We start from the raw sequence: 56,594 nt of genomic DNA, 5'->3' as shown, positions 1-56,594 counted from the left end.
GCACTCGGACCTTTCCTATAAAGAACTGCCGAGCCTTGGCTCGATGCTCCACGCCCAGGAGCTGCCGTCCGAAGGTGGCGACACGCTGTTCGCCGCCATGCACAAAGCCTGGGACAACCTGCCCGACGCACTGCGCAAAGCTGTCGAAGGCCGCTCGGCCGCGCACTCCTACACGGCGCGTTATAGCGAGACCAAATTCGAAGGCAACTGGCGCCCGACGCTGACGCCCGAACAGCTCGCCCAGGTCGCCGAAGTGGTTCATCCGATCGTGCGCACCCACCCGGAGAACGGTCGCAAGGCGTTGTTCGTCAGTGAGGGTTTCACCACCCGCATCGTTGGCTTGCCGGAAGACGAGAGCAAGCAACTGCTCGACGAGCTCTACGCCCACAGCGTGCTGCCGCACAACATCTACCGCCATCAATGGCAGCCCCACGACCTGGTGTTCTGGGACAACCGTTCGCTGATCCACCTCGCCGCCGGATGCCCGAGCTACCTGCGCCGCAAGTTGTATCGCACCACCATCCAGGGCGACGCGCCTTTCTGATTTGTCGGAGAACCACCATGCTCAAACGTCTTTCATTGGCACCGCTGGCCGCCGCCATCGGCCTGGGTTTCAGCCTGCTCGCCAGCAGCCTGGTGGCGCCGCCCGTGGCCCATGCCGAAGGTGAAATTCGCATCGCCGAGCAGTTCGGCATCGTTTACCTGTTGCTCAATGTGGTGCGCGATCAGAACCTGATCGAGAAGTACGGCAAGCAGGAAGGCATCGACATCAAGGTCGACTGGACGCAGCTCTCCGGCGGTGCGGCGGTCAACGACGCGTTGCTCTCCGGTTCCATCGACATTGCCGGCGCTGGTGTCGGTCCACTGCTGACCATCTGGGACCGCACCCACGGCAAGCAGAACGTCAAAGCCGTGGCTTCCCTCGGCAACTTCCCGTACTACCTGGTGAGCAACAATCCCAAGGTCAAAACCATTGCCGACTTCACCGAGAAGGACCGCATCGCGGTGCCGGCGGTAGGCGTGTCGGTGCAGTCGCGCTTCCTGCAGTACGCGGCCGCCAAGCAGTGGGGCGACAAGGAATTCAATCGCCTCGACAAGTACACCATCGCCCTGCCGCACCCGGACGCGACCGCTGCGCTGATCGCTGGCGGCACTGAGCTGACTGGTCATTTCTCCAACCCGCCGTTCCAGGATCAGGCACTGGAAAACCCTAACGTGCATGTGGTGCTGAACACCTATGACCTGCTCGGCCCGAACTCGCCGACCGTGCTGTTCGCCACCGAGAAATTCCGCGACGAAAACCCGAAAACCTATAAGGCGTTCGTCGAAGCACTGGCCGAGGCGGCGCAGTTTGCCCAGAACGACAAAGGCGCTGCGGCCGACACGTACATACGCGTGACCAAGGCCAAAATCGATCGCGCAGCGCTGCTGAAAATCATCGACAACCCGCAGTTCGAATTCAGCGTTACGCCGAAAAATACTTACCCGTTGGCCGAGTTTCTCTACCGCGTCGGCGCGATCAAAAACAAACCGGATTCGTGGAAGGACTACTTCTTCCAGGACACCAAGCCGCTGCAAGGGAGCTGATCGAGATGAACGCCCCTTTGCAAGGCCACACGGCCAGCAAACCGATCGCGGCAGCCCAAGCGCTGCTGTCGGTCGACAATGTCAGCCTGGAATACCGCACGCCACAGCGAGTCGTTCGTGCGACCCATCAAGTCAGTTTCGAGATCGATCCGGCGGACCGCTTTGTGCTGCTCGGTCCGTCCGGGTGCGGCAAGTCGACGTTGCTCAAGGCGGTTGCCGGGTTCATCCAGCCTTGTGAAGGCGAGATTCGTCTTCAGGGCCAAACCGTCAACGCGCCGGGGCCGGACCGGATTGTGGTGTTCCAGGAATTCGATCAACTGCCGCCGTGGAAAACCGTCAAACAGAACGTGATGTTTCCGTTGCTGGCGTCGAAAACCCTCAAGCGCAAAGAAGCTGAAGAGCGGGCGCTGCACTACCTGGAAAAAGTCGGTCTGGCGGCGTTTGCCGATGCCTATCCGCACACCCTTTCCGGCGGCATGAAAGCGCGTGTGGCGATTGCCCGGGCGTTGGCGATGCAGCCGAAAATCCTCCTGATGGACGAACCCTTCGCCGCCCTCGACGCGCTGACCCGACGCAAGATGCAGGAAGAATTGCTGCTGCTCTGGGAAGAGGTGCGCTTCACCCTGCTGTTCGTGACGCACTCCATCGAAGAGGCGCTGGTGGTGGGTAATCGCATCCTGCTGTTGTCGCCGCATCCGGGCCGGGTGCGCGCGGAAGTCCACAGCCATCAATACGATTTGCACAGCCTCGGTGGCGTGGCGTTCCAGGCATCGGCGCGGCGGATTCATCGGTTGTTGTTCGATGAAGGCCAGTCAGCGGAAACCGAACGTGAACTGGATTTCGCCGACATCCGCATCGCTTATTGACCCCGTTGAGAGGAGGGCCCGATGAGCCATTTATCATCCCCGCGTGAAGAATTCGAAACCGTATTACAGCCGCTCACCAGCGTGCCGCTGGAGCGTGAACTGCCCCTCGGCCAACGGTTGTGGCAACAGGGCTGGCTGCGCAAAAGCCTGATCCTGATTCTGCTCGCCGTACTATGGGAAGTGGTCGCCCGCATTCAGAACAACGACCTGCTGCTGCCGAGTTTTCTGCAAACCGCCAGCGCGCTGTATGACGGCCTGCTCAGTGGCGAATTGCTGGGCAAGGTGTGGATTTCGCTGGTTGTACTGCTCAAGGGTTACCTGATCGGCATCGTCCTGGCGTTTGCCCTGACCACGTTGGCGGTGTCGACGCAATTCGGTCGCGACCTGCTGAGTACCTTGACCTCGATGTTCAACCCGCTGCCGGCGATTGCGCTCTTACCGCTGGCGCTGCTGTGGTTTGGATTGGGGCAGAACAGCCTGATTTTCGTGCTGGTGCATTCGGTGCTCTGGGCCTTGGCGTTGAACACCTATGCCGGGTTTCTCGGCGTCTCGGAAACCCTGCGCATGGCCGGGCGCAATTACGGGCTTAAGGGCATGCGCTTTGTGCTGTTCATCCTGATCCCGGCGGCGCTGCCGTCGATCCTCGCCGGGCTGAAAATTGGCTGGGCGTTCGCCTGGCGCACGTTGATCGCGGCGGAGTTGGTGTTTGGCGCTACCAGCGGCAAGGGTGGGTTGGGGTGGTACATCTTTCAGAATCGCAATGAGCTGTATACGGATAAGGTGTTTGCCGGGTTGGCGGTGGTAATTTTGATTGGGTTGCTGGTGGAGAATCTGGTGTTTGATACGTTGGAGCGGGTGACGGTGAAGCGGTGGGGGATGCAGCAGTAGGAAGCGATGAGTTCGCCGGAAAGACTCTATTCCAGAAATCGAGTGCAGCTATCGGCTTCAGCCTTGACGTATAGAAGAATTGCGGCCGCCGGCACCGCCGTCTGGCGGTCGCCTGTACTGATTTCCCCCATTCACACCACGATAGTCATAACCTTCCACGCTATTAGGACCATTATCATGGGGCATCCATCCATCACTTTTAGGGGCGGTACTTTCGGGGCGGTATTGAATTCCATAAGGTTTGGATTCTGTACCTCTCGACGCGAGATCCTTGGGATGCTTGCCCGAACTGCTAGGGCCACCACCACCTCGTAAATTTCCCCAGCGTTGTGCAGGAGAGGGTGATATTGGTGGTCCTGACTTAGTCCGTGTTCCAGCAAAACCACTCGCCGGAAGATCCCTTACAGAGGAATTACTTCGCCGTGCAGTATCGGCGATAGCCAATGGAATCGAGACATTTCTCTTGAAAATCGATCCCGAATTATTATTGTTTCCTTCACCCTGTGATGGATATTCACCTATAAATTTGTTTTTGGGTTTTGGCCCGGCAATGTACGAAAAAGCACGGGAAATACCTGAACTATCATGTGTTTTCTCAAAGGTCAGGCTTTGTTGAAGAGCGCGTGCACCAGCGGCAGCGTTTTGCGTATTAATTGGGGGGGGTGGGCTGGATCGATAATTTGGAGACTTGAATTGTCCGCCGAGGTCACGTGCAGCGAGAAATAGCGCGACCAGAACGGTATGCCCCGTCGGGTCCGACCGATTCACCGGATCCCCCACACAATACATATACGCATTCAACCCACCCCTACCAAACGGACTCCAACTGTCCGGGCTATGAAACCGCATCAATCGCGGGTTGTAGGCGCGGTAACCGTTGCCCAGTAAATACCAGCCGATACTCCCTTCGCGCAATTGACCGTTGAAGCCCAGCTGTGTCTCGATGCCCTGCTGCGCGGATTGCTCGCCGTAGGTGGAGTAAGCGATGGCGTTAGTCTTGCCATCAACGATTTCGCCAATGATCGAATGGCTGCTATTGGTCGCGAGCAGCACCACGCGCTGCCGGTTCGGATTCTCTTGAGCAACAAGCTTGGCTTGAGTCATACCGCGAGCTCCGTGGAAGGGCCGAGGAGAATATTGGCCTTTAGTTCTACACGCTTGATTCAAGCTTGAGAACTATCAGAACTAATAGGTTCTTTGATCTACAGGCATTACAAGGGTGGGTTAAGGTGGTACATCTTTCAGAATCGTAATGAGCTGTATAAGGATAAGGTGTTTGCCGGGTTGGCGGTGGTGATCCTCATTGGGTTGCTGGTGGAGAATCTGGTGTTTGATACGTTGGAGCGGGTGACGGTGAAGCGGTGGGGGATGTCGCGGTGAGGGAGGTGAAAGTACTGGCGAGAAAGGGCATTAACACGTCTGCCAATGCCGACAAGCGAAGCTCGACATCGTGTTGCTTGCAGTGCCCCAGCAGTTTTAAACATTTAGTTCAGTTGCCTCGCCGAATTTCATTCACCTCCTGTTGTATGGCGTCTAATTGTGCAAGAAGTTGGCCTAGTTCATCACCCATAGGCCCTGGCGGTGGCACCGCCCTCGGCGGTGTCGGTGGCGGTGTCGGTGGCAGTGCTGCTGGTGCCTGGTAGGGTGCAGCAGCTCCCAAATTGTCCATGCGATCTACGGCCATTCTGTTAACCCCAGGAGTTTTAGGCTGAATTGCTGCTGCAAGAGTGTCATAAGTCCAGTATTTCTTCCCAGACGTAGCCTGCTCATACGTCGGTGGTAAATCTGATGTCGTCGGGCTTGCTGCAACCTTACCCCCCGGGGGCGGTGGCGGCGGCCTTCTTCCAGGTGCATGACTTCGCCGGGCAGTAGCGGCGATTGCCTTTGTAATCGGGATATTTCTGTTGAAAACCGAACCTGGTTTATTATTGTTGCCCTCACCTTGCGACGGATACTTGCCTATGAGTTTGTTTTGAGGTTTTGGCCCGGCAACGTACGAAAAAGCACCGGAAAAACCTGACATATCATGTGTTTTCTCAAAGGTCAGGCTTTGTTGGAGAGTGCGTGCACCAGCGGCAGCGTTTTGCGTATTAATTGGGGGGGGTGGGCTGGATCGATAATTTGGAGACTTGAATTGTCCGCCGAGGTCACGTGCAGCGAGAAATAGCGCGACCAGAACGGTATGCCCCGTCGGATCCGACCGATTCACCGGATCCCCCACGCAATACATATACGCATTCAATCCCCCCCTACCAAACGGACTCCAACTGTCCGGGCTATGAAACCGCATCAATCGCGGGTTGTAGGCGCGGTAGCCGTTGCCCAGTAAATACCAGCCGATATTCGCTTCGCGCAATTGACCGTTGAAGCCCAGCCGTGTCGCGACGTCCTGCTGCGCGGATTGCTCGCCGTAGGTGGAGTAAGCGATGGTGTTGGTCTTGCCATCGACTATTTCACCTATGATCGAGCGGCTGCTGTTGGTGCGCCAGCAGCACTACGCGCTTGCGGGTTAGTTTCTCTGGAGTATCAGGCCTGGTTTGAGTCATTACCGTGAGTTCCGAGGAAGTGAGGCCGAAGAGAAACAGTGGCGTACGGCCACCGCGGTGATGTTTGAAGGCGTCTAACGTCCCGTGCGAATTGTTGCGATGGGATTTCCATTCATGTTTAGTAACTCCGAGTGAGTTTCATACAGCGGCTGCCGAAAGGCCCCGGGCTGATTGCCGCTCGTGGTTCTGGAAGAACTGAGGCCTTGAGCAGACGAAGTCGGTCGAACTGTTCCTTGTCCGGTTGGTTGTCTAGAAATATGTTTACTGTTGTATGCGTTGGAGTATCGATTGTCACGGAAGACGAGATCAGTTCGTGGTTTTGGTGTCACTTTGGGTGGTGGAGGACCGAGTTTTTTTAAAACGTCTGGATCAAATAAAAAATTGTCGGCAAAAGCCTGTTTAGCCCTCTGTGCAGCCCCCACAACCTGTGAGACTCCGCGATTGACGGCGTTTATGGTCTTGCTAACTACTTGAGTAGCGACCGCTCCCATTTTGTTGGTCAGTGAAATGACGGCGCGCGAGAGCGCCCATATCGATTGCCCCGTCGGATCCGAATTCATCACCGGTTCCCCTTCGCAATACCCATACGCATTCAACCCGCCTTCCCCAAACGGACTCAATCTGTCCGGACTATGAAAACGCTTCAACCGCGGGTTGTAAGCCCGGTAACCGTTGCCCAACAAATACCATTCCGGTTTCACCTCAAGCAGTTCACCGTTAAACCCCAGCCGCGTCATGACCCCCCGCTGTGCCGATTGATGACCATAAGGCGAGTACGCCATGCGATTAGGGTTGCTGGCGTCGAGCTCGGTGAGTACCGAGTTTTTCAAATCCACCGCCAGCAGCACCGTGCGTTGCCGACGCATATTCTCTTGATCAACCGTTTTGGCTTGCGTCATACGAGGAGCTCCGCGGAGTGGTCGCACGAGAGTGTTGGTTCTTAGTTTTACTCGCCTGACTCACGCTTGAGAACTATCAGATCTGATAGGTTCACCGCATTCGGCTGTTGCGACTGAAAGCTCTCAGCGCGGAGCTCTGCTGCGGTATGCAGTGCTGATCTGTTGGATTTTTGTGTGCTTGAGAAAAAGATCGCAGCCTTCGGCAGCTCCTACAGGAGAGGCGCATTTCAATGTAGGAGCTGCCGAAGGCTGCGATCTTTTGATCTGCTAGCATTGCGTCTGAATCAGCCCCGATCCGACAAGAGTGCTCGCTATGCAACTCCCCGACATGAACCTGTTGGTCGCCCTCGACGCCTTGCTCGACGAGGGCAGTGTGGTGGGCGCGGCGCGGCGGATGAACCTCAGCCCGGCCGCCATGAGCCGCACGCTGACGCGGATCCGCGAGGCCATCGGCGATCCGATCCTGGTGCGCGCCGGTCGTGGTCTGGTGCCGACGCCCAAGGCGCAGGCGCTGCGCGAGCAAGTGCGGGAGGTGGTGGAGCAGGCCGCGCTGCTGTTCCGTTCGGCGGATGAGGTGGAGTTGGGCAGTTTGCGCCGGCGCTTCAGTATTCGCGCCAACGATTTCTTTGTCGGTGTTTACGGCGGCAAGCTGTTTGACACGATGGAGCGCCAGGCCCCGCATTGTGAGCTGCGTTTTGTCCCGGAGGGCGATGGGGATGACGAAGCCTTGCGCGAAGGACGGATCGATTTGAGCGTCAGCAACAATCGGCCGGTGATGCCGGAAGTGAAGGTGCAGAACCTGTTTTCCACGCACTTTGTCGGGCTGGTGCGCGAGGATCATCCACTGTTCGATGCAGAGATCACCGCTGAGCGCTACGCCGGGTTTTCTCATATCAGCATGTCGCGCCGGGGTATCGCCCGTGGCCCGATCGACACGGCGCTTAATGCGTTGGGGCTGGAGCGGCGGGTGGCGGTGATTGCGCCGAGTTTCCACGCAGCGATGTTTGCCTTGCCTGATTCCGATCTGATTTTACCGGTGCCCAAGGAAGCGCTGTTGAGTGTCCGGCGGCTGGGGTTGAAGCTGCGTTCGTTCACCCTGCCGATTCCATTGCCGACCATCATGCTGACCCAGTCCTGGCATCCGCGATTCGACAAAGACCCGGCCCATCGCTGGATGCGCGAGACGCTCAAAAGTTGTTGCGATGAGACGTGGCTGGCGACCCAGCCCACTCAGTCTGATCACTGACCCCTGTAGGAGCTGGCTTGCCAGCGAATGCGGTGTGTCAGGCGACGAAGAGGCTGAATGAAAAATAGCCTTCGCTGGCAAGCCAGCTCCTACAGAGGTCAGTGCAGTTTTGGATTGCTGCATCGGGCGCACTTATAAGCTGCCGATAAGTCAATTTTCGTCAGCCCCCGCACTTCTTAAACTGCTTCGGTATTCAAACCCCGGAGCTTGCAGTCAATGACTTCCCTCACGGCCACGGCACCTTTCGCCGCGGCCAGCCCAGCAGCTGTTACACCACCGGTGTTCGGTCTGCGGATCATCATCGGCCTGGTGGGCGTTTTGCTCGCCGTGCTGGTGTCGGGCCTGAACGAGATGGTGACCAAGGTGGCTCTCGCCGACATTCGCGGCGCGTTGGCCATCGGCTACGACGAAGGCACCTGGCTGGTCGCCAGCTACACCGCGACCTCGGTAGCGGCCATGGCCTTCGCGCCGTGGTGTGCGGTGACGTTTTCGTTGCGGCGTTTCACCCTGTACGCCATCGGCGCGTTCACCTTGCTCGGCGTGTTGTGCCCACTCGCGCCGAACTACGAAAGCCTGTTGCTCCTGCGCACCTTGCAGGGGCTGGCGGGCGGCGCGTTGCCGCCGATGCTGATGACCGTCGCGCTACGCTTTCTGCCAGCCAACGTGAAGCTGTACGGCCTGGCCGGGTATGCCCTGACGGCGACGTTTGGTCCCGGCCTCGGCACGCCGCTCGCCGGTTTGTGGACCGAGCATGTCGGCTGGCAATGGACCTTCTGGCAAATCATCGCGCCGTGCCTGATCGCCATGCTCGCAGTGGCCTACGGTCTGCCTCAGGATCCGCTGCGGCTGGAGCGCTTCAAGCAGTTCAACTGGCTCGGTTTGCTGTTGGGGTTTCCAGCGATTTGCATGTTGGTGATCGGCATCCTGCAGGGCAATCGGCTGGACTGGTTCGAGTCCAACCTGATCTGCGGATTGCTCGGCGGCGGGCTGCTGTTGCTGGTGCTGTTTCTGCTCAACGAGTGGTCGCAGCCGATCCCGTTTTTCAAGATGCAGATGCTCGGCATCCGCAATCTGGCGTTCGCCTTGCTGACCCTGGCCGGCGTGCTGGTGGTGTTGCTGGCAGTGATCATCATCCCATCGAGTTACCTGGCGCAGGTCCAGGGTTATCGCCCGATCCAGACCGCGCCGATCATGCTGTTGGCAGCGCTTCCGCAACTGATCGCGCTGCCCTTGGTGGCCGCGTTGTGCAACCTGCGTTGGGTCGATTGCCGCTGGGTGCTGGGGATCGGCCTGAGCATGCTGGCGTTGTCATGCATCGGCGGTTCGCAGCTGACATCGATGTGGATTCGCGATGATTTCTACGGGCTGCAACTGCTGCAAATCTTCGGTCAGCCCATGGCCGTGTTGCCGCTGTTGATGCTCGCGACCGGCAGCATCAGCCCGATGGAAGGGCCGTTCGCGTCGGCGTGGTTCAACACCGTAAAAGGTCTGTCGGCGGTGATTGCCACCGGTGTGATCGAAGCGTTGACCACTTCAAGGTTGCACTTTCATTCGACCATGTTGGTGGACAGCCTCGGCAACTCACCGCTGGCCGACAGCGAGAGTGCAGGCCTCGCTCATCGGTTGCATGAGCAGGCCGTGGTGCTGACGGCCTCGGATCTTTATCTGTGCATGGCGGGCGTCGCCCTGACGCTGATCCTGCTGATTTTCTGGCTGCCGACGCGAATGTATCCACCGCGTGCGCCGACTTGATTGCTCCACTGAAACTGAAGGTTTTTATGACGACTCATGCAAAGCAAAAAGTGGCTGTCGGCGTTGCCGCAGCGTTAGCCATCGGCGTACTGGTTTACCTGCTGGCGCCCGGTATTTTCGGCAAGCGCACACAACAGAACACCAACGACGCTTTTGTCTCGGCGGACTTCACGCTGGTGGTGCCGCGCGTCGCCGGGTTCATCAAGGAAGTGCTGGTGGAAGACAACCAGCAGGTCAAGGCCGGGCAGTTGCTGGCGTTGATCGATGACCGGGATTTGCGCGCCGCTGCGCAAGCCGCAGACGCGCAAACGCTGGTGGCCAGGGCGCACCTGCAAAATGCTCGCGCGACGCTTGAGCGCCAGAGCTCGGTGATCGCCCAGGCGCAAGCCACCGTCGTCTCGGCCAAGGCTGAAATGGACTTTGCCGCACATGAATTGAGCCGCTACAACCACCTGGCCGGTGTTGGTGCCGGCACGGTGCAAAACGCTCAGCAAGCACGGACTCGCATTGATCAAGCCAGCGCTCGGCTGGCCAACGTGACGGCCGTATTGGCGGCGGAACGCAAGCAGGTGGAGATTCTTACCGCCCAGCGTGACGCCGCTGAAGGTGAGCTGAAACGAGCGCAAGCGGCGCTGGAAATCGCCAGTTTCGAGCTGTCCTATACGCGAATCGTCGCGCCTCAAGACGGCATGGTCGGCGAACGCGCGGTGCGTGTCGGCGCGTATGTCACGCCGGGCAGCAAGATTCTGGCGGTGGTGCCGCTGGCGCAGGCCTATGTGGTCGCCAATTTTCAGGAAACCCAGCTGACCGATGTGCAGCCGGGGCAGGACGTGCAGGTGCGCGTCGACAGCCTCGGCGGCGAAGCCTTGCGGGGGCGCGTCGAGAGTATCGCACCGGCTACCGGCGTGACCTTCGCTTCGGTGAAACCGGACAATGCGACTGGCAACTTCACCAAGGTGGTGCAGCGGATTCCGGTGAAGATCGTGCTGGAGCCGGGGCAGCGGTTGGCTGAGCGGTTGAGGGTGGGGATGTCGGTGGAGGCGAGTATTGATACTGGCAGTACCGGTGAGCATGAGGTTGCGCAACGATGAAGACTTTCGTTGACTGGGCTGACGCCTTCGCGAGCAAGCCCGCTCCCACATTTGATCTGCTGGGTGCCAACACTTTATGTACAAAAGAAGATCAAGTGTGGGAGCGGGCTTGCTCGCGAAGAGGCCGGCTGCCTCCACTAACCTTCTGTGCCGTGCTCGTCATGAGCCTTTCAGCCTGCACCGTCGGTCCGGACTTCCACAAACCTCAGGCCCATCAAGTCGCCGAGTGGTCGAAGCCGTCAAAAGCCGCCGCCAGCCAAGCCGTCGCCGAAACCATGGACGAACGCTGGTGGGAAGTGTTCCACGACCCGAAACTCTCGGCCCTGACCCAACGCGCACTGACCGACAACCTCGACCTGCAACTCGCCAGCAGCCGTTTGCAGCAAAGCCGCGCCGTGCGTCAGGTTGTCACCGCCGACCGCTATCCCAACACCGCAGCCACAGGCAGCTACGGGCGTAAGCGCAACAGCGGCGAAGGCCTGAATGATCCGTCTGGGAACAATGGCAACTCGGCGTTCAACCTGTGGGACGCAGGCTTCTCCGCGTCCTGGGAACTGGATTTCTGGGGCCGCGTGCGCCGGGAAACCGAAGCCGCCGACGCGACCCTGGAAGTGGCGGAAAACGACCGACGCAGCGTGCTGCTATCAGTGCTCGCCGAAACCGCTCAGGACTACATCCAGCTGCGCGGCGTGCAAAGTACACGAGCGGTCACCGAGCAGAATCTCGAGGTCGCCCGCCATAGCCTGAAACTCTCGCAGTTGCGTCTGGCCGACGGTGTCGCTACCGATCTGGACGTTGCAGAAGCTGCCGCGCAAGTCGCCGCCATCGAGTCACGCCTGCCAGCCCTGGAGCAGCGCCAATCGCAACTGATCAACGCGCTGAGCCTGCTGATGGGCGAGCCACCCCAGGCATTGTCTGCCGAGTTATCCACAGACGCCCCCGTGCCGCAAACTCCGCGTCAGGTCGCCATCGGCTTGCCGTCGCAACTGGCCGAACGCCGTCCGGACATCCGCCAGGCCGAAGCGCGCCTGCACGCCGCCACCGCGAGCATCGGCGTGGCCAAGGGCGATTTTTATCCGCGGATCACCCTCTCGGGCAATGTCGGTTCACAAGCCATGCAGCTGAGTGATTTTGGCTCCTGGGGCTCGCGCTCGTTCGGCATCGGCCCGCAATTGAGCCTGCCGCTGTTCGACGGTGGACGCTTGCGCGGCGTCCTGAACTTGCGCGAAGCCCAACAACAGGAAGCCGCCATCGCCTACCAGCAAACCGTACTGCGCGCCTGGCATGAAATCGACGATCAACTAACGACCTACAACGCCAGCCAACTGCGCCGCGACAGCCTCGCCGAAGCCGTGCGCCAAAACCAGATAGCCCTGCGTACCGCGCAACAGCAGTACGTGGAAGGGGTGGTGGATTTCGTCAACGTGCTGACGGTGCAGGGCGCGTTGCTGGCAACACAGGAGCAACTTGTGGAGAGTTCGACCGCGGTTTCGCTGGCGATGGTCGGGTTGTACAAGGCGTTGGGTGGGGGATGGGAATCGGTGTATCCGGTGGCGGATATCGTCACCAGTAACCCGGCTTGATAGCGGGCGCTTTGCGAGTGGGTACTCGATCTGGAAATTGGTGCAATTGCAACTCTTCTGAGGAGACGACTCGGCGCATCCAGTGGGAATGCTCTATTAGCGAGCCGGGTGGCGAGCGTTTTAACCCAGTCCAGCATGGAAGAACGATACCCACTGTCATCTGAGGGAAATCCTCTCGGATTGCCTTTAGCGCGGGAAGGTGTGCCTGCCAGCAACCCATAAAACACGTTGTAGCCGTCAACAAAGAACGCAGTGCGCACAAATCCAATCCTCAGAAACGAAAAAACCGGCCGAAGCCGGTTTTCTCACCCCAACTGCCAGAGAACCAAATCTCTGCGTACGGGGTTGAGTAGTGAGCTGATCCTAAATTGGGTGCGTCATGCACGTCAATACTCAACTGATCAAGGCCTACTCGACTGGACAATTTCCAGTGCCGGCAGGCTAGTTTTGTGCATTTTCATGTTCGATGGTCAAGGTGATCCTGGCCTCAGTTATTAGTGAATATTGCTGAGGTGAGGTGGACGTGTTGGCGTGCTGCCAGGCCGCTAATGTGTCTATCGCCGATTTCGGTTCAGCTTGAACGGAGCCTCCCAAATTCGTGTGGGATTAAGTACCGATCGACTCAATGGGAGCGAGTGAATCAACTGCCCTGAAAAACTTGGCTTTTTGAAACAACACATTTCTATCCGCACGACGCCAGACTGATGATCATCATGCTTGCCAAATGTCATCGATCGCAAAGCCAGCATCGACGACGAACTTGCGTCGCCCTAAAGTGATCAACAGGCTTTGTGGTTCGGGCCGTTTTGGGGAGAGGCAATGGAGGCGCGCAGAGAAACGCCGCTTGACGGTACTGAGGGTCCGCACGCGGCGCCCGGCGTCTGGGCGATTGTTCAGCGCTGGTTGCGATGGGCGCAGCAGCACTGGCTGTTGCCAATTCTGGCGTTGGCTGCGCTGGTGCGTTTCTACGACCTGACGGCGGCGGCCATCTGGGGCGACGAAGGGTCGAGTCTGCTGTTGAGCCAATATTCATTGGCCGACATCTGGGTGCACGCCGCGCATGACGTGCACCCACCGCTGTATTTCATGTTGCTGCATGGCTGGGTCGAGCTGTTCGGCGACGGCATTTTTTCGATCCGCTGCCTCAGCGCACTGCCCGGGATTGTCACGGTGTGGCTCGGCGTCTGGCTGATGGACTTACTCGCCCCGCGCCGTGCTGCGCTGCTGACCGGTTTCCTGCTGGCGCTGCTGCCCACGGCGGTGCGTTACAGCCAGGAAGTGCGGATGTATTCGCTGCTGGGCCTGTGGTTGATCGGCGCGACGATTGCCCTGGCCTACTGGATCAGACACCCCCAGCGCAGGCGATATCTGGTGGCGTATGTGCTGCTCATGAGTGCCGCGTTCTACACCCATTACTTCACCGCCCTGTGTGTACTCTGTCACTGGCTATATCTGGGGCTGATCCGCGTACAGCCAGGTTATCGCTTGCGGCATATCCAACGTTCCGACTGGTGGCTGGCGAACGTGGCGATTGTGTTGTTGTACCTGCCGTGGGTGCCGAGCCTGATCGATCTGATTCAACACATGGATCAGCTCAAAGCCAATGGCGACGTCGGGTGGGAGATGCCTGTCACGTTCGGCTCATTGCCCTCGATGATCTGGTCGTTCCTGATCCAGGACGACGGCGAGAACCTGCCGACGCCGATCTTTATCGCGCTGCCGCTGGCGTTACTGGCCATTGCGGGCGTGGCGCTGGCGCGGGATCGCAGCGTCTTTCGTGGCAGTGTTCTGCTGGTGATCTACACGGCGTTGCCGTTGCTGCTGGTATTTGGGGTTTCGTTTGTCACGCCGGTGTTCATTGAGCGCTACCTGACGGCCTATGCCCTGGGGTTGCCGATGATTGCCGCGCTGGCGATTGATCGCCTGTACTCAGGTTTTCGGGTGCTGGCATTGACGGTGCTGGTGCTGTTTGTCGGCGTTGAGCTGGTGGGCCTGAAGAACAACGCCACGGTGGATACCAATGATCAGATCAGCGTCATGGTCGACTACGTGAACCAGCATTTTGTGACCGGCGACCGGATCGTCACCAGCGACATGCTCTGGTATCTCAGCTACGTCTATTACAACCGCACCGACGCCAAACCGATGCTGTACACCCCGCCATTAGCCAATGGCGCTTCCAGCCGGCCGAATGCCTATGGGTTTGGCACGCTGGTGACCCAGGACATTTACCTGGATCACCTCGACGGCTTGCCCAAAGGCACGGGTCGAGTGTGGTTGATCGGCACGGTGGATGTGCCGGACGAGTTCGCGCCGTGGCCCGCAGGCTGGCAGAGCGTTGGCGAAACCCGGGCCGGTGGCGCCAACGCACGATTGTTCATCCTGCATTGAGCCGGTGACCGAGGGTTCAAACGGTTTCCGCGAAACGCTGATTGCTCAAGGTTTCGACGACAAATCTGCCATGCCCTTGAGCAACTCGATCGGCAGCGGAAACACGATGGTCGAACTCTTGTCCCCGGCAATCGAACTCAGCGTCTGCATGTAGCGCAGTTGCATGGCACCCGGCTGGCGGCCGAGCATTTCGGCGGCCTGCATGAGTTTTTCCGAGGCCTGCAATTCACCTGCGGCGTGGCTCCCCTTGGCCCGCCGTTCCCGCTCGGCTTCGGCCTGTTTGGCGATGGCGCGGATCATCGATTCGTTGAGATCCACGTGCTTGATCTCGACGTTGGCGACCTTGATGCCCCAGGCATCGGTCTGGGCGTCGAGCACTTGCTGGATGTCGATGTTCAGGCGTTCGCGCTCGGCCAGCAGTTCATCGAGTTCATGTTTGCCGAGCACCGCGCGCAAGGTGGTTTGCGCCAGTTGGCTGGTGGCCATGAGAAAGTCTTCGACCTGAATGATTGCCTTCTGCGGATCCAGGACTCGGAAATACAGCACGGCGTTGACCTTGACCGAGACGTTGTCGCGGGTGATCACGTCTTGCGGCGGTACATCGAGGACGACGGTGCGCAAGTCGACACGAACCATTTGCTGGACCACCGGAATCAGCAGGATCAGGCCGGGGCCCTTGACCTGCCAGAAGCGCCCGAGCTGGAACACCACCCCGCGCTCGTATTCGCGCAGGATGCGAAAGGTCGACCCCGCCAGTGCAATCACCAGTAACAGCAGCGCGGCAAAACCCAGTTGCAGGCCCATGGTTATTCTCCACCCGGCGCCGCGTCAGCCGCGGCCACTTCCAGCAATAATCCCTTGCGTGCCACCACCCGGACCCGTTGCCCGGGTTGCAGCGGCGTGGCGCTGAGTATTTGCCACTTTTCACCTTGCAGATGTACCCAGCCGTTGTAGGCATTGCCTGCCAGCGACATCACCGGGGTCACGCTGCCCACCAGTCCTGCATCGCCACTGACGTTTGCGCGTGGTCGGGTTTTCAGGGCGTGGATGAGCAGGAAAATCAGCAGCAGGGCACTCACCAGTCCCAGGCCGATCATCAACGGCACGGGCACTTCGGTGTTGGTCAGAATCACCGCACCGATCACGAACATCACAATGCCGCCCAACCCGATCACGCCGTAGTTGGGCAACGCCGCCTCGGCGATCAGAAACGCGATGCCAAAGGTGATCAGCCAGATACCGATAGGGTTGGGAACCAGCAGCACAACCGTGTCCGCCGCGAAAACCGATCCGCTCAAGGCCAACAGCAGCGCAACTGCACAGCAACGAATGTTCACGTGACCCTCCTGTAGGAGCGAGCTCGCTCGCGATAAACCTGAGAGCACCGTGCCAATTCAGGCAATCCACGTTACATACAGTTTAGTCGAGCTGTGGGTTGTATGAATTTTGCTCAATTGTCGACCTCGGCCGACGGGCAGATTTCCCGCGCAATTGCGCCAGCGGGCCTAGACTTTCAATGGAGTAAAAAGGTTTAACCATCGTCCGCCCCAAGCTGTTTGCGGACACCGAGGTGCATCATGCGTATGGCAAGAACCGTGCAGAGAAGCCTGGAAAAGGCTCAATGCGAATATGACATCGTCACCCACCCACACTCGGCCAGCAGCCTTGAAACGGCTCGGGTTTCGGGCATTCCTGCCGAACGGGTGGCCAAATCGGTGATCCTCGATGACCACCATGGTCATTACCTGATGGCCGTGTTGCCAGCGAGCCGTCACCTGGACCTGAGTAAAGTACGCAGCAGCGGTGAATGGCAGGTGACCCGGGAAAGCAATTTGCCGCACCTGTTCGACGACTGTGAACGCGGTGCCGTGCCTGCATTGGGCGAATCCTATGGCCTGAACATGGTCATCGACCCACTGCTGACCCGGCAGAAAGACATCTATCTGGAGGCGGGTAACCACAACAATCTGCTGCACATGAGCATGCCGGAATTCCTGAAAATGGTGCCGCATGCCGAGGTGTGCGAGTTGAGTCAGTAAGTTTTGCGGCAGCCGTTACAACGCCTTCGCGGGCAAGCCTCGCTCCTACAGGATCACGCGATTACCTGTAGGAGCGAGGCTTGCCCGCGAATGACTGCGCAGCAGTCACCCAATCATCAAGTCACTACCAAGGAGCCCGACATGGAATCCCCAACCCACAGCCTCCCATCGCTGTTCAAACAACTCGGCCTGGACAACGATCCGGTCAGCATCGACCAATTCATCGCCACGCATTCACCGCTCAAGCCTGAATTGCACCTGGCGGATGCGTTTTTCTGGACCGAGAGCCAGGCGGAATTTTTGCGCGATGAGATTCTGGATGACGCGGATTGGGCTGAGGTAGTGGATCAGTTGGATGTGTTGTTGCGGAAGGGGCGGGGGGTGTAAAAACTGCGCGAAAAATCTCGTCACAGGTTTTCCAAGAGCGATGAACGCGACTGAAGTAGCTTCCATAGGGAATAAACCCAACGACGAGACATGAGTCATGCAGCGCGTTTTAGCAGAAAGGATCATCAGCGCCTCTGAGTTCGCCAGGAACATCAGAGCGACCATGCGAGAAGCTCAAACTGGGCCAATCGCACTGCTGGATGACAATCAGATCAAGGCCTATCTGGTTTCAAAGGATAACTATGAAGCGATGCTGGTGCGCCTGGATGATTCCAACCTTGCGGCGTTGATACCTACACGCAGACAAGAAATTACCGAAGCGACCAGCTTTGATGATCTGTAGAAACGCGCACCACCACATTTGAATTGTTTCAAAACTTGACCAACTTTCCCCCCAAATGTCATATTGATAGTTAGCAAACTAACAGTGTGTGCATTCCCCCCGTGCCGAAGAACCTCGACGCTCTCCAGATGAACATCAGCAGCTCCATGGTGGTGGCCGCCAGGCATTGGCGGAAGATCTGCCAGACCACGCTGGTCAACTATGGAATTTCCGAAGCCTGTGCCGTTCCGTTGTTGATGATCGGGCGCTTGGGCGAGGGTGTGCGGCAGGTGACGGTGGCGCAGGCGGCGGGGATGGAGAGTCCGTCGCTGGTGCGTCTGCTGGATCAGCTGTGTCATGCCGGCTACGTGCGTCGCACCGAAGACGCCCATGACCGACGCGCCAAATGCCTGAGCCTGACCGAGACCGGTCGTGAACTGGTGCAGGCCGTTGAGGTCGAGCTGGTGCGCTTGCGTCATGAGGTGCTTGAAGGCATCGATCAGGGTGATCTGGAAGCGGCGCTGCGGGTACTGAGAGCCTTTGAGGCGGCCAATCATCTGCCGGTGGCCAACCCTTGAACGGATTTTTTACCGGCATGCCCCCGGCGCGGGACTGGTTCTACGGTGTACGCACGTTCGCGGCATCGATGATCGCGCTGTACATCGCCATGCTCATGCAAATGCCCCGGCCCTATTGGGCGATGGCCACGGTCTACATCGTTTCCAGCCCGTTTGTCGGCCCGACCAGTTCCAAGGCGTTGTACCGCGCTGTCGGCACCTTGCTCGGTGCGGCGGCAGCGGTTTTTTTCGTGCCGATGTTTGTCCAGAGTCCTTATGTGCTGGTGGTGGTGATTGCGCTGTGGACCGGGACGTTGCTGTTCCTTTCAATGCACCTGCGCACCGCCAACAATTACGCGCTGATGCTCGCCGGCTACACCTTGCCGCTGATTGCCTTGCCAGTCGTGGATAACCCGTTGGCGGTGTGGGACATCGCCGAAGCGCGGACTGAAGAAATCTTCCTCGGCATCGCCGTGGCGGCGGTGGTCGGCGCGATGTTCTGGCCGCGACGGCTGGCGCCAGTGTTCAATGATTCGGTAAGCAAATGGTTTGCCGATGCTTCGACCTACAGCCTGCGGTTTCTCAGTCGCAACGTGCAGCCGGACGAAGTCAGTGCGCTGCGTTCGTCGATGGTCGCCACGTTCAACACCCTGGAATTGATGATCGGCCAGTTGCCTCACGAGGGCGCACGGCCACAAACCGTGCGCAACACCAAGGAATTGCGCGGGCGAATGATTCACCTGTTGCCGGTGATCGACGCCCTCGACGATGCGCTCTACGCCCTTGAGCGGCGCACGCCGGAGCTGGTGGCCAGGTTCGCGCCGCTGCTGACCGCAACCTGCGAATGGCTCCAACACAACGACGCCGACATCGAACGCTGGCAGGCGCTGAAAAATCAGCTCGAAGCCCTGCAACCGAGTGCCGAGGCGCTGGACGATCGCAAGCAGCTGCTGTTCTCCAACGCGCTGTATCGCCTCGGCGAGTGGATCGATGTGTGGCAAGACTGCCGCAGCCTGCAATACGCTATCCAGTGCGAAAGCCAGGACAGTTGGCGTGCGGTGTATCGGCACTGGCGCCTCGGTCGGCTATCGCCGTTTCTCGATCATGGGCTGATGCTTTATTCCGCCGCGTCCACGGTCACTGCAATCATCGTCGCCTCGGTGCTGTGGATTTTGCTCGGCTGGACCGACGGTGGCGCCGCAGTGATTTTGGCGGCGGTGGCGTGCAGTTTTTTCGCCTCGATGGACGACCCGGCGCCGCAGATTTACCGGTTCTTTTTCTGGACGGCGATGTCGGTGTTGTTCGCCAGTCTTTATCTGTTTCTGATCCTGCCCAACCTGCATGATTTCCCTATGCTGGTGCTGGCGTTCGCGGTGCCGTTCATCTGCGTCGGCACCCTGACGGTAAAGCCGCAGTTTTACCTTGGCATGCTGCTGACCCTGGTCAACACCTCGTCCTTCATCAGCATTCAGGGCGCCTACGACGCGGATTTCCTCAGTTTCGTGAACTCCAACCTGGCCGGTCCCGTCGGATTGCTGTTCGCGTTTGTCTGGACCCTGATCGCCCGGCCGTTCGGTGCGGAACTGGCGGCCAAGCGCCTGACCCGGTTTAGCTGGCGCGACATTGTCAGCCTCACCGAACCGGCCACGCTGTCCGAACACCGGCACCTGGGCGTGCAGATGCTCGATCGCCTGATGCAGCACTTGCCGCGTTTGGCCATCACCGGCCAGGACACCGGCATTGCGCTGCGCGAAGTCCGCACGGCGCTGAACCTGCTGGATTTGCTCGCTTATACGCCGCGTGTGTTTGGCGTTCCGCAAGCCTTGTTGCATCAAGTGGTGGCCGAAGTCGGCGACTATTTCAAAGCCTGCCTCAAGGCTGGCGAGCGTCTGCCGGCACCGAGCGCGTTGCTGATGACCATGGACCGAGCGCGTCGCGCGCTGAACCGCGAGTGCGATGACGGTGCGCGCCTGCATTTGTTGCACGCCTTGAGTGGCCTGCGTCTGTCGCTGTTGCCGGGGGTGGAATTTGTCGGCACGGGTGACCTCGAAGAACCGCTGCCCCATGGCATCGATGGAGCGCCTTTATGATCGGTGATCTGGATATCAGCGGGGTGTTCCTGCCCACGCTGCTGGTGCTGATGGGCATCACGTATGTGTTTTACCTGCTGGTGCACGGGTTGCTCACGCGCCTGCACTTTTACCGTCTGGTCTGGCACCGGGCATTGTTCAACGTGGCTCTCTACGCCTTGCTCCTTGGCGCCGTGGACTCACTCAGTCGATACCTGATGACATGAAAAAACCTTTTTTGACCATCGGCCGCGTGGTCCTGACCCTGCTGATCGTGACCTTCGCCGTTGTCGTGGTCTGGCGCATGGTGATGTATTACATGTTCGCGCCCTGGACGCGTGACGGGCACATCCGTGCCGACATCGTGCAGATCGCCCCGGACGTGTCCGGGCTGATCCAGCACGTGGAGGTGCGCGATAACCAGTTGGTCAAGCGCGGGCAGGTGCTGTTCAGCATCGACCAGGACCGTTTCAAACTGGCCCTGCGCCAAGCGAAAGCGGCCGTCGCCGACCGGCAGGAAACCCTGGCTCAGGCGCAGCGCGAAGCCAAGCGTAACCGTGGCCTGGGCAATCTGGTGCCCGGCGAGCAACTGGAAGAAAGCCAGTCGCGGGTTGCCCGCGCCGAGGTGGCGCTGATGGAGGCCCAGGTGGCAGTGGACAGCGCTCAGCTCAACCTCGACCGCTCGACCATCCGCAGCCCGGTGGACGGCTACGTCAACGACCGTGCGCCGCGCAACCAGGAATTCGTCTCGGCCGGGCGGCCGGTGTTGTCGGTGGTGGACAGCAATTCGTTCCACATCGACGGCTATTTCGAAGAAACCAAACTGGACGGTATTCACATCGGCCAGAGCGTCGACATTCGGGTGATCGGCGACCGTGCGCGACTGCGCGGCCACGTGGAAAGCATCGTCGCCGGCATCGAAGACCGCGACCGCAGCAGCGGTAGCAACCTGCTGCCCAACGTCAACCCGGCGTTCAGTTGGGTGCGACTGGCCCAGCGGATTCCGGTGCGGATCGCCTTCGACGACGTGCCGGCGGATTTCCGCATGATTGCCGGGCGCACGGCCACGGTTTCTATTATTGACGACCACCAGCAGGAGCCGGCGAAATGAGCAGGGCCTCGGGTTTGGCGGTCGCCGGATTAGGCTTGCTGCTGTCGGCCTGCCAGGTGGTCGGGCCGGATTATCATTTGCCGGACGAAGCCGCCGTGCACCGCGAAGACTTGCAGGGCGACTTGGCGGTGAACGGCAAAAATGTCGTCTCCGCGCCTGTGCCGAGTGATTGGTGGCGCTTGTACCAGGACCCGCGCCTCGACCAATTGGTCCAGCAGGCGATGGCCTCCAACACCGATTTGCGCGTGGCCGCGGCGAGCCTGTCCCGGGCTCGTGCCCAAGTCGACGAAGCTCAAGCAGCGGGCGGTTGGAGCGGCGGCGTGAAGATCGGCGCGCAGCGTTTGCAGGAGTCCGGCGAAGCGTTTCTGATCCCGGAAAAAGTGCCGGTGGCCAACGTTGGCGACATCGGCATCGCCACCTCGTATCAGTTCGACCTGTTCGGCACGTTGCAGCGTGGCATCGAGGCGGCCAAGGCCAATGCCGATGCAACGCAAGCGGCGGCGGATACCGCACGCATCACCTTGGTGGCGGACGTGGTACGGGCTTACACCCAGGTCTGCGCGGCCAACGAAGAACGGGAAATCGCCGAGCATTCCCTCGACTTGCAAGCCCAGAGCACGACGCTGATCCAGCGTTTGCGCGACGCCGGGCGTGGCGATGAAACCCAGGTCACCCGCTCGCAGACCCAATTCAAATCCTTGCGTGCCGACCTGCCGCGTTATGAAGCGGCGCGTCAGGCCGGAGTGTTCCGTTTGTCGATGCTGTTGGCCAAACCGGTCGACCAATTGCCGGCCGGCACCAGCGACTGCGCGGAGCTGCCGAAAATTGCCCAATTGTTGCCGGTGGGTGACGGCGCCACGTTGCTCAAGCGTCGCCCCGACATCCGTCAGGCCGAGCGTCGACTGGCCGCCGCGACCGCCGGCATCGGCATCGCCACCGGCGAGTTGTACCCGGACATCAGCATCGGCGCGACCGTTGGCACCGTCGGCATTCTGGAAAACCTCGGCAAGCCGTCGACCAACCGTTGGGGCTTCGGCCCGTTGCTGACCTGGACCGTGCCGTCCAACGGCTCCCGCGCACGCATCCGTGAGGCCGAAGCGACGACTCAGGGCGCACTGGCGCATTTCGACGGCGTGGTGCTCAACGCCATCCGCGAAACCCAGACCGGCCTGGCCCAATACTCGGCGTTGCTGCAACGCCGCGATGCGCTAGCGGACGCCGAGCAATCGGCGCAACTGGCGGCAGACCAGACCCACCGCTTCTTCCAGGCTGGCCGCGCGTCGTTCCTTGCAGACCTGCAAGCCACCCGCACCTACACCGACGTCACGGCGCAACTGGCCTCGGCCAACACGCAAGTTGCCATGAGCCAGATCGATTTGTTCCTGGCACTGGGCGGTGGCTGGGAAAGCGGACGAACGCAAGCCACGAACTCCGGCAAACCCTGAGGCCGTTGCTATGCTTTGACTTGATGAGATCGCGCGGCGAACTCATCAATCAAGGCTCGCGTTGGTCATGGGGACTCTAATAATGAAAAACCCTTATGCTCCCGGCTTCTGGTGCGCAATTACGGCATTGGTCCTGCTGTCGGCCACCTATTTCTACGGCATCATGCTGGCCCACCAGATCGACAAGGCTCTGGTGTTTCTCGACAGCGCTTCAGCCCTGATTGCCGTGATGGCGATCGTCGTGGTGGCGGTGGCGACGGTGCAGGGTCAACGCGTCAAAAAAAGACAGTGCGAACGCGGCAAGACCCTGGTGCTGATCTGGGACACCAAAGTGGCTTTGCGCCGCGTCGAAACGGTGTTCGACCGGTATTTCTGGGGCAGCTACTGGCAACCGGGGCGCACGTTCCAGGAAGTCATGGGCGAACTGACCGGCACGCCACTGGAAAAAAGCCTCGAATCGCTCAAGAAGCAATGCCTGGAGTTGGACAGGCAAATCGCCGACGACGGCCGGCACTGGCTCAACAACGCCCGCGAACTCTCCGATGTCGCCACGGCCATGGCCCGCGAACGCTATCAACTGGACTTCTGCGACCCGCGCGCGGAAGTAACGGGCGGGGCGGTGATCAACCGGGATTTCGAAGTGCTGGTGTATACCTGGACCGCGCGGCTGAAAAGCTTTGATCATCAGCTTGATGAGATTGAAGTGCAGTATTCCTGATTCTGTGTTGGTTGGACGGACGCCTTCGCGGGCAAGCCTCGCTCCTACAGGTTTATTGTCGTGCGCGATATTTGTGAACGACACAAATCCTGTAGGAGCGAGGCTTGCCCGCGAAGGCGATTTCATGACCGCCGAACTCTCGCCCTCCCTGCGCGGTCCATAGACACTCTTTAACCTTTAATCATTGGGTCGCCCAGTGCGCCTGATGCTAATCTCCACCGCACTTTCAGCGCAGTCGCGACCGCAACCCGTCAAGGGTTCAGGGAAGACGACCACACTTTCAACAACGGACATCGATCGGGTCATTCATGAATAAATCAGCAGGCGTGCTTCTTGGAATCGTCGTTGCCATCGGTGCAATCAGCGCCGGCGGTGCCTGGTACACCGGCACCAAACTCGAAGGTGTGCTGAATACCTCGATCGCCGACGCCAATAAAGAGCTGCAAGCCGCGCTGGTCGGTTCCAACGGCACGGCGTCGCTGGAACTGGTGTCGCTGGAGCGCAATGTATTCAGCAGCACCGCGCATTACCGCCTCAAGGGCGAAGGCGAAATGTTCGGTGAGGCCCCTGTCGAATTGCTGTTCGTCGATCACATCGAGCACGGCCCGCTGCCGTTCTCGCGGTTGACGTCGTTGAAATTGCTGCCGGTCCTGGCCACCAGTCACTACGAGCTGGAAAAGACGCCGATCACCGAGAAGTGGTTCGCTGCCGCCAAGGACAAATCGCCGCTCACCGGCGTGGTCAACATCGGTTACGACAATTCCACCAACGGCACCCTGCAACTGCTGCCGCTGGACTTGGCGCTGGACGCCAAGTCGAACCTGCAATTTTCCGGGCTGAACCTTGATGTCGCCGCCAACGCTCAAGCGCAGAAGGTCAAGGCCAACGGTTACATGGACAGCCTGACCCTGAGCACGGTCGCCGAAGATCAGACGCCAGTGAAGATCGAACTGACCGGCCTGACAGTGGCCAGCAACCTCACCAAAAGCACCTACGGTTACTACACCGGCGAGAACACCCTGGAGCTGACCGACAGCAAGACCACCTTCGGTGCCAAGCAGTCGGTACTGGGCGTGAAGAAGTTTGAAATGAAGAACCAGACCGAAGAGTCGGGCACCAGCGCTTCGGGGCGCGCCGATTACAAGATCGGCGAAGTGTCCTTGAACGGCAAGACCGTCGGTTCTGCGCAGATGGCCATGAGCCTGAAGAACCTCGATATCCCGGCGACCATGTCGCTGATGCAGGTTTACCAGACCAAACTGCAGCCCTACGAGCGGGCGGCCGCCGAGGCTGCTGCCGCGGGTCAACCGGCACCCGAGCTGGTCTTGACCCCAGAGGAAGAGGCGCAGGTGAAAACCGGTCTGGAGAAACTGCTGGCCGCCGGCCCGCAGGTTGCGCTGGAGAACCTGTCGTTCAACACCGCCAACGGTGAAAGCCGCGCCAATCTGGTGCTCGACCTGACCAAACCGCAATCCATGGACCTGCCGCCAGACCAGTTGACCCAACAGCTGATCGCGCTGCTGGACATCAATGTGCAAGTGTCCAAGCCAATGCTCGTCGACCTGTTCACCGTGCAGAGTGAAATCGACGGTCAGACCGACGCCAAGCTCATCGCCGAACAAGCCACGGCCACCGCCGATATGTTTGGCGGCATGGCGGTCGGTACACAGTTCGCAAAACTGGACGGCAACAACATCGTCACCAAACTGCATTACGCCAACAATCAGGTGGAATTCAATGGCCAGAAAATGACCGTTGAACAATTTGTCGGCTTCGTGATGAGTAAACTCAGCGGCCCTGAACAGGTCCAGTAAAACCAAGGCTTACAACGCAACGCCCGGCCTCTGTGCAATGCAGGCGCCGGGCGTTTTGCTGTCCGGGGTTTGCAATTGAACTTGGACATGACCCCTGTAGGAGCTGCCGAAGGCTGCGATCTTTTGACGTTCAAAGATCAAAAGATCGCAGCATTCGGCAGCTCCTACAGAGGATGTGTAGCGCTGGAGATTGCGTTTCACTCCCGAACCAGGCGCCAGGCCTCGTCCACCGACAGCGGCTGTTTCATCCGTTCCGCGAGCATCGCCATCGCCCGTTCTTCGTCGCAGGCCACCGCCGCCACCACCACACCGTTCCTGCCAAACAGGCCGATGAAGGGTGGATGCTCAGGATCGCCCTTGAACTCGACCTCATCCCAGGCCTCGGCGTGGCCGCGGCAGTCGCAGTTTTTGCCGAAGTGCCAGGTCCAGAAATACGGCACGTCGAGGTAATGCTCGTCGCCGCCGAGCATGTTCGCCGCCGCGATCCGCGCCTGTTGCTGAGCCAGGCGCCAATGCTCGATGCGTTGCGGCTGGCCGTTAAGCGGGAAGGTCGCGATATCGCCGGCGGCCCAGAGGCCATCGGTCACGCGCATCCCGCCGTCGACCTCAAGCGACTGGTCCTTTGCCATGGCCAGGTCGGTAAACGCGCCGGTGGCCGGGCTGACGCCAATGCCGACCAACACCAGGTCCGCCGGTAACCGTTGACCGTTGTCCAGGCGCACGGCTTCGACCTGGGTTGTGCCTTCGATGTGCGCGGCTTCGCCCTCCGTATGAAACACCACGCCGTTGGCCTCGTGCAGCGCGCGAATGGCCTTGCCGACGGCTTCGCCGAACTGCTTGGCGAAAGGCACCGCGTGGCGAGCCAGGACGGTGACCTCCAGACCGTATTGACGCAGGGACGAAGCGCTCTCCAGGGCAATAAAACTGTCGCCGATGATCACTGCCCGTTGCCCGGGTTTTGCCGTGTTCAGAATCTGCTGCGCCTGATCCTTCGAGCGCAGGACGAACACCTGCGGCAGGTCGGCGCCGGGCAGCGTCAAAGGGTTTGGTATGCCACCCGTGGCGAGCAATGCGGCGTCGTAGCCCAATGATTGACCGTCGGCCAACTGCAACGTCTGGTTCGCGGCATCCAGGCTCGTCACTTCACCAATCACTCGCTCGCTCCGCTGCTCGCGGTACAAGCTTTCATCCCGCAATGGCGGGATTTCCTCCGGTGGCATCTCCCCGGCAATCCCGAATTTGCTCAAGACCGTGCGGTCGTAACCGGTGTCGGCTTCACGGTCGATCAGCAACACGCGGCCACCGAAGCCTTTCTCGCGCAACGCCGCCGCAGCCGCCGTGCCTGCGGCGCCAGCGCCGATGATCACAAACGTTCGTTCATCGTCGGCTGGCGGAGTGTGGGGGTCCGAGAGTGGTTGATCGTCGACCCAGACCTCGTCATCACGCACTTCCAGGGGATAGCGCCTGAGGCTGTCCAGGGACGGCGGCTCACACAACCCGCCGTCCTCGATCCGATACGCAGCCTTGTGCCACGGGCAGATCAGCCGTCCGTGGCACAGCGCACCTTCGGCCAATGGTGCCCCGGCGTGGGGGCATTCACCCTGATAGGCGCGCAACTGATCGCCAACCCGCAGCAAGACGATTTTGGTGTCCGCGATCTGAACTTCCAGGCCTCGGTTCTCGGGCACATCGGCAAAACGGGCGACGCGGTGCAGTGCCATGATCGCTCTCCAGGCAGGCGTTTCAGTTAAGAGTTTGGCGCTTATCTCGAGGTTCAGCCAATTCCCACTGCCACCGCACGAACGGTCCAGCTATAGTTTGCTCGCCGACGACGGCCCCACCCGCAAAAGGTGTTCCGGTATGACCCGATTGACCTCTCTGAACCCTTGGCTGGCGGCCATTGCAGTCGCCCTTTGCGTGCAATTTCCGGCGCAGGCCCAGGAACGTTTCACCCTGAACATCCCAGGTGTTACCGATGATCGACTGTTCACCTCGGCCGCTGCCAGCGATGCCCCGGGCTGCGGCGGGCATAATGTTTCGCCGGCGCTCAATTGGAACACCGGCCCCGCAGGCACGCTCAGCTACGCCATTGTCATGCACGACCCCGATGGCCAGAAAGGACAAGGGGTCGATCACTGGGTGCATTACGGAATCAAGGCCACTACGCACCAGATCCCGGCCGGCGTCGGCGCCAAACCGGGCCTCGAAGGCGTGGGCGGCACCAACAGCAAAGGCACCACGACGTATGTCGGCCCTTGCCCTCCGGTTGGCGACAGTGCGCACCACTACATTATTCAGCTGTATGCCCTGGACCTGGCGCCAGAGGCGTTGCCCGCCGGGCTGACGCGCGCGCAACTGCTGGAAAAAATCAAAGGCCATGTGCTGAAAAACAGCAGCGTGGTGCGGCGTTATCACCGCTGAAGATTTTTTTCAGGTGAGTTAACCCGAACCCGGGGGGCTGTCCGTCTCAGAGGATGAATGGATCAATTTCCTCCTGAGGTCAGCCCCCATGTCCCTCCCTCTGCATTTCCTCCGCCCGGCCGCCCAGGGTTTCGCCGCCGGGTTGCTGCTGGCCGTTGCCGGTTGCGGCGTTTCATCCAAGCCCGATTCCGCCTCGGTTTCACCTCCGGCTCAGGGCGAGCTGAAGACCGAGGCGCTGGTGCGTACCGAGGCGGTCATGGCGGACGCCTCGATGGCCAAACGCAGTGTGCGTCCGGCACCGATGGCGGGCTATGCCCCGATGTCTGAAGCCCCTGCGCCCGGTTATCAGGACGAGCAGCGCGAGCAGTATCAAGCGCTGGCGGATAACCCGATCCACAGCGTGGCCGAAGCACCGGTCTCGACCTTCAGCGCCGACGTCGACACCGGCGCCTATGCCAACGTCCGCCGCTTGCTCAATCAGGGCCGCCTGCCACCCGAAGGCGCGGTGCGGCTGGAAGAAATGGTCAATTACTTTCCCTACGATTACGCCTTGCCCACCGATGGCTCGCCGTTTGGCGTGACTACAGAACTGGCGCCGTCGCCGTGGAACCCGCACACCCGATTGTTGCGCATCGGCATCAAGGCTTCGGACCGTGCAGTCGCGGAGCTGGCCCCGGCGAACCTGGTGTTTCTGGTAGACGTGTCCGGTTCGATGGATCGTCGGGAAGGTTTGCCACTGGTCAAAAGCACCCTGAAATTGCTGGTCGACCAATTGCGCGAGCAGGACCGGGTTTCGTTGGTGGTCTACGCCGGCGATTCGCGTGTAGTGCTGGAACCGACTTCCGGACGGGAAAAAGCGAAAATTCGTACCGCCATCGATCACCTGACCGCAGGCGGCTCGACGGCCGGAGCGTCGGGGATTGAACTGGCTTATCAAATGGCGCAGCAGGCGTTCATCGCCAAAGGCATCAACCGTATCCTGCTAGCCACTGACGGTGACTTCAATGTCGGCATCAGCGACTTCGACAGCCTCAAGCAAATGGCTGTGGATAAACGCAAGACCGGCGTTTCGCTGACCACCCTTGGTTTTGGTGTGGATAACTACAATGAACACCTGATGGAACAACTCGCTGACGCTGGCGACGGCAACTATGCCTACATCGACAACCTGCGCGAGGCACGCAAGGTGCTGGTGGACCAGCTCGGATCGACCCTCGCGGTGGTGGCCAAAAACGTGAAGCTGCAAGTGGAGTTCAACCCGGCGCAGGTCAGCGAATATCGACTGTTGGGGTATGAGAATCGGGCGTTGAAGCGTGAGGATTTCAGCAACGACAAAGTCGATGCCGGCGAAATCGGTGCAGGGCATACGGTGACAGCGCTGTACGAAATTGTGCCCAAGGGCGAGAAGGGCTGGCTGGAGCCGCTGCGTTATGGCAATTCCGGGGCGGTTGTTTCCGGGAGTACGGGTGAATTGGCCATGCTGCGCGTGCGATATCAGTTGCCGGAAGGTGGGAACAGTCGCTTGATCGAACGGCCTATCGTCAGCAGTGATGTCGGAAAAGCCAGCGATGACCTGCGATTTGCGGCTGCCGTGGCAGCGTTTTCCCAGCAGCTCAAGGACGGGCGTTATACCGGTGATTTCAGCCTCAAGGACACCGAAGCCCTGGCTCGCGGCGCACGGGGTGACGATCGATTCGGTCTGCGGGCCGAGTTCGTGCAATTGGTGGAGTTGGCGCAGAGCCTGCGAATGTCGACGGCCTCGAATCAGATGCCCAGTGCCCGACACGTTGAGTAATGGAGGTCATCACGGACATGACGGCTCCTGAATTGAGCACTGATGCCAGCAGCGACGCATCGCTGCTGGCGCGCTATCGCTCGGGCGACGGACCGGCGTTCGAGATCTTGTACGCCCGCCATCGCCAGGGACTTTATCGATTCCTGCTGGGCCTCAGCGGCAAATCCGAACTGGCCGAAGAGGTTTACCAAGAGACCTGGCTGAGCCTGATCCGCAGCACCAGCCAGCCACAAGGTCGGGCGAATTTTCGTACCTGGCTTTACCAGATTGCCCGCAACCGCCTGATCGATCACTGGCGCAAACACGGAATTCATAATCCCTTGCACGACAGCTATGACGAACAGATTCACGCCCTGAGCGATGACGCGGCAGATCCGGCGCAACTGCTAAGCCTGAGCCGCGACACCCAACGCCTCGAAACTGCCCTGCAAACCTTGCCCGCCGACCAGCGCGAAGTGTTCCTGCTGCGCGCTCACGGCGATCTCGACCTTCCGCAGATCGCCACCCTCACCGAAACACCGCTGGAAACCGTCAAAAGCCGCTTGCGTTACGCCCAGCAAAAACTGCGTCGGCTGTTGGCCGAGGAGGTACTGACATGACTGACGCCCGCCCTACACCGGAGGAGGAAGTGGTGAAGCACTTTCGTGAACACGCGGCTGGTGAACCACCGGCACATCTGGATGCTTTCATCCTCGCCACCGCGCACCGCGAAGTCCCTGCGCGCAAGCCAAGCCTGTGGCAACGCTGGGTCCAGGCCTGCCAGAAACCCCGTTGGCTGGTCGCATTTGCCAGCCTCGTCGGCGTCGCGCTGATGCTGGCGCTGGTGCAACGAACGCCGGAACAAGCGCCGAGCTACGACTTCGCTCCCGTGCCAAAAGCATCCGCACCGGTCGCCAAAAAAGAGGCTGCACAGGAGCCGTCGTCAGTTGCCCGCTCGCTGGCCGCTCCGGCTGGCGCCATGTCGGCCCCTGCGGCGCCAATGGCCGATTTTGCCGCCCCGGCGCAGAGCGAATCGATCAACGCTGAAAGGGCCGATGAAGCGAAGTTCAGCAAACGTGCAGCAGCACCTTTGAAAACGCTGGATGAGCAATTGCGGGAAGTGGTGCGCCTGCAAAATACCGGTCAGACAAAAGCAGCCGACGCGTTGCTGAAGACATTGCACAAGCGTTTCCCCAATGAAAACCTCACCGCCCGACTCAAGGAATTGCAAAAAAACTGAGGAGAAGAGCGGTCGCCCATTTGGCATCGACGCCCGAAAGCGCGCACTATCGGCCTATAGCCGATGCGTTGGAGGATGCCGTGGCAAAAAAAATCGACCGCATCGCCCAAATGCTCAACTGCCCTGTGAAGGGCGAGGAACTACGGCGAGCTGTGACTGAGAGTCGCAAGGAGTTTCTGCTGGCGAAGCAGGCAGAAGAAGCTCTGGAGGAAGACGTCCTTGATAATGAGTTGATCGAGGACGAGGAGGACGATGATGAGTACGACGAGTTTGATTGGACGACTGAGTGAAAAGACGTCAGAGGTCCTTTTCTAGTGATGACATTGACGCTGAGCAACGCAACACGTAGATAGCGCTACTCTTTCAAATTGCAGATCCCGACATATCAGGACCCGCAATTTGGGGAACAGAGTCCGAAGCCATGGGCAATGCGTCGCCCAGAGGCACACCGCGAGTGACGTGGAATACTGCCTGATCCAAGCAGTAGATGGCAGGCGCTAAGCACAAATGCCTAAGGAATCAAAATGACAGTGTGGTGACACGTCACCCGTAAGCCAATGACACGTTCTTTTGATCATTGGTCGCATTCAGATCGTCAAGGCTTATTGATTCGTAGCTATAGGAATTTTGTTCTTTTGAAATGTACTGAAGTCGTGCTTCAGTGATGTCTGCGATTGTTCTGTATCCATAACTAAAGGCGACATGTGCATCGGAGATGTTAATGTCTTGTTCAACCAATATGACTTTTCTAGAGCCGCCGTCGGTTAAGTTTAGGTTGTGCGCCGCGTGGGCTGTAGTTCCAGTCCCTGCGAAAAAATCAAGAATCACAGAATCTTTACTGGATAGCGAAAGTATCAAGTCTTCAATGAGTTCAACTGGCTTTGGTGTTTCGAATATTTTCTCACCATAAATATCTTTTATTTGGCTGGTTGCACGTTCTGTTAAGTATTTATTGTTGTCCCAAAAACTTCTGATTTTGATTTTTTTGTCATGAGAGCTATAGTTTTTTACATAGATGACGCCATTTTTGCTAGCGTACAGTTTCCAGGATTCTAACTCGGCTTTATCGCGTCCCCAAAGCCACCGCCGCTCTATACCCTTACTATCAACGGGATAAACTTCTTTTTGATTGCTATGGCTCTTTTTTGTGAAAACGCGACCTAGCTCATCGTAATACAAAGGATAGAACATATTCGGGCGATCTTCTCTCTTGCTGGCATCGCCTTTTTTTCTGAATAAGCCATCTACTTTATATCGGCCATGAATGTCTTGCTGGTCATATTTTGTCTCGTCATCACCCAATCCAATAATTTCAGCCTGATGGCTCTTGGAATAGACAACGACATAGTCATGATTTACGGCGATGCCTTTATTACTACCCTTGCCGTTTTTACTGCGACAAACTACGATATTGCCAGCAAAATTCTCTTCACCAAAAATTTTATCCAGCAACAGCCTCAAATAGGGTTGTTCGTGGTCATCAATACTGACGGCTATAAATCCTGTTTCATTTATGACGGAATGTGCCGCTACTAATCGCGGCAACATGAAAGTCATCCATTCTGAATGTGAGCCGAAAACTTCAGAGGAGTTACCAGTCCGAGTGTCATTATAAATAAACTTGTTTTTGGTGTTATAAGGCGGGTCGATATAACAAAAATCCACAAAGGGATTGTTTAAGCCTGAGAGTAGCGCAAGAGCATCCAGATTGTCCCCACGAAGCAATGTGCAATCTACTTTCTGAAAGTTAATCGGAATATGAGTAGTTTTCTTGCATTGATCTAACGATCGAGGCAGTTGACTTAAAAGGCCAAGTGATGTTGCTATTTTGCTTGTGCTTCGTTTAAGATCAATGCTCATTGCGCTTTTCCTTGTAACCTGTGTGCAGATTCTACTACATATAGCTATATGGATAAAGCTAAAATTGCTCATTGTGTAAGCAGGGATATTATGAAGTTACCATTTGAGGTGCTCACAGTTGAACAGAAAGTTGAAGAGTTCGATTCGTGGTTAACACCTCAGCTTCATGAGATAAAAGGCACTGAGAAATTTAAGCATGAGTTACGTAGTATCGGTGCAGTTATTGAGTGTTTAGCTGGGCGACTCAATAACTTCGCATCGATTGATGATTGTGCGCTGCCTCTTATCAGAGATGCGGTTATTAGTGCTACGCATGAAATGCTCGATACATCCGGATTAAACACTGTTCGTTCAGAATTGGCGGCCGCGGAGTTTGTTCTTTCATTTTTTGGTTTGTTGTTTTTGGTTACGGGTGCTACCGACAATAATCTCAAAAACCATTTTACGATTAAGTTACGGCAAGATGGTTTTTCACCAGAGTTTCCGGAGAAGATTGGCAGGCTGAATGTGTCCTTTCGACTTAAACCATTTGGCAACACTGTGACATCGAGAGATATTGCGGCGAAATTGGCTCGTGCCATTGTCGGCTGTAGAGATTTTAATTTACGGCAGGAGGCTCTAACAAGTTCTGGTATCGATTTAAAAACTAGCATCGAAGTTTTGCTATTTGAATATATTTCTTTAATCGTTGCAGATCGCAATGATGTCTCACAGTTTTGGGCCGTTTGCAAATCATATATCGACTGTAGGGCCATCTCTGAAGACGCGGCTCATAGTCTGATAACTCCCGCTGTGATTTTTAAAGTGCGCGGCTCTGTTTCCGCATCCGCAGGTCATCTTCCAGAAGAAATTTTGCGAGAAAAGCTTATTTTGATTGGCTTGGAGCCAGGCCGTGATTTCAACACCTCTGACGCTATAATCGGTATAGAGCCTGTTATTGAGGCGGGTGAAGTTAAGAAGAAGACACGGGCGTATGATTTTGTATTGCCATTTGAGCGCGAAGGTTGGCAAAAAAAAATATTCATACAGTCTCAGTTTTACGCCGGTGATTCAGGCAGTGTTTCTCATAAGGTCGTAGATCAGACAGTATCATCCCGTCAATATACATCGGCAATATTTCCAGGCGCGAGGTTCGTTGAGTATCTTGATGGCGCTGGATACTTTGCCTCATTAAGAGGCGATCTGCTTCATATGATGAGAATGACGGATACTCACTCATTTATTCAAGTTCGCTCTTTATGGATCAGGCTTCGAAGAGAGTTACAGCTGATTGGATTCATTACTCCTGTTGAAGTCGAACATGCCATCATGAGGACAGAAGACGGAGATATTTCAAGCGTTAGGGAAATTTTGCTATCCGAAGGCTACAGCGAAGAAGAAATCAGTAGGAGCCTTTCTTACGCCATAGATAAGGCGCTCGTATCAGATAACTTTGGTAAGTTAGCTATTAGTCCGGGCCGAAAAGCGTTGGCCAGGCGTTTATTTATTATTGATACTATCGCTTGCATTGGGGGAGTTATTGTTTCCTCAGACGAAATGTCTAAAAGTATATCTATCCCTGGATATGGAGCTTCTTTCGGTGTAAATCAGGCGATCTTGGCTGCTAGCATTGATCGAGAAATTAAGTATGAAAGAGTTTCCATTCCTGACTATAGCTTGGATATGGAATGGTTGATTGAGGAAAAAGCCGTAAAAAAAATCATGTAGGAAAAGCGTTACGCTTGATACATCTTACACAGGGCGGTCTAATTATTCTGATGTGATTAGGCCACTTTGGATCAATGAGAACTTTCAATTCTATAGTTGGATACGGTTCTTCGCAGGGATTCAGCTGCGCCGAGGCTCCGGTCTAAACGCAAATTTTTATCAAGTGTTGACGCCGAAACAGGCATTAAAACTAAGGAGAGCTCTCATTTAGCTGAGAGTAAATGGCTGGCATTATATTACGATGCTGAAGGTCAGCTTGTACGCTAGTCACCCGAGTGAAGCGACTTCGTATATTCGTGACTGGCTCATCAGGGAAGCTTGTTGGCTGATTATTGCTGAACGTCTTTCTTGTGAAATAGTTTCCATCTTCATCTTTTACCAGGTCAACTTTTGCCAACCCCACCGCTTCCGATGCGACTCTCGAATTCCAGCATTTAGGGCTCCCCCCGCGAAAGTTTGGGCGGAACAGAGATCACATCAGCCTTCAATGGCCGTGCGGCTGGCGCGGCGGCTCCTGTGTGACTTAAACCTGCAGGCTTTTCCTTTATAAGGAAGGGTACGGCCCTTTTCAGGTTCCTGGAGACGTAAAAAAGCCCCGTCTGAGCAGTTCAGAACGGGGCTTTCTTAATCTTTGCGCTGTCACGCTGCTGTCACGGCAAGTCATGAATCCTGCCCAAACGACGTAACGACTTGAATCATATGGTGCACCAGGCGGGATTCGAACCCACGACCACTGCCTTCGGAGGGCAGTACTCTATCCAGCTGAGCTACTGGTGCAATGCGGGCGCCATGATACTCATATGCGTTGCGGGCGTCCATGCTGCTGAATCGTCTGTGTTTTTCCAACGCGTAACCTGCGTTTGATACGTTGATCAGAAAATTTGGGCAAATGCGGCGTTTTCGTTCTTTTTTTCGAACAGGCTATTGTCCTTTACCCCCTTTGATCCTAGGATTCGTTTGAGATTTCAAACGCTCTTGTCTGGGTGCTGAACCGCACGAGTCCAATCCGTGCGCTATTTATGTGCTTCAGCCCGGTGAATGATTTCCCTGACGGCAGCCTTTGAGGCGCCTTTCTACAATCATAATTCGCTCCGCGCTGGTCGCGGTGCTGTTAAGGAAAGCCGACATGCAGCTTAAAGACACCCAGTTGTTCCGCCAGCAAGCCTTTATCGATGGCGCTTGGGTCGATGCGGACAATGGTCAGACGATCAAGGTCAACAACCCGGCAACGGGCGAAATTCTGGGCACCGTGCCGAAAATGGGCGCTGCCGAAACCCGCCGTGCAATCGAAGCCGCTGACAAAGCGCTGCCGGCCTGGCGTGCACTGACCGCCAAGGACCGCGCAAACAAGCTGCGTCGCTGGTTCGAACTGATCATCGAGAACCAGGACGACCTGGCTCGCCTGATGACACTCGAGCAAGGCAAGCCATTGGCCGAAGCCAAGGGCGAAATCGTTTACGCCGCGTCCTTTATCGAGTGGTTCGCCGAAGAAGCCAAGCGCGTCTACGGTGACGTGATTCCGGGCCACCAGCCAGACAAGCGCCTGATCGTGATCAAGCAGCCAATCGGCGTGACCGCTGCAATTACCCCGTGGAACTTCCCGGCTGCAATGATCACCCGTAAAGCCGGCCCAGCCCTGGCCGCCGGTTGCACCATGGTGCTCAAGCCTGCTTCGCAAACGCCTTTCTCGGCATTCGCTCTGGCTGAACTGGCCCAGCGTGCCGGCATTCCTGCGGGCGTGTTCAGCGTTGTGTCCGGCAGCGCCGGCGACATCGGCAGCGAGCTGACCAGCAACCCGATCGTACGTAAATTGTCCTTCACTGGCTCGACCGAAATCGGTCGTCAGCTGATGGCCGAATGCGCTAAAGACATCAAGAAAGTCTCCCTGGAACTGGGCGGCAACGCGCCGTTCATCGTGTTCGACGACGCGGACCTGGATAAGGCCGTCGAAGGCGCGATCATTTCCAAGTACCGCAACAACGGCCAGACCTGCGTCTGCGCCAACCGTCTGTACATTCAGGATTCGGTCTACGACGCGTTCGCCGAGAAGCTGAAAGTGGCTGTGGCCAAACTCAAGATCGGCAACGGTCTGGAAGAAGGCACCACCACTGGCCCGCTGATCGACGAAAAAGCCGTGGCCAAGGTTCAAGAGCACATTGCTGACGCGATCAGCAAAGGCGCCACCGTTCTGGCGGGCGGCAAGGTCATGGAAGGCAACTTCTTCGAGCCGACCATCCTGACTAACGTGCCGAAGAACGCTGCCGTGGCCAAGGAAGAAACCTTCGGTCCATTGGCGCCGCTGTTCCGCTTCAAAGACGAAGCCGAAGTGATCGCGATGTCCAACGACACCGAGTTCGGTCTGGCCTCGTACTTCTATGCTCGCGACCTGGGTCGTGTGTTCCGTGTGGCAGAAGCCCTGGAATACGGCATGGTTGGCGTCAACACCGGGCTGATCTCCAACGAAGTCGCGCCGTTCGGCGGCATCAAGGCCTCGGGCCTGGGCCGTGAAGGCTCCAAGTACGGCATCGAAGATTACCTGGAAATCAAATACCTCTGCCTGGGCATCTAAGCTCCAAGGGATAAGCCCGGCAAGGCATTGCTTCAAGCGGAAAGGGCACGAGAGCGCTGTCCCTTTCTGCGCTTCAAATGGAATTTTCTCTGTGGTCGGGAAAGCTGTGGCAGTCGATCATCGCATGCTGCCGTAGTTGCCTCCCCGCCGCATTTTCCTTGAACCACGCCGCCCGATGAGCGGTGAATGAGGACTTTATGAGCAAGACTAACGCATCCCTGATGAAACGCCGCGAAGCCGCAGTACCACGCGGTGTTGGCCAGATTCACCCGATCTTCGCCGAGTCCGCGAAGAACGCCACCGTGACCGACGTTGAAGGTCGCGAGTTCATCGACTTCGCCGGTGGTATCGCCGTGCTGAACACCGGCCACGTGCACCCGAAAATCATCGCCGCCGTGACCGAGCAGCTGAACAAGCTGACCCACACGTGCTTCCAGGTACTGGCCTACGAACCGTACGTAGAAGTGTGCGAAAAAATCAACGCCAAGGTGCCAGGTGATTTCGAGAAGAAAACCCTGCTGGTCACCACCGGTTCCGAAGCCGTTGAAAACGCCGTGAAAATCGCCCGTGCCGCCACTGGCCGTGCCGGCGTAATCGCGTTCACCGGCGCTTACCACGGTCGCACCATGATGACCCTGGGCCTGACCGGTAAAGTCGTGCCTTACTCGGCTGGCATGGGCCTGATGCCAGGCGGCATCTTCCGCGCGCTGTACCCGAACGAATTGCACGGTGTGAGCATCGACGATTCGATCGCCAGCATCGAACGCATCTTCAAGAACGACGCCGAGCCGCGTGACATCGCTGCCATCATCATCGAGCCGGTGCAGGGCGAAGGTGGTTTCTACGTCGCGCCTAAAGAATTCATGAAGCGTCTGCGTGCACTGTGCGACCAGCACGGCATCCTGCTGATCGCTGACGAAGTACAGACTGGCGCTGGCCGTACCGGCACTTTCTTCGCCATGGAACAGATGGGCGTTGCTGCCGACCTGACCACCTTCGCCAAATCCATCGCTGGCGGCTTCCCGCTGGCCGGTGTGTGCGGCAAGGCCGAATACATGGACGCCATCGCTCCAGGCGGCCTGGGCGGTACCTACGCCGGTAGCCCGATCGCTTGCGCCGCGGCCCTGGCCGTGATGGAAGTGTTCGAAGAAGAACACCTGCTGGATCGCTGCAAGGCAGTCGGTGAGCGTCTGGTGACTGGCCTTAAAGCCATTCAAGCCAAGTACCCGGTGATCGGCGAAGTGCGTGCCCTGGGCGCGATGATCGCGGTCGAGCTGTTCGTTGATGGCGACAGCCACAAGCCGAACGCTCCAGCAGTGGCCGCCGTTGTGGCCAAGGCGCGCGACAAGGGCCTGATCCTGCTGTCCTGCGGCACTTACGGCAACGTTCTGCGCGTCCTTGTACCGCTGACCTCGCCGGACGAGCAACTGGACAAAGGCCTGGCCATCATCGAAGAGTGCTTCTCGGAGCTGTGATCTCCAGGCTCTGATCGATTTGTGACCTGATCGACAAAAAAACCCGCTTCGGCGGGTTTTTTTGTGTCCCTTGAACACATCCCACTGTTTCGAATGGCCAGCATTGGACTAAGGTGCAAGCATTGCCAATGGAGGGTGCAGATGACCGCTGTGGTTTTGCCTGCTGTACCGCGTGTGCTGATTGCCGAGGCCGACCCTTGGTCTCGCGACTTGCTCAAGCAGGTGTTGCTGAATGTGCGTTGTGACGCGCGGCTGGATCTGTGCGCCGATGGCCAGGAAGCGCTGCACTTGCTGGCGCAAAATCCGTACGACCTGGTGATCGTTGATTGGGAGTTGCCCGGCGTCGATGGCTTGAATGTCTTGCGCAGTGTCCGTCAGCGCAAACGCAATCCGCCGCTGCCGTTCATTTTGATGAGCAACCGCAACGACAGCGCCAGCGTGCGCGAAATGTTGCCTATGGCGCCCAGCGCCTACCTGACCAAGCCCCTGAACATGGAAAGCCTGACCCATCGCCTGCAGGAATTGCTGCTGAACGCCGGTGAAGAGGTGTCGTGCGAGACGCCGTCACTGGCGCCGGGCATGACCTTGTCGGTGTACCTGGAGCGTCGTCGTGAATTGGCGGACGGCGCACCGCTGATGACCGACGTGCAGTTGGCGGTCAAACGCAGCCTCAATCCCAACGGTCTCGATTTGACGGCGCTGGAAGACGAGATCCGTACCGATCCGCAAGTCACTGCCGTGTTGATCGCCGCCGCCAATAGTGCGGCGCATCACTTGGGGGCCACGGTACAGACACTGTCTCAGGCGCTGCACCGTCTCGGCACCGGGCAAAGCATGAACCTGATCCTGGGGCTGGCCCTCAAGCGCAGTGCCAAGCTCAGCGATCCGTTTCTGGCGGACTACGCCGAGCGTTACTGGGATCTGTCGCTGCACACCGCCGAGTACGCGCGGACGCTGGCGCGCTTGCTGGATCTGGACCAGGAGCGCTGCTATTGCGCCGGCATGCTGCATCGCCTGGGCGACCTGGCGTTGTTGCGGTGTTTGCAGGAATGGAAACAGGCTGGCGGTGCGCTGGATGAATGGGAAGAGGTCGGCGATGCCCTGGCCGGGTTCGGCGCAGCCTACGGTTCGGCGCTTCGTACCCGCTGGCGTCTGCCGCTGGAGTTGCGAGAACTGATTGCAGCCGTCTACCAGCTCGGTGGCGGGGTTTACTCCCGCGAAGCGCTGGTGATGAACATGGCCGCGCAAATGGCGCGGCTGACCGAGCATGAAGGCATTGAGGAACTGGCGAAGAGCCGAACGGCGCGGCTGCTCAAGATCGGCTTGCCGGAGTTGATGCGTTTGCGCAAAAAATAAGACCGACGCAACAACCTGTGTAGGAGCTGGCTTGCCAGCGAAGGCGTTGTAACAGCCAACATGGATGTTGAATGTTATGGCCCCTTCGCTGGCAAGCCAGCTCCTACAAGGGGTTTGTTTTAGCCGGAGATTATGCGGTTCTTGCCCTGGCGCTTGGCTTCGTACATCGCTGCATCCGCCCGGGCAAACAGGTTGTCGACGCTTTCATCCTCGGCAGTGAGGCTGGTCAGGCCCTGGCTGACGGTGATGCCAAACGTCTGGTCGTCACGGTTGAAGCTCAACCGCTGAATCTCCCGTTGCAGGCGCTCGGCCACTTGCATGGCCATGTCTGGCGCGCAGCCAGGAAATACTGCGGCGAATTCCTCTCCGCCGATCCGCCCGAACACATCGCCGCGACGCAATGCCCCGCGTCCGCACTCGGCGATCCGTTGCAGCACGTTGTCGCCTTCCTGGTGGCCGTAAGTGTCGTTGACCACCTTGAAGTCATCGATGTCCAGCAGCAGGAATGCCAGCGGCGTACCTTGTTGCCGCGCCTGTTCGAACTCGCGATGGGCGCAGTCGAAGAAGTGCCGGCGATTGCTGCTCTGGGTCAGCCCGTCGGTGGTGGCCAGGCGTTGCAGTTCGGTTTCCATCTGCTTCTTGTCGGTGATGTCTTCGGCAATGCCGACGATGATCACCGGTTGCCCCGGCTCGGCCTGACGATTGATGAAGCATTTGTCACTGAGCCAACGCACTTGGCCATCAGCGGCGATGATGCGGTACTCGCGGTCTTCGACGGCGCCTTTGACCAGCACTTCGGCCAGGCTGCGCTCGGCGTATTCCAGATCGTCGGGATAGATACTGTCGCGCCACTGGTTGTAGTCGGACAGCAACAGGCCGGCGGATCGGCCGAAAATACGCTCATAGGCCGGGCTGACGTAGAGCACTTGGCGGGTTTCCCAGTTGAATGCCCACAGTACCGCGTTGACACTCACCAGCAGGGAGCTGAACAGTTGTTCGCGTTCGCTCAGGCGCGCGACCTCGCCTTGGGCATGCATCAGCGCCAGCAGAGTTTGCGCGGCCTCGGGCCACTGCGGAAGGGATGAGTCCTGGAGGTTTTTATTGACCATCGACACAAATCTCAAAGGGCGTGCCGCGTGTTCGACAGCGGTCGCAACGTGGGCCTTTCATCAATTATTTCCTGCATGCGCTCCAGAGGAAGCGATGGGGTCAGGTGCAGGAAATAGTTGATGACAGGCCCCGGCCCGCCGGGGTGGCGAAGTGTCTTTGAGATAAGGGATTTGAAGCTTAGTTCCTGAGGGTGCGCCCACGAACGGGGCGCACCGATCAACGGCGTCAGACGGCGGCGGGGCGCAGGGAGTAGGTTTTCAGCTGGTCGGCGAAGTCGCGCAACGATTGAATCCCGCTGGCTTCGGCTTCGTGTACCCATTCCTTGATGGCGGCCAGCATGTCGTGTCCATTTGAGCTGGTCTTGACCCAGATCTGCTGCAAGGCCAGGCGTTTCTCGTAAATTACCTTCAGCGCCTGGCTGTGCTCGAGCATGGTCTGGATGCGAACGTGGTGTTTGTCATCCAGCAAACTGGTTTCCCGCGACAGCAAGCGCTTGGCGCGGTGGAACTGGTGGCGGACCGAGTGATCGACCTTTTCCAGCTCTTGTTTGACCAGCGGCGCGATCACCAACTTGCGGTACTGGGCCATGATCTGGAAGCGATTGTTGAGGATCGCCATGGCGGTGTCCATGTCCAGGTTGCCTTTGCCTTCAACCCGGTGGGCGATAGGCGCGACTCGCTGGACCTTGGCCAGGCGCAAGAAACTGAAAACTTGTATCCAGGCCCAGCCGAGATCGAATTCCCACTTCTTCACCGACAGTTTTGCCGAATTAGGGTAGGTGTGATGGTTGTTGTGCAGTTCTTCGCCGCCGATCAGGATGCCCCAAGGCACCAGATTGGTCGCCGCATCGCGGCATTCAAAGTTGCGGTAGCCGATGGCATGGCCGAGACCATTGACCACGCCGGCGGCCCACACCGGGATCCACATCATCTGGACAGCCCAGATGGTGATGCCGATGGTGCCGAACAGCAGCAGGTCGATCACGCCCATGATCGCCACGCCCAGCAGCGGAAAACGGCTGTAGAGGTTGCGCTCGATCCAGTCTTCGGGGCAGTTCTTGCCGTAGATGCGCAGGGTCTCGGGGTTTTCCGCTTCGGCGCGGTACAGCTCGGCGCCTTTGCGCAGAACGGTGGACAAGCCCTTGATGACCGGACTGTGCGGGTCATCGACGGTTTCGCCTTTGGCGTGGTGCTTGCGGTGGATAGCGGTCCACTCACGGGTGTTCTGCGCCGTGGTCAGCCACAGCCAGAAGCGGAAGAAATGTTTCAGGCCAGCATTGAGCTCAAGCGAGCGATGGGCTGAATAACGATGCAGATAGACCGTGACGCCGATGATCGTAATGTGGGTCATCAGCAGGGTGACTGCCACCAGTGACCAGGGCGACAAGCCGAGAAAACCTTCGTACCACATAGGCTATAGGGCCCTCGATAAAGAAATAAACAGCCACTGCATTATCACTATGCCCACAGATAAAACCAGTCGCCCTTTCAGATAAGAGTGCCTGGATGTGTCTTTAAACTATAATTCCATCCTTTTTGAAGGGACATGGACGGCCGAATGTCTGCCACCTATCGCGATGCCTTACGCGCAGCCCTGCTGTACCTCTTGCTTTCCATCGTTTGGCTGGAGTTCAGTGGCTATTTATTGAACAGTTTCTTCGATAGCTCTACCGAGTTGTTGCGGTGGCAACTGATCAACGGTTACGCGTGGGTGGTGTTGAGTGCCGGGTTGATCTTCCTGGCTCGGGCACGATTGTTCCGTTGCCTGGGCATCGGCGCCAAATTGCGCGAGCGCCATGAAGATCGCGAGCGCTTGCGGCAGGCGGCCGCGGTGTTCGACTGCACTCGTGAAGGCGTGCTGGTCACCGACAGCGAGGGGTTGATCGTCCATGTGAACCGGGCCTTCATGGCAATCACCGGCTATCAGAGTGAAGAAGTGCTCGGCCAGCGCCCCAGTCTGTTCAAGTCCGGCCATCATTCGGCGGATTTCTACCAGGCGATGTTCGCGACGCTCAACTGCACCGGCGAGTGGAGCGGTGAAATCTGGAACCGCCGCAAAAGCGGCGAAATCTACCCGCAATGGCAGACCATCCGCATCATTGACGACGATTTGGGCCGGCGCAGCCATTACGTGGCGGTGTTTTCCGACATCAGCGCAATCAAGAACTCCGAGCATGAGCTGACGCACCTGGCTCACTACGATCCGCTGACAGACCTGCCCAACCGATTGCTGTTCACCGATCGCACCGAGCAGGCCCTGGCTTCGGCACAGATCCACAAGCGCGGCTGCGCGTTGCTGATGATCGATCTGGATCACTTCAAAATGATCAACGACAGCCTTGGCCACAACATCGGCGACCAGCTGCTCAAAGCTGTGGCCGAGCGTTTGAAAGCAATGTTCGGTCCCGGGATCACGCTGGCGCGTCTTGGCGGTGACGAGTTCGCCGTGCTGGCTGAAAGCTGTCCGCAATTGGTCCATGCCGCGGCGCTGGCTCAGCGGGTCATCGATGGCCTCAAAGAGCCGTTCCAGATCGACGGGCATCAGTTGTTCATCAACACCAGCGTCGGCATCAGCCTGTTCCCCGGCGACGCCTTGAGCGCCGAGCAGCTGCTGCGCAACTCCGACTCGGCGCTGTTCAAGGCCAAGAGTGCCGGCCGCAATGGCTACGCCCTCTATACCGAAGAGTTGACCGCCCATGCCCAGCAACGGGTCGAGACGGCATTCGAGTTACGCCGCGCTCTGGAGCAACAGGAGTTGCGGGTCTATTACCAGCCGGTTCACGACCTCAAGACCCGTCGCCTGATCGGCGTCGAGGCGCTGGTGCGCTGGGAGCATCCGCAGCGCGGGCTGGTGTCGCCGGCAGAATTCATTCCCATCGCTGAACGTACTGGTCTGATCGCTGAAATTGATGCCTGGGTGATGCGCCAGGCGTGTGAGCAGATGTGCCAGTGGCAGCAGGCCGGGGTGGTGCTGTCGTTTGTCGCGGTGAATGTGTCTTCGCGATTGTTCGCCCGCCGTGAGCTGTTTCAGCAGGTGGCGAAGGCACTGCACGAAACCGGGCTGGATCCGGCCTGTCTGGAGCTGGAAGTCACCGAGAGCGCGGTGATGGACGATCCGGAGGTCGCGCTGGAGCAGATGCACAGGCTGCGCGAACTGGGCGTACGGCTGGCCATCGATGACTTTGGTACAGGCTATTCGTCGTTGCTACGCCTCAAGCGCTTGCCGGTGCAGAAGCTCAAGATCGATCAGGGCTTTGTCGCGGGGCTGCCGTGGGATGAGGATGACGCGGCGATCGTGCGGGTGATCATTGCGTTGGCACAAAGCATGGGGATGCAAGTGCATGCCGAAGGGATCGAGCAGGCCGAGCAGGCGGGTTTCCTGCTCGAACATGGCTGCGATCTGGGGCAGGGGTTCTGGTTTGGGCGGCCGGTGCCAGCGCATCAGCTGGATTGGACCCGAGCTCCGAAAATCCACTAGCCACACATAACCACCTGTAGGAACCCCCCTGTAGGAACCCCCCTGTAGGAACTGGCCTGTAGGAGCTGGCTTGCCAGCGAAAGCGCCCTCAAATCCTACGTAAAATCTCAAGGCCGCCTTCGCTGGCAAGCCAGCTCCTACAAGGTTGTGTACGCGCCCAAGACGGTGGCGATTTTTGAATTTTTAATCCGTCACGCCGGCGTAACCCCGCGTCCCTGCAAATATTTTCTTTTGGTTATATAAACATTCTTAAATAGTCTTTTTAAGAATATCCGCGTCTCTCTACTATTGCTCTCACGCCGCAAGCAGTGCCGCCACTGCCAGGCAACCTCTAGTTGAAGGAGCAGCACCATGAGCGCATCCCTACGTAGCGTTGACGGCCAAGACGAAGCAACCATCCTGCGCGAGATCCAGAGCGCGTTGCGCGATCTGCGATTTGGCGCCGTGGAAATCACCGTCCATAACGCCCAGGTCGTCCAGATCGAACGCAAAGAGAAATTCCGTTTGCAGAACCCGGCCAACAAGCCGAGCTGAAACGAAAGATTGTTAAACCGGCAACCGATTCCAACACACCCATAAGAAAAGCCAACACACAAAGAATTCCAGGAGCTTTCACCATGTCGTCGATTCGTCATTTCGCTTTGGCCGCCCTGGCCAGTGCACTGTTTGCGGGTTCCGCGGTTGCCAAGGATTACGAATTGCTCAACGTGTCGTACGACCCGACCCGTGAGCTGTATCAGGACTACAACGCCGAGTTCGTCAAGTTCTGGCAGAAGGATCATGCCGGCGACAACGTGAAAATCCAGCAGTCCCACGGCGGTTCAGGCAAGCAGGGCCGGGCAGTGATCGACGGTCTGCGGGCCGACGTGGTGACCCTGGCGCTGGCCGGTGACATCGACGAAATCGCCAAACTCGGCAAAACCCTCCCAGCCGACTGGCAGACGCGTTTGCCGGAAGCGAGCACGCCGTACACCTCGACCATCGTGTTCCTGGTGCGCAAGGGCAACCCTAAAGGGATCAAGGACTGGGGCGACCTGGTCAAGAACGACGTGTCGGTGATCACCCCGAACCCGAAAACCTCCGGCGGTGCACGCTGGAACTTCCTCGCGGCGTGGGCCTATGGCCTGAAAGCCAACGGCGGCAACGAAGCCAAAGCCAAGGAATACGTGCAAACCCTGTTCAAGCACGTTCCGGTACTGGACACCGGTGCGCGCGGTTCGACCATCACCTTCGTCAACAACGGTCAGGGCGACGTGTTGCTGGCCTGGGAAAACGAAGCCTTCCTGGCCCTGAAAGAAGACGGCGGCGCCGACAAGTTCGAAATCGTCGTGCCTTCGCTGTCGATCCTTGCCGAGCCACCGGTGGCCGTCGTCGACAAGAACGCCGAGAAAAAGGGCAACGAGCAGATCGCCGAAGCGTACCTTAAGCACCTGTACAGCCCGGCAGGCCAGGAAATCGCGGCGAAAAACTTCTATCGTCCACGCGACAAGGAAGTGGCTGCCAAGTACGCCAAACAGTTCCCGACACTGGACCTGGTGACCATCGACAAGGACTTCGGCGGCTGGAAAACCGCGCAACCGAAATTCTTCAATGACGGTGGCGTGTTCGATCAGATTTATCAGGCGCAGTAACCTGCAATAAGCCATAAACGAGCCCCGGATTTACGTTCGGGGCTTTGCGCGTTCTCAACCAAGGACTTTTATGTCGCGTCGTATCTCCCCCGTCATACCCGGCTTCGGGCTGACGCTGGGCTACACCTTGGTGTACCTCAGCCTGATTGTGCTCATTCCACTGGCGGCGATGTTCGTGCATGCCGCCCAACTCACCTGGGATCAGTTCTGGGCGATTATTTCGGCGCCGCGGGTGCTGGCGGCGTTGAAGCTGAGCTTCGGCACCGCGCTGTACGCCGCGATCATCAACGGCATTATCGGCACGCTGCTGGCCTGGGTGCTGGTGCGCTATACCTTTCCAGGGCGCAAAGTCATCGATGCGATGATCGACTTGCCCTTCGCATTGCCCACCGCCGTGGCCGGTATCGCGCTGACTGCGCTATACGCGCCCAATGGTTGGGTGGGTCAGTTTGCAGCGGACCTGGGTTTCAAGATTGCCTATACCCCTCTGGGCATCACCCTTGCCCTGACTTTTGTGACACTTCCATTCGTGGTACGTACCGTACAGCCAGTATTGGCCGATATCCCCCGTGAAGTGGAAGAAGCGGCCGCTTGCCTGGGTGCAAAGCCATTGCAGGTTTTCCGCCATATTCTGGTGCCGGCATTGTTGCCAGCCTGGTTGACCGGATTTGCTTTGGCCTTTGCCCGTGGGGTCGGCGAGTATGGTTCGGTGATTTTCATCGCCGGCAACATGCCGATGAAAACCGAGATTCTGCCGCTGCTGATCATGGTCAAGCTCGACCAGTACGATTACACCGGCGCCACGTCCATTGGTGTACTGATGCTGGTGGTTTCCTTCGTTCTGTTGCTGCTGATCAACTTGCTGCAACGACGCATCGAAACCCCATAAGGAGGCGCACAAATGTCCCAATCGTCTATTGCTGCTGCTTCCTCGAACGCCGCCCGCCGTGGCAGCGCTTCATCGCGGCGAATCCTGATCGGCCTTGGCTGGCTGGTGTTCGCCCTGTTCCTGTTGCTGCCGCTGGTGATCGTGGTGTCTCAGGGCCTCAAGCTCGGAATCGGTGCGTTCTTCACCGCGATCTTCGAGCCGGATGCGCTGTCGGCCTTGAAACTCACGGTGATTGCAGTGCTGATTTCAGTGCCACTGAACCTGGTCTTCGGCGTCAGCGCTGCCTGGTGCGTAAGTAAGTATTCGTTTCGTGGCAAGAGCATGCTGGTGACCCTGATCGACCTGCCGTTCTCGGTGTCGCCGGTCATCGCCGGTTTGGTCTACGTGCTGATGTTCGGCGCCCAGGGCATTTTTGGCCCTTGGTTGCAGGACCATGACATCCAGATCGTCTTCGCCTTGCCGGGCATTGTGCTGGCGACGATTTTCGTCACCGTGCCGTTTGTGGCGCGTGAGTTGATCCCGCTGATGCAGGAACAAGGCACGCAGGAAGAAGAGGCCGCGCGCCTGCTCGGCGCCAATGGCTGGCAGATGTTCTGGCACGTCACCGTTCCCAATATCAAATGGGGCCTGATCTACGGCGTGGTGCTGTGCACCGCGCGGGCGATGGGTGAGTTCGGTGCGGTGTCGGTGGTTTCCGGGCACATTCGCGGGGTGACCAACACCTTGCCGTTGCACGTCGAGATCCTCTACAACGAATACAACCACGTGGCCGCGTTCGCCGTGGCGAGCCTGTTGCTGATCATGGCGCTCTTCATCCTGCTGCTGAAGCAGTGGAGCGAAAACCGTATTAACCGCCTGCGCGCCAGCGCCGCGGAGGAATAATTCATGTCGATCGAAGTGCGTAACGTCAGCAAGAATTTCAACGCGTTCAAGGCGCTGGACAACATCAGCCTGGACATTCAAAGTGGCGAGCTCGTGGCGCTGCTCGGCCCGTCGGGTTGCGGCAAGACCACGTTGCTGCGGATCATCGCCGGCCTGGAAACCCCGGATCAGGGCAACATCGTGTTCCACGGCGAGGACGTTTCCGGGCATGACGTGCGTGATCGCAACGTCGGTTTCGTGTTTCAGCATTACGCCCTGTTCCGCCACATGACGGTGTTCGACAACGTCGCGTTCGGCCTGCGCATGAAACCGAAAAACCAGCGCCCAAGCGAAAGCCAGATCGCGGTCAAAGTCCACGAACTGCTGAACATGGTGCAACTGGATTGGCTGTCGGACCGCTACCCGGAGCAACTCTCCGGCGGCCAGCGTCAGCGTATTGCGTTGGCCCGCGCCCTGGCGGTGGAGCCGAAAGTGCTGCTGCTGGACGAACCTTTCGGTGCACTCGATGCCAAGGTGCGTAAGGAGCTGCGTCGCTGGCTGGCGCGACTGCACGAGGACATCAACCTGACGTCGGTCTTCGTGACCCATGACCAGGAAGAAGCGATGGAAGTCGCCGACCGGATCGTGGTGATGAACAAGGGCGTGATCGAGCAGATCGGCTCACCGGGCGACGTCTACGAAAACCCGGCGAGCGATTTCGTTTATCACTTCCTCGGTGATTCGAACCGTCTGCATTTGGGTGAAGACAACCACGTGTTGTTCCGTCCGCACGAAGTGTCGCTGTCGCGGCATGAACTGGAAGATCACCATGCAGCCGAGGTGCGGGATATCCGTCCGCTGGGCGCGACGACCCGGGTGACGTTGAAGGTCGAAGGCCAGAGCGAACTGATCGAAGCGGAAGTGGTGAAGGATCATGACAGCCTGGTCGGCCTGGCGAAGGGCGAGACGCTGTTCTTCAAGCCCAAGGTCTGGCAGAAAGTCGCCAACATCTAAAGGCAAAAGCTTCGCGGGCAAGCCTCGCTCCTACGGTGATGTGTGTCGTTCACACATCCCTGTAGGAGCGAGGCTTGCCCGCGAAGGCGTCCTACGCCGCGGCGCCTTTCTGACGCAAACGCACACCCCCCGCCCGCGCCTCGATCTGCTCTTTCAGCTCATGCCGCAACCCCAGCAAAAACGCCAACTCAACCACCACAAACAACGGCCCGACAATCAACCCCGTCACATCATCGACAAACGCCGGTTTGCGCCCTTCGTAATGATGACCGACAAACTGAATCGCCCATCCCAGCACAAACATCCCCACGCCACTCGCCAGCCAGACCAGCGTGCTTTGCTGCGCGAGCATTTGCCCTGCCCAAATACACAGCCCCAGCAACACCGTCATCAGCACCCCGAGACGCAACTCCAGGCGCAGGTAAAACCACGCTGACGCCAACGCAACCAGCATCGCCGGTGAAAGCCAGCCTCCGGCCCATTGCGGGCGAGACAACAACACCGCCACCGCCACCACAATCAGCGGAATACCGATAAAGTGCGTGGCAATATTGCGCGGGTCACGGTGATACGCGGCGTATTGACTGAGATGGTCAACGAGGCTTTTTTTCATTGTTATTCCTCCTGTAGGGTGATTGATCATGCCCCGGGTTCACCTCTCGCTCTGTCAGGCAGGCGACAATCTCCAGGAGTTTTATGGACATGCAGGTCTGGCGTTCGCGCCTGATGACGGGGCAATGGTTCAGCCACTTACCTGTTTCCTTACAGGATAGTCTGCTGGCCGCCGCCAAGGTGCGACGGCTGTCACCGGGCCAGCGGCTGTTCAAGCGCGGCGATCCGCCGTGCGGGTTGTACGCGGTACTCGAAGGCTCGGTGCGTATCGGTGCGGTGAGCGAGCAGGGCAAAGAGGCGCTGCTGAGCCTGGCGGAACCGCCCCATTGGTTCGGCGAAATCTGCCTGTTCGATGGCCAGCCGCGAACCCACGATGCGTTCGCCCTGGGCCAATGCACGCTGCTGCATATCCCGCAAACCGCGCTGCTGGCGTTGCTCGATGAACAACCGGTGTACTGGCGGCAACTGGCCTTGCTGATGAGCCACAAACTGCGCCTGACCTTCATCAATCTCGAACAACTGAGCCTGATGCCGGCCCTCGCCAGATTGGCCCATCGTTTGTTGATGATCGCCGAAGGCTACGGCGAAATAGCCCCGCCACGACGCGTGCTGCAACTGCCGCAGGAGCAACTGGCGTCGATGCTTTCACTGTCGCGCCAGACCACCAATCAGATCCTCAAGGATTTACAGGGGCAGGGAATCCTCGACCTCAGCTATGGCGAGATCGAGATTCTGGACGCCGAGCGGTTGCGAGCGTTGGCGATCGTTTAAACCAGCAGCTGTCGAAGCCTTCGCTCGGCCCCGTAGCAGCTGTCGAGCTTGCGAGGCTGCGTTCGGCTGCGCAGCAGTCGTAAAATCAGACGATGCGGTGTATCAGACCGACCGTGCACGCAGGATTTACGACTGCTGCGCAGCCGAACGCAGCCTCGCAAGCTCGACAGCTGCTACGGGGCCGAACTACAGATGTTGTTATGACTGGGCTTTCTTGGCGAACGCGCCTAGCCTGTGGGGACGACAATCGAGGTGTGCCATGCGTGTGCTGTTAGTGGAAGACGAACCCGAAACCGCCAAGCTCCTGGCCAAGGGCCTGAGCGAGGCGAGTTATGCGGTAGACGTGGCGGTCAACGGGATGGACGGCCGGCGCTTCATCGAGTCCGGCGAGTACGAGCTGATCATCCTCGACGTCATGCTGCCGGGGCTCAACGGTTGGCAACTGCTGCAACAGATCCGCAAGCTCGGCGAAACGCCGGTGCTGTTCCTCACCACCAGGGACGGCATCGAAGATCGGCTGCGCGGATTGGAGTTGCATGAGGATGATTACCTGCTCAAACCGTTTGCCGTGAGTGAACTGGTGACGCGGGTACGCAAGTTGTTGCGGCGGGATCGGGGGCGTTAAATAGTTCTGCGGTGCCTGGATAATCGCCTTCGCGGGCAAGCCTCGCTCCTACAGGTCCGTGCCGTACGCATAAAATGCGAACGGCAAAAAATTCTGTAGGAGCGAGGCTTGCCCGCGAAGAGGCCAGACCAGGCAACCCATCCTCCAGATCTGTCACCGCAACCCATCCCGAAACTGCCCCGGCGTCATCCCCGTCCAGCGTTTGAACGCGCGGCTGAAGCTGCTGGTATCGGCAAACCCCAGCAAATAACTGATCTCACTCAACGAACATTGCGGATCTCGCAGGTGCAGCAACGCCAGGTTTTCGCGACTCTCATTGAGCAGCGTATCGAACCGACAACCTTCGTCCGCCAAGTGCCGTTGCAGGCTGCGCAAGCTCAGGTGCAAGGTATGGGCGATGTGTTCGGCGCTGGGCTCGCCTTCCGGCAGTTGTTCTTCAATGGCGTCGCGCACTTTGCGTTCCCAGGTCAGCGGCTTGAGTTGCGCGAGGGTGCGTTTGAGCACGGTTTCGTTGTGTTCGGCCAGTTCCGGGTTGGCGTCGTCGAGGTGGCTGTCGAAGTCCACGAGGGCGAATTCCAGTCGGTCTTCCGCGGCGCCAAAGTACACCGGTGAGCGAAAGACTTTGTGCCATTGATGCGGGTCCGCCGGTTCCGGGCGGCGCAGGTACACCGCCATCGGGGCGTAGTCGCGGCCCAGGCGATTGCGGCAGGTGCGCACATAAATCGCGGTGAACGCGTCGATCGCTTCGAAGGCCGGCGCCGGAGTGCCCTGGGGAATTTTCAGGCGAAAGCGGTAGCGATCCTCGGCGCGGGTCAGCTCCAGTTCCAGGGCATCGCTGACCACCTGGTGATAGCGCACGATGCGCTCGAAAACTTCCCGCAGGCTGCCGCTGGCCACCAGCGCATAACCGAGCGCGTGAAACGTGGTGGGGCTGACGAAGCGCGAGACACGCAAGCCAATCGCCGGATCACCGCTGACCTGCACGGCGATTTCCCACAGGCGCGTGGTGCCGGACAACGGGTAACGGGCGTTAGGGTCGTCCATCAATTGCGGGTCAAGCCCCGCCTGGTGACACAGGTCGGTGCTGTCGAGGCCCAAAGCATCGAGTTGCTTGCGCAGGGCGCGGGTCCAGCTGGCAAGGGAGGTCGGTTCAGTCATGCTGATTGTCGCTTCCGGTCAACAGGTTGGCGTTCACGGCTACCGCTCTGGCAGGGTACTCAGGGCAGGATGCGAACATCAATAACCAGAGGATGGAAGCATGCACGGTACTTCTGCAAGTCCCCAGCGACTGAATGCAGCGCAACGATCAGCGCATATTCGCGAAGTGGTGTTGGCCAAGGGCGTCGAATTGCGCCAGCGCTACCCGATACTCAACCATCAGGACGCCCTCGGCGCGGGCATTCTGGCCTTCGCGTTGGCCGGGATGTTTGGTTCGGCGACTCTGTACCTGACCGGGCACATGGCGTGGTGGGTGTGCCTGTTGCTCAATGCGTTTTTCGCTTCGCTGACCCATGAGCTGGAGCACGATCTGATCCATAGCATGTACTTCCGCAAGCAGCGCGTGCCGCACAACCTGATGATGGGGCTGGTCTGGCTGGCGCGGCCGAGCACGATCAATCCGTGGATTCGCCGGCATCTGCACCTCAACCACCACAAGGTTTCCGGTAGCGAAACCGACGTCGAAGAACGCGCCATCACCAACGGCGAGCCTTGGGGAATCGCGCGGTTTTTGATGGTTGGCGACAACATCATGTCGGCGTTCATCCGCATGCTGCGGGCGAAAACCTGGGCCCTCAAATTCAGCATCATCAAACGCACCCTGAAGGCCTACGCGCCTCTGGCACTGATGCATTGGGGCGCGTGGTACGTGTTTCTCGGTTTCCACGCAGCCAACGGCATCGCTCATTTAATGGGTGCGCCGATTGAATGGTCGGCGAGCACGCTGTCGGTGATGCAAGTGATCGATATCGCAGCAGTGGTGATCATCGGCCCGAACGTGTTGCGCACCTTCTGCCTGCATTTCATCAGCTCGAACATGCACTACTACGGTGATGTGGAGCCGGGGAATGTGATGCAGCAGACCCAGGTGCTGAATGCCTGGTGGCTGTGGCCGTTGCAAGCGTTCTGCTTCAACTTCGGCAGCACCCACGGCATCCATCATTTTGTGGTGAAGGAACCGTTTTACATCCGCCAGATGACCGCGCCGGTAGCGCATAAAGTGATGCGCGAAATGGGCGTGCGCTTCAACGATATCGGCACATTCGGCCGGGCGAACCGCTTTGTGCGCAAGGAAGCCACGGCGCCGCAGGAGGTGCGCGCCGCTCAGGCTTGATCGATACACGCGGAAACTCAAACGCTGGTCATCAATTTGACCCAAAGGGAGGTTAAGTTGTGACCCAGGGAGTCATTGGCATATGCGATTAAGGCCTAATAAAGTAATTAAATATTCCTTTATTAGATAACCGTTTCGGCCAATCATCACCTCCAGCGAGGTTGATCAGCGCTGACAGATTTTGAGTTTCCGGGGCCGTCTCCTTGGCAGGGTGCGGCCCCTTTTTTTGTCTGGGCAAAAGCCCTGAAACCTAGCGCGATTTTGCCGGAGCGGCTATCTCATCGGCTGTTCGATATTGGGCCCAAGGAATGAGGTCGGCGGCCGCTGGGTCGGCGGCGTGGTCGAGATCAATCGCGCCGTGTCCTGCATCATCGGGATGAAGCGCGAGACGGCTTTCTTCAGCGACCACTTGGACACCGGCACGGACATCTGCAAGCTGGCGACCACCTGATGATTGAGGTCGAACACCGGGACGGCGAGCGCAAGGTCTCCCCGGTAATACTCCTCGTTGCAATACGCATAGCCTTCCTCCCGCGCCAGTTGCAGGCGACCGAGCAGTTCTTCCAGATCAACCACGGTATTGGGCGTGAAACGAATCCGCTGGGTGCTTTCCAGGATCTCGATCGCCTGTTCTTCCGGCAAACACGAGAGATAGGCGCGCCCGGTTGAAGAGCAATACATCGGAATTCGGCGCCCGACCGGCATGTGCACCAAGAGGCGCGTCGGGCTTGGAAACCGGCCGATGTAGATCATGTCCGTACCGGCCGGCTCCGCCAGGTTGACCGTCTCCCCCGCATTGCGATTGAGTTCGAGCAGATAAGGATTCGCACGATCCAGCAGCGAGTGTGACTGCAAGTAGTGACAGCCCGCATCCAGGGTTCGCGACGACAACGAATAGCGCTTGCTGGCCGGGTCTTTGACCAACAGGCCAATCGCTTCCAGGGTGAAGGCGAATCGCTGCGCGGCGCTGCGGCTGATGCCGGAAGCGGCGGCGATCTCCGGCAAGCTCATCGACGCGTGCTGCGGATCGAAGGCATCGAGCACGGCAATGCCGGTGGCAAGGGATTGCACGAAAAGCGTCGAATCTGCGGGGTTCATGGTAGTCCGTGGCCTGGCGACTTGATCGCCCGATTATCAATAAGTGGAGACTGCATCTCGATAGAGGGCGACCGTATATCGATCGTTTAGAGGCGTCAAGTAGCAGTCCTTTTCCGCGAAAAATCTCCCCGAAGCAGACCCTAAGCGCAGTGTATCCGGGCTCATTGAAAAAACCAGAGCCCGACATCGTCCCGCGTGCCCTCCGACTTTTGACTATTGACGGTTATGGGCTGCTGATGCAGGATCGAATCTGCATGCAATAGTCATGTATCGCTATGCGATACGACTGATGGTCTGAAATTCCGTTCTGACCGATTTTTGTCGGCACAGTCCGCGCGCTTCCAGAGGCGGTAACCCAAGGGGATTCCACATGTTGCACAAAACAATAAAATCGTTGGTCGCCGTCATCTCCACCGTTGCCTTGCTGTCGACGGCACACGCCGAACTCCCGGTGCTGAAGGTCGGCGCCACGCCAAGCGCGGTGCCGTTCAATTACCTGGATCCGCAGAGCAACACGCTCAAGGGCTTGATGATCGACATCGCCGATGCCGTCGGTAAGGAGGTCGGCTTCACCCCCGAGATCGTACCGATTCCGTTCACCTCCCTCGTCCCCGCCTTGCAGACCGGCAAGATCCAGATCATTGCCTCGGCATTCGCCCGCACCCCGGCCCGCGCCGAGGTCGTCGACTTCTCCGACATCGTCTTGAGCTATGGCGAAGGGTTGATCGTCCCGGCATCCGATGCCACGCCCTACCTCAGTTTTGCCGACCTGAAAGGCAAGGTCATCGGCGTGCAAGTCGGGACTTCTTATGTCGAGCCGGTCACCGCCGTGGGTGGCTTCAAGGAAATCAAGCTCTACGACACGATGGCCGATATGGTCCGCGACATTGCGCTGGGTCGCCTTGACGCAGCCTTCGGCGATGGCCCGGTGGTCGCTTACCAAGTGCGCCAGGTCGGCGCCAAAGTGCGACTGGTCGACACCTACAAACCGGTGCTCGCCACCGACATTGCGCTGGCCGTGAAGAAGGGCGATAGCGCGACCGTGGTGAAGCTCAACGCGGCCATCGACAAACTCCGCCAGGACGGCACTTTGCGCACGATTCTCGCGAAGTGGTCCGTCGCCTCCTGATCGTTTTTCACCTATCCGCACGCGGTCCCTTAGTCCGGGATGACGCGTGCACATGTTCCGGAGGTTGCAGATGTTCGATTCCTTCCTGATTGATGCCGTGGCTTACCTGCCCATGCTGTTGCAGGGCGCACTGACCACGGTCTACATCACCGCCACCGCGCTGGTGATCGCGACCGTGCTGGGCTTGTTCTGGGCGCTTTTGCGGGTCAGTGGCATCGCCCCGCTGGCCCACGCCAGCCGCGTGCTGACCAACGTCATTCGTGGCATCCCGATCATCGTGGTGCTGTTCTACATGTATTTCGTGATTCCGGAGATCGGTATCAGCCTCAGCGCATTCCAGGCCGGTTCGCTGGGCCTGGGCATCGCCTATTCCTCGTACATGGCCGAAGTGTTTCGCGCAGGTATCGATGCCGTGGATGTCGGCCAGTTCGAGGCGGCCCAGTCGATTGGCATGTCGCGCACGAAGTTGATGCGCCGGGTGGTGTTGCCACAGGCATTGCGCATGGCCTTGCCGCCCTATGGCAACAACGTGGTGATGATGCTCAAGGACTCTTCCCAGACCGCCGTCATCACCGTGGTCGAGCTGTCGATGCAAAGTAAATTGATCGCTGCCGCCACCTTCAAGAGTTCGACGATCTTCACCCTTGTCGCGCTGATGTACCTCGCGATGAGCTTGCCAATGATGTTCGCGATCGGCCGTCTCGAAAAACGCATGGGGACCCAGAAATGATCAAAATCGAGAACCTGAGCAAGTCCTTCGGCGCGCATCACGTGCTGAGTGGCATCAACGCCGAAATCCACGCCGGTGAAGTCGTTTGCCTGATTGGCCCTTCCGGCTCCGGAAAGTCGACGCTGTTGCGCTGCATCAATGGCCTGGAACGTTATGAAGCCGGCAGCGTATCGGTCGAGGGCCTGAAGGTTGACGCTGCGCGCTCGGACATTCGGCAGGTGCGGCAACGTGTCGGGATGGTGTTCCAGCGGTTCAATCTGTTTCCCCATCGCACGGCGCTCGAGAACGTGATCGAAGGTCCCGTTCATGTGAAAGGTGAAAATCCTGTCGAAGCCGCCGAGCGCGGACGCGAGTTGCTCGCCAGTGTCGGCCTGGGTGAAAAATTCAGCCACTTTCCGCACCAATTGTCCGGAGGCCAGCAGCAGCGAGTGGCCATTGCTCGGGCGTTGGCCATGCAGCCGGATGCGATTCTGTTCGACGAACCCACCTCTGCGCTTGACCCGGAATTGGTCGGCGAAGTGTTGGCGGTCATGCGCGGGCTGGCCGAGAAAGGAATGACGATGATCATCGTCACCCACGAGATGGGCTTCGCTCGCGACGTC

The 56,594-nt window shown here is 58.6% G+C and carries 52 protein-coding genes, 1 tRNA gene and 3 pseudogenes (2 of these 56 cut by a window edge); 41 read left to right on the top strand and 15 right to left on the bottom strand.

All coding sequences use genetic code 11. The features are described from left to right. The 4 genes in view from AEQ67_RS12435 to AEQ67_RS12420 are tightly spaced (at most 21 nt apart) and all read left to right on the top strand, a layout consistent with a single transcriptional unit that may run on beyond the window. On the top strand, positions 1-544 hold the 3' portion of the coding sequence (locus tag AEQ67_RS12435; protein WP_059404150.1) for a TauD/TfdA dioxygenase family protein. Its footprint begins 353 nt before the window's first position; the window shows 544 of its 897 coding nt (coding positions 354-897); its start codon lies beyond the left edge, outside the window; it ends in the stop codon at positions 542-544. Between the two features lie 17 nt (positions 545-561). Continuing rightward, positions 562-1,587, top strand: coding sequence for an ABC transporter substrate-binding protein (locus AEQ67_RS12430; RefSeq protein WP_059404149.1), 1,026 nt, complete (start codon positions 562-564; stop codon positions 1,585-1,587). 5 nt (positions 1,588-1,592) lie between these two features. Beyond that, on the top strand, positions 1,593-2,453 hold the full coding sequence (locus AEQ67_RS12425; RefSeq protein ID WP_059404148.1) for an ABC transporter ATP-binding protein: 861 nt from the start codon (positions 1,593-1,595) through the stop codon (positions 2,451-2,453). A 21-nt stretch (positions 2,454-2,474) separates the two neighbouring features. Further along, positions 2,475-3,341 (top strand): ABC transporter permease, encoded by an 867-nt coding sequence (locus AEQ67_RS12420; protein ID WP_059404147.1) that lies wholly within the window; start codon positions 2,475-2,477, stop codon positions 3,339-3,341. A gap of 57 nt (positions 3,342-3,398) precedes the next feature. Here the strand turns inward: AEQ67_RS12420 and AEQ67_RS33750 are convergent, their stop codons facing one another. Next, the gene (locus AEQ67_RS33750) at positions 3,399-4,445 is read right to left on the bottom strand and encodes an RHS repeat-associated core domain-containing protein (RefSeq protein WP_082377827.1); all 1,047 of its coding nucleotides are present in this window, start codon (positions 4,443-4,445) and stop codon (positions 3,399-3,401) included. 111 nt (positions 4,446-4,556) lie between these two features. Between AEQ67_RS33750 and AEQ67_RS12410 the strand changes: the two are divergent. Continuing rightward, positions 4,557-4,721, top strand: a pseudogene (locus tag AEQ67_RS12410) (ABC transporter permease); the annotation flags it as partial. A gap of 109 nt (positions 4,722-4,830) precedes the next feature. Here the strand turns inward: AEQ67_RS12410 and AEQ67_RS33745 are convergent. Continuing rightward, positions 4,831-5,715: an RHS repeat-associated core domain-containing protein gene (locus AEQ67_RS33745; RefSeq protein WP_236710317.1), complete on the bottom strand. Its 885-nt coding sequence runs from the start codon at positions 5,713-5,715 to the stop codon at positions 4,831-4,833. Between the two features lie 246 nt (positions 5,716-5,961). Next, positions 5,962-6,786 carry an RHS repeat-associated core domain-containing protein gene (locus AEQ67_RS33740; RefSeq protein ID WP_082377825.1) on the bottom strand — a complete coding sequence of 275 codons (825 nt, stop codon included), beginning with the start codon at positions 6,784-6,786 and terminating at the stop codon, positions 5,962-5,964. Between the two features lie 313 nt (positions 6,787-7,099). On the opposite strand from AEQ67_RS33740, the gene AEQ67_RS12405 reads away from it, so the two are divergent. From AEQ67_RS12405 to AEQ67_RS12390, 4 genes are all read left to right on the top strand, one after another. Next, complete coding sequence (locus tag AEQ67_RS12405) at positions 7,100-8,032, top strand: LysR family transcriptional regulator (RefSeq protein ID WP_059404144.1); 933 nt, start codon at positions 7,100-7,102, stop codon at positions 8,030-8,032. 216 nt (positions 8,033-8,248) lie between these two features. Continuing rightward, positions 8,249-9,784 (top strand): MFS transporter, encoded by a 1,536-nt coding sequence (locus AEQ67_RS12400; protein WP_059404143.1) that lies wholly within the window; start codon positions 8,249-8,251, stop codon positions 9,782-9,784. A 26-nt stretch (positions 9,785-9,810) separates the two neighbouring features. Next, on the top strand, positions 9,811-10,875 hold the full coding sequence (locus tag AEQ67_RS12395) for an HlyD family secretion protein (RefSeq protein ID WP_059404142.1): 1,065 nt from the start codon (positions 9,811-9,813) through the stop codon (positions 10,873-10,875). Further along, positions 10,872-12,458 (top strand): efflux transporter outer membrane subunit, encoded by a 1,587-nt coding sequence (locus AEQ67_RS12390; protein WP_082377824.1) that lies wholly within the window; start codon positions 10,872-10,874, stop codon positions 12,456-12,458. The genes AEQ67_RS12395 and AEQ67_RS12390 overlap by 4 nt, the downstream gene beginning before the upstream one ends. Here the strand turns inward: AEQ67_RS12390 and AEQ67_RS36160 are convergent. Beyond that, positions 12,439-12,654: pseudogene (locus tag AEQ67_RS36160) on the bottom strand (NYN domain-containing protein); the annotation flags it as partial. The gene AEQ67_RS12390 and the pseudogene AEQ67_RS36160 overlap by 20 nt on opposite strands. A gap of 623 nt (positions 12,655-13,277) precedes the next feature. On the opposite strand from AEQ67_RS36160, the gene AEQ67_RS12385 reads away from it, so the two are divergent. Continuing rightward, positions 13,278-14,849 carry a glycosyltransferase family 39 protein gene (locus tag AEQ67_RS12385; protein WP_059404141.1) on the top strand — a complete coding sequence of 524 codons (1,572 nt, stop codon included), beginning with the start codon at positions 13,278-13,280 and terminating at the stop codon, positions 14,847-14,849. A 45-nt stretch (positions 14,850-14,894) separates the two neighbouring features. Here the strand turns inward: AEQ67_RS12385 and AEQ67_RS12380 are convergent, their stop codons facing one another. Beyond that, a complete protein-coding gene (locus AEQ67_RS12380; protein WP_059404140.1) occupies positions 14,895-15,653 on the bottom strand; it encodes a slipin family protein in 759 nt (252 codons plus the stop codon). 2 nt (positions 15,654-15,655) lie between these two features. Further along, on the bottom strand, positions 15,656-16,186 hold the full coding sequence (locus tag AEQ67_RS12375) for an NfeD family protein (protein ID WP_059404139.1): 531 nt from the start codon (positions 16,184-16,186) through the stop codon (positions 15,656-15,658). Positions 16,187-16,426: 240 nt separating this feature from the next. On the opposite strand from AEQ67_RS12375, the gene AEQ67_RS12370 reads away from it, so the two are divergent. The 10 genes from AEQ67_RS12370 (at position 16,427) to AEQ67_RS12325 (ending at position 25,311) form a co-directional block, all read left to right on the top strand. Further along, positions 16,427-16,888 (top strand): aminoacyl-tRNA deacylase, encoded by a 462-nt coding sequence (locus AEQ67_RS12370; protein WP_059404138.1) that lies wholly within the window; start codon positions 16,427-16,429, stop codon positions 16,886-16,888. Positions 16,889-17,029: 141 nt separating this feature from the next. Further along, a complete protein-coding gene (locus tag AEQ67_RS12365; protein ID WP_059404137.1) occupies positions 17,030-17,275 on the top strand; it encodes a DUF2789 domain-containing protein in 246 nt (81 codons plus the stop codon). A gap of 97 nt (positions 17,276-17,372) precedes the next feature. After that, positions 17,373-17,618 (top strand): prevent-host-death family protein, encoded by a 246-nt coding sequence (locus AEQ67_RS12360; RefSeq protein WP_059404136.1) that lies wholly within the window; start codon positions 17,373-17,375, stop codon positions 17,616-17,618. A 128-nt stretch (positions 17,619-17,746) separates the two neighbouring features. Further along, positions 17,747-18,175 (top strand): MarR family winged helix-turn-helix transcriptional regulator, encoded by a 429-nt coding sequence (locus AEQ67_RS12355; RefSeq protein WP_059404135.1) that lies wholly within the window; start codon positions 17,747-17,749, stop codon positions 18,173-18,175. Beyond that, positions 18,172-20,244: an FUSC family protein gene (locus AEQ67_RS12350; protein ID WP_059404134.1), complete on the top strand. Its 2,073-nt coding sequence runs from the start codon at positions 18,172-18,174 to the stop codon at positions 20,242-20,244. The genes AEQ67_RS12355 and AEQ67_RS12350 overlap by 4 nt, the downstream gene beginning before the upstream one ends. Continuing rightward, positions 20,241-20,450: a DUF1656 domain-containing protein gene (locus AEQ67_RS12345; protein ID WP_059404133.1), complete on the top strand. Its 210-nt coding sequence runs from the start codon at positions 20,241-20,243 to the stop codon at positions 20,448-20,450. The genes AEQ67_RS12350 and AEQ67_RS12345 overlap by 4 nt, the downstream gene beginning before the upstream one ends. Beyond that, positions 20,447-21,334 carry an efflux RND transporter periplasmic adaptor subunit gene (locus AEQ67_RS12340; protein ID WP_059404132.1) on the top strand — a complete coding sequence of 296 codons (888 nt, stop codon included), beginning with the start codon at positions 20,447-20,449 and terminating at the stop codon, positions 21,332-21,334. Before AEQ67_RS12345 ends, AEQ67_RS12340 begins: the two co-directional genes overlap by 4 nt. Continuing rightward, positions 21,331-22,779 (top strand): efflux transporter outer membrane subunit, encoded by a 1,449-nt coding sequence (locus AEQ67_RS12335; protein WP_059404131.1) that lies wholly within the window; start codon positions 21,331-21,333, stop codon positions 22,777-22,779. Before AEQ67_RS12340 ends, AEQ67_RS12335 begins: the two co-directional genes overlap by 4 nt. An 82-nt stretch (positions 22,780-22,861) precedes the next feature. Then, complete coding sequence (locus AEQ67_RS12330; RefSeq protein WP_059404130.1) at positions 22,862-23,497, top strand: hypothetical protein; 636 nt, start codon at positions 22,862-22,864, stop codon at positions 23,495-23,497. Positions 23,498-23,805: 308 nt separating this feature from the next. Then, positions 23,806-25,311, top strand: a complete 1,506-nt coding sequence (locus AEQ67_RS12325) for a YdgA family protein (protein WP_059404129.1) — start codon at positions 23,806-23,808, stop codon at positions 25,309-25,311. A gap of 197 nt (positions 25,312-25,508) precedes the next feature. Here the strand turns inward: AEQ67_RS12325 and AEQ67_RS12320 are convergent, their stop codons facing one another. Continuing rightward, on the bottom strand, positions 25,509-27,032 hold the full coding sequence (locus AEQ67_RS12320; RefSeq protein WP_059404128.1) for an FAD-dependent oxidoreductase: 1,524 nt from the start codon (positions 27,030-27,032) through the stop codon (positions 25,509-25,511). A gap of 139 nt (positions 27,033-27,171) precedes the next feature. Between AEQ67_RS12320 and AEQ67_RS12315 the strand changes: the two genes are divergently transcribed. From AEQ67_RS12315 to AEQ67_RS12295, 5 genes are all read left to right on the top strand, one after another. Next, positions 27,172-27,732: a YbhB/YbcL family Raf kinase inhibitor-like protein gene (locus AEQ67_RS12315; RefSeq protein WP_059404127.1), complete on the top strand. Its 561-nt coding sequence runs from the start codon at positions 27,172-27,174 to the stop codon at positions 27,730-27,732. 88 nt (positions 27,733-27,820) lie between these two features. Further along, positions 27,821-29,527: a vWA domain-containing protein gene (locus AEQ67_RS12310; RefSeq protein WP_059404126.1), complete on the top strand. Its 1,707-nt coding sequence runs from the start codon at positions 27,821-27,823 to the stop codon at positions 29,525-29,527. 17 nt (positions 29,528-29,544) lie between these two features. Then, positions 29,545-30,126: an RNA polymerase sigma factor gene (locus AEQ67_RS12305; protein WP_059404157.1), complete on the top strand. Its 582-nt coding sequence runs from the start codon at positions 29,545-29,547 to the stop codon at positions 30,124-30,126. After that, a complete protein-coding gene (locus tag AEQ67_RS12300; protein ID WP_059404125.1) occupies positions 30,123-30,746 on the top strand; it encodes a hypothetical protein in 624 nt (207 codons plus the stop codon). Before AEQ67_RS12305 ends, AEQ67_RS12300 begins: the two co-directional genes overlap by 4 nt. Positions 30,747-30,766: 20 nt before the next feature. After that, the gene (locus AEQ67_RS12295) at positions 30,767-31,036 is read left to right on the top strand and encodes a hypothetical protein (RefSeq protein ID WP_236710314.1); all 270 of its coding nucleotides are present in this window, start codon (positions 30,767-30,769) and stop codon (positions 31,034-31,036) included. A 121-nt stretch (positions 31,037-31,157) separates the two neighbouring features. Here AEQ67_RS12295 and AEQ67_RS36695 read toward each other — a convergent pair. Next, a pseudogene (locus AEQ67_RS36695) lies at positions 31,158-31,253 on the bottom strand (DUF3077 domain-containing protein); the annotation flags it as partial. 36 nt (positions 31,254-31,289) lie between these two features. Then, positions 31,290-32,606, bottom strand: coding sequence for a site-specific DNA-methyltransferase (locus AEQ67_RS12290; protein WP_059404123.1), 1,317 nt, complete (start codon positions 32,604-32,606; stop codon positions 31,290-31,292). 90 nt (positions 32,607-32,696) lie between these two features. Between AEQ67_RS12290 and AEQ67_RS12285 the strand changes: the two genes are divergently transcribed. Then, positions 32,697-34,313, top strand: coding sequence for a hypothetical protein (locus AEQ67_RS12285; protein WP_059404122.1), 1,617 nt, complete (start codon positions 32,697-32,699; stop codon positions 34,311-34,313). A 700-nt stretch (positions 34,314-35,013) separates the two neighbouring features. On the opposite strand, the gene AEQ67_RS12280 is transcribed toward AEQ67_RS12285, so the two are convergent. Next, positions 35,014-35,090: transfer RNA gene (locus tag AEQ67_RS12280), tRNA-Arg, on the bottom strand. Positions 35,091-35,439: 349 nt separating this feature from the next. Here AEQ67_RS12280 and gabD point away from each other — a divergent pair. From gabD to AEQ67_RS12265, 3 genes are all read left to right on the top strand, one after another. Further along, positions 35,440-36,882, top strand: a complete 1,443-nt coding sequence (gene gabD, locus AEQ67_RS12275; RefSeq protein ID WP_008148203.1) for an NADP-dependent succinate-semialdehyde dehydrogenase — start codon at positions 35,440-35,442, stop codon at positions 36,880-36,882. A 197-nt stretch (positions 36,883-37,079) separates the two neighbouring features. Further along, complete coding sequence (gene gabT, locus AEQ67_RS12270) at positions 37,080-38,357, top strand: 4-aminobutyrate--2-oxoglutarate transaminase (RefSeq protein WP_059404121.1); 1,278 nt, start codon at positions 37,080-37,082, stop codon at positions 38,355-38,357. Between the two features lie 141 nt (positions 38,358-38,498). Next, the gene (locus tag AEQ67_RS12265) at positions 38,499-39,713 is read left to right on the top strand and encodes a response regulator (protein WP_059404120.1); all 1,215 of its coding nucleotides are present in this window, start codon (positions 38,499-38,501) and stop codon (positions 39,711-39,713) included. Positions 39,714-39,832: 119 nt separating this feature from the next. Here AEQ67_RS12265 and AEQ67_RS12260 read toward each other — a convergent pair whose 3' ends face one another. Further along, complete coding sequence (locus AEQ67_RS12260; RefSeq protein WP_059404119.1) at positions 39,833-40,822, bottom strand: GGDEF domain-containing protein; 990 nt, start codon at positions 40,820-40,822, stop codon at positions 39,833-39,835. Positions 40,823-41,048: 226 nt separating this feature from the next. Then, a complete protein-coding gene (gene desA / locus AEQ67_RS12255; protein WP_059404118.1) occupies positions 41,049-42,233 on the bottom strand; it encodes a delta-9 fatty acid desaturase DesA in 1,185 nt (394 codons plus the stop codon). A gap of 147 nt (positions 42,234-42,380) precedes the next feature. On the opposite strand from desA, the gene dibA reads away from it, so the two are divergent. The 6 genes from dibA (at position 42,381) to AEQ67_RS12225 (ending at position 48,695) form a co-directional block, all read left to right on the top strand. After that, positions 42,381-44,300 (top strand): phosphodiesterase DibA, encoded by a 1,920-nt coding sequence (gene dibA / locus AEQ67_RS12250; protein ID WP_059404117.1) that lies wholly within the window; start codon positions 42,381-42,383, stop codon positions 44,298-44,300. 351 nt (positions 44,301-44,651) lie between these two features. Beyond that, positions 44,652-44,834, top strand: a complete 183-nt coding sequence (oscA, locus tag AEQ67_RS12245) for a sulfur starvation response protein OscA (protein WP_059404116.1) — start codon at positions 44,652-44,654, stop codon at positions 44,832-44,834. An 83-nt stretch (positions 44,835-44,917) separates the two neighbouring features. Further along, on the top strand, positions 44,918-45,931 hold the full coding sequence (locus AEQ67_RS12240) for a sulfate ABC transporter substrate-binding protein (RefSeq protein WP_059404115.1): 1,014 nt from the start codon (positions 44,918-44,920) through the stop codon (positions 45,929-45,931). Positions 45,932-46,001: 70 nt separating this feature from the next. Further along, the gene (cysT, locus tag AEQ67_RS12235) at positions 46,002-46,820 is read left to right on the top strand and encodes a sulfate ABC transporter permease subunit CysT (RefSeq protein WP_007899634.1); all 819 of its coding nucleotides are present in this window, start codon (positions 46,002-46,004) and stop codon (positions 46,818-46,820) included. A gap of 12 nt (positions 46,821-46,832) precedes the next feature. Beyond that, entirely contained in the window at positions 46,833-47,702 is an 870-nt protein-coding gene (gene cysW / locus AEQ67_RS12230; RefSeq protein WP_059404114.1) for a sulfate ABC transporter permease subunit CysW, read from the top strand. A 3-nt stretch (positions 47,703-47,705) separates the two neighbouring features. Next, positions 47,706-48,695: a sulfate/molybdate ABC transporter ATP-binding protein gene (locus tag AEQ67_RS12225; protein ID WP_059404113.1), complete on the top strand. Its 990-nt coding sequence runs from the start codon at positions 47,706-47,708 to the stop codon at positions 48,693-48,695. Positions 48,696-48,786: 91 nt separating this feature from the next. Here the strand turns inward: AEQ67_RS12225 and AEQ67_RS12220 are convergent, their stop codons facing one another. Next, a complete protein-coding gene (locus AEQ67_RS12220) occupies positions 48,787-49,308 on the bottom strand; it encodes an Mpo1 family 2-hydroxy fatty acid dioxygenase (RefSeq protein ID WP_059404112.1) in 522 nt (173 codons plus the stop codon). 83 nt (positions 49,309-49,391) lie between these two features. Between AEQ67_RS12220 and AEQ67_RS12215 the strand changes: the two genes are divergently transcribed. Further along, on the top strand, positions 49,392-50,078 hold the full coding sequence (locus AEQ67_RS12215) for a Crp/Fnr family transcriptional regulator (protein WP_059404111.1): 687 nt from the start codon (positions 49,392-49,394) through the stop codon (positions 50,076-50,078). Positions 50,079-50,337: 259 nt separating this feature from the next. Next, the gene (locus AEQ67_RS12210) at positions 50,338-50,703 is read left to right on the top strand and encodes a response regulator (protein WP_059404110.1); all 366 of its coding nucleotides are present in this window, start codon (positions 50,338-50,340) and stop codon (positions 50,701-50,703) included. Positions 50,704-50,856: 153 nt separating this feature from the next. Here AEQ67_RS12210 and AEQ67_RS12205 read toward each other — a convergent pair whose 3' ends face one another. Continuing rightward, positions 50,857-51,861 carry an AraC family transcriptional regulator gene (locus tag AEQ67_RS12205; RefSeq protein WP_059404109.1) on the bottom strand — a complete coding sequence of 335 codons (1,005 nt, stop codon included), beginning with the start codon at positions 51,859-51,861 and terminating at the stop codon, positions 50,857-50,859. A 100-nt stretch (positions 51,862-51,961) separates the two neighbouring features. Here AEQ67_RS12205 and AEQ67_RS12200 point away from each other — a divergent pair, with 100 nt between their 5' ends. Further along, complete coding sequence (locus AEQ67_RS12200; protein WP_059404108.1) at positions 51,962-53,035, top strand: fatty acid desaturase; 1,074 nt, start codon at positions 51,962-51,964, stop codon at positions 53,033-53,035. 273 nt (positions 53,036-53,308) lie between these two features. Here the strand turns inward: AEQ67_RS12200 and AEQ67_RS12195 are convergent, their stop codons facing one another. Then, positions 53,309-54,133, bottom strand: coding sequence for an IclR family transcriptional regulator (locus tag AEQ67_RS12195; protein WP_059404107.1), 825 nt, complete (start codon positions 54,131-54,133; stop codon positions 53,309-53,311). 370 nt (positions 54,134-54,503) lie between these two features. On the opposite strand from AEQ67_RS12195, the gene AEQ67_RS12190 reads away from it, so the two are divergent. The 3 genes from AEQ67_RS12190 to AEQ67_RS12180 form a co-directional block, all read left to right on the top strand. Beyond that, complete coding sequence (locus tag AEQ67_RS12190; protein WP_059404106.1) at positions 54,504-55,262, top strand: ABC transporter substrate-binding protein; 759 nt, start codon at positions 54,504-54,506, stop codon at positions 55,260-55,262. A 70-nt stretch (positions 55,263-55,332) separates the two neighbouring features. Then, positions 55,333-55,992 (top strand): amino acid ABC transporter permease, encoded by a 660-nt coding sequence (locus AEQ67_RS12185; protein ID WP_059404105.1) that lies wholly within the window; start codon positions 55,333-55,335, stop codon positions 55,990-55,992. Then, positions 55,989-56,594, top strand: the 5' portion of a protein-coding gene (locus AEQ67_RS12180) for an amino acid ABC transporter ATP-binding protein (RefSeq protein ID WP_059404104.1). The gene runs 126 nt beyond the window's last position; the window shows 606 of its 732 coding nt (coding positions 1-606); the start codon lies at positions 55,989-55,991; the stop codon falls past the right edge of the window. Before AEQ67_RS12185 ends, AEQ67_RS12180 begins: the two co-directional genes overlap by 4 nt.

The organism is Pseudomonas sp. RIT-PI-q, from assembly GCF_001297125.1.
In the GTDB taxonomy this organism is placed as follows: domain Bacteria; phylum Pseudomonadota; class Gammaproteobacteria; order Pseudomonadales; family Pseudomonadaceae; genus Aquipseudomonas.
The sequence above is the reverse complement of the archived record's forward strand: the minus strand, read 5'-3'. Positions and strand labels throughout refer to the sequence as shown.

Bases quoted from the DNA above. Each gene is read 5' to 3' on its own strand.
- AEQ67_RS12340 (WP_059404132.1), top strand. From the start codon at position 20,447: ATGAAAAAACCTTTTTTGACCATCGGCCGCGTGGTCCTGACCCTGCTG.
- AEQ67_RS12320 (WP_059404128.1), bottom strand. From the start codon at position 27,032: ATGGCACTGCACCGCGTCGCCCGTTTTGCCGATGTGCCCGAGAACCGA.
- AEQ67_RS12285 (WP_059404122.1), top strand. From the start codon at position 32,697: ATGAAGTTACCATTTGAGGTGCTCACAGTTGAACAGAAAGTTGAAGAG.
- AEQ67_RS12305 (WP_059404157.1), top strand. From the start codon at position 29,545: ATGACGGCTCCTGAATTGAGCACTGATGCCAGCAGCGACGCATCGCTG.
- AEQ67_RS12360 (WP_059404136.1), top strand. From the start codon at position 17,373: ATGCAGCGCGTTTTAGCAGAAAGGATCATCAGCGCCTCTGAGTTCGCC.
- AEQ67_RS12215 (WP_059404111.1), top strand. From the start codon at position 49,392: ATGGACATGCAGGTCTGGCGTTCGCGCCTGATGACGGGGCAATGGTTC.
- AEQ67_RS12190 (WP_059404106.1), top strand. From the start codon at position 54,504: ATGTTGCACAAAACAATAAAATCGTTGGTCGCCGTCATCTCCACCGTT.
- AEQ67_RS12430 (WP_059404149.1), top strand. From the start codon at position 562: ATGCTCAAACGTCTTTCATTGGCACCGCTGGCCGCCGCCATCGGCCTG.
- AEQ67_RS12325 (WP_059404129.1), top strand. From the start codon at position 23,806: ATGAATAAATCAGCAGGCGTGCTTCTTGGAATCGTCGTTGCCATCGGT.
- AEQ67_RS12310 (WP_059404126.1), top strand. From the start codon at position 27,821: ATGTCCCTCCCTCTGCATTTCCTCCGCCCGGCCGCCCAGGGTTTCGCC.
- AEQ67_RS12260 (WP_059404119.1), bottom strand. From the start codon at position 40,822: ATGGTCAATAAAAACCTCCAGGACTCATCCCTTCCGCAGTGGCCCGAG.
- AEQ67_RS12205 (WP_059404109.1), bottom strand. From the start codon at position 51,861: ATGACTGAACCGACCTCCCTTGCCAGCTGGACCCGCGCCCTGCGCAAG.
- AEQ67_RS12185 (WP_059404105.1), top strand. From the start codon at position 55,333: ATGTTCGATTCCTTCCTGATTGATGCCGTGGCTTACCTGCCCATGCTG.
- cysT (WP_007899634.1), top strand. From the start codon at position 46,002: ATGTCGCGTCGTATCTCCCCCGTCATACCCGGCTTCGGGCTGACGCTG.
- AEQ67_RS12240 (WP_059404115.1), top strand. From the start codon at position 44,918: ATGTCGTCGATTCGTCATTTCGCTTTGGCCGCCCTGGCCAGTGCACTG.
- desA (WP_059404118.1), bottom strand. From the start codon at position 42,233: ATGTGGTACGAAGGTTTTCTCGGCTTGTCGCCCTGGTCACTGGTGGCA.
- AEQ67_RS12390 (WP_082377824.1), top strand. From the start codon at position 10,872: ATGAAGACTTTCGTTGACTGGGCTGACGCCTTCGCGAGCAAGCCCGCT.
- AEQ67_RS12425 (WP_059404148.1), top strand. From the start codon at position 1,593: ATGAACGCCCCTTTGCAAGGCCACACGGCCAGCAAACCGATCGCGGCA.
- AEQ67_RS12225 (WP_059404113.1), top strand. From the start codon at position 47,706: ATGTCGATCGAAGTGCGTAACGTCAGCAAGAATTTCAACGCGTTCAAG.
- AEQ67_RS12290 (WP_059404123.1), bottom strand. From the start codon at position 32,606: ATGAGCATTGATCTTAAACGAAGCACAAGCAAAATAGCAACATCACTT.
- AEQ67_RS12210 (WP_059404110.1), top strand. From the start codon at position 50,338: ATGCGTGTGCTGTTAGTGGAAGACGAACCCGAAACCGCCAAGCTCCTG.
- gabT (WP_059404121.1), top strand. From the start codon at position 37,080: ATGAGCAAGACTAACGCATCCCTGATGAAACGCCGCGAAGCCGCAGTA.
- AEQ67_RS12380 (WP_059404140.1), bottom strand. From the start codon at position 15,653: ATGGGCCTGCAACTGGGTTTTGCCGCGCTGCTGTTACTGGTGATTGCA.
- AEQ67_RS12395 (WP_059404142.1), top strand. From the start codon at position 9,811: ATGACGACTCATGCAAAGCAAAAAGTGGCTGTCGGCGTTGCCGCAGCG.
- AEQ67_RS12200 (WP_059404108.1), top strand. From the start codon at position 51,962: ATGCACGGTACTTCTGCAAGTCCCCAGCGACTGAATGCAGCGCAACGA.
- cysW (WP_059404114.1), top strand. From the start codon at position 46,833: ATGTCCCAATCGTCTATTGCTGCTGCTTCCTCGAACGCCGCCCGCCGT.
- AEQ67_RS12195 (WP_059404107.1), bottom strand. From the start codon at position 54,133: ATGAACCCCGCAGATTCGACGCTTTTCGTGCAATCCCTTGCCACCGGC.
- AEQ67_RS12400 (WP_059404143.1), top strand. From the start codon at position 8,249: ATGACTTCCCTCACGGCCACGGCACCTTTCGCCGCGGCCAGCCCAGCA.
- AEQ67_RS12385 (WP_059404141.1), top strand. From the start codon at position 13,278: ATGGAGGCGCGCAGAGAAACGCCGCTTGACGGTACTGAGGGTCCGCAC.
- AEQ67_RS12220 (WP_059404112.1), bottom strand. From the start codon at position 49,308: ATGAAAAAAAGCCTCGTTGACCATCTCAGTCAATACGCCGCGTATCAC.
- AEQ67_RS12315 (WP_059404127.1), top strand. From the start codon at position 27,172: ATGACCCGATTGACCTCTCTGAACCCTTGGCTGGCGGCCATTGCAGTC.
- AEQ67_RS12345 (WP_059404133.1), top strand. From the start codon at position 20,241: ATGATCGGTGATCTGGATATCAGCGGGGTGTTCCTGCCCACGCTGCTG.
- AEQ67_RS12365 (WP_059404137.1), top strand. From the start codon at position 17,030: ATGGAATCCCCAACCCACAGCCTCCCATCGCTGTTCAAACAACTCGGC.
- AEQ67_RS12330 (WP_059404130.1), top strand. From the start codon at position 22,862: ATGAAAAACCCTTATGCTCCCGGCTTCTGGTGCGCAATTACGGCATTG.
- AEQ67_RS12300 (WP_059404125.1), top strand. From the start codon at position 30,123: ATGACTGACGCCCGCCCTACACCGGAGGAGGAAGTGGTGAAGCACTTT.
- gabD (WP_008148203.1), top strand. From the start codon at position 35,440: ATGCAGCTTAAAGACACCCAGTTGTTCCGCCAGCAAGCCTTTATCGAT.
- AEQ67_RS33750 (WP_082377827.1), bottom strand. From the start codon at position 4,445: ATGACTCAAGCCAAGCTTGTTGCTCAAGAGAATCCGAACCGGCAGCGC.
- AEQ67_RS12335 (WP_059404131.1), top strand. From the start codon at position 21,331: ATGAGCAGGGCCTCGGGTTTGGCGGTCGCCGGATTAGGCTTGCTGCTG.
- dibA (WP_059404117.1), top strand. From the start codon at position 42,381: ATGTCTGCCACCTATCGCGATGCCTTACGCGCAGCCCTGCTGTACCTC.
- AEQ67_RS12265 (WP_059404120.1), top strand. From the start codon at position 38,499: ATGACCGCTGTGGTTTTGCCTGCTGTACCGCGTGTGCTGATTGCCGAG.
- oscA (WP_059404116.1), top strand. From the start codon at position 44,652: ATGAGCGCATCCCTACGTAGCGTTGACGGCCAAGACGAAGCAACCATC.
- AEQ67_RS33740 (WP_082377825.1), bottom strand. From the start codon at position 6,786: ATGACGCAAGCCAAAACGGTTGATCAAGAGAATATGCGTCGGCAACGC.
- AEQ67_RS12370 (WP_059404138.1), top strand. From the start codon at position 16,427: ATGCGTATGGCAAGAACCGTGCAGAGAAGCCTGGAAAAGGCTCAATGC.
- AEQ67_RS12405 (WP_059404144.1), top strand. From the start codon at position 7,100: ATGCAACTCCCCGACATGAACCTGTTGGTCGCCCTCGACGCCTTGCTC.
- AEQ67_RS12355 (WP_059404135.1), top strand. From the start codon at position 17,747: ATGAACATCAGCAGCTCCATGGTGGTGGCCGCCAGGCATTGGCGGAAG.
- AEQ67_RS12420 (WP_059404147.1), top strand. From the start codon at position 2,475: ATGAGCCATTTATCATCCCCGCGTGAAGAATTCGAAACCGTATTACAG.